Consider the following 42,891-nt stretch of genomic DNA (forward strand, 5'->3'; position numbering starts at 1 on the left):
CGAATGATTATGAAGCACTCATTTTGATTGGTGGTAATACATGGAGAAATGATAGGACACAACTGCTAGAACCACTTGTTAGAGATTGTTTTCAAAGAAAAAAAGTTTTAGGAGCTATTTGTGATGCTACTGTATTTTTAGGAAAGATTGGAATTTTAAATGACGTGTTTCACACAAGTAATGATCTAAATGATTTAAAACAATGGGCGGCTTTTGATTATACTGGTGAGAAGAAATATATTTCAAAGCAGGCTGTTAGAGATAAAAATATTATAACAGCTAATGGTACAGCGTCTATGGAATTTGCAAAAGAAATACTGATTGCAATAAATATTGCAGATGAAGAAAAAATATTAGAGTGGTATAATTTTCATAAGTTAGGATTTTATACGGCGCCCATTCCTAAAGTATAGTTTTGATTTATTTATACAATGCATTATATAAATAAAAAATATAGTACTTAGATCTTGCAAAAACAAGAAATACTTGATTACAAAACAATATGAATCTAAGTTTGAACTTGAAATAGATATTGGAAAATATTTTATGTAAGATAATATGAAATTTGGAGGTGGCAAAATGTTGGAATTACTAAATTTAAAAATGGAAAGTGATTTTGATTATAGAATTATAAAAAGTGATGATTATAATATGGATATTTATATAGAGCTAGATTATAGAGCTGTTGATATTGTGGATAAAAATATGGAATTTTGCAATTCAAGGATACAGTTTCCTAGGGTGAAAGCGATGATAATAAGAATAACAACGCTCAATAATTTAATGACCATTCATCTTTTGAGAGATATAGATTTGTTATCAGCTTTTGCAAATTTTGAGGTAGATTATTCTGGAAGCGTTTTCAAAATTTTGAAAAAAGATGAATATGTTATACTTGAAAAAGAAAAAATATAAATTTGAAAAGAAAAATAAATTTTTAATAACTTGAAAACGTTTTTAATATTTAATTTAATTTAGAAAGTAAAATGAAAGTTTATTAATGTATTGTTATGTTAGAAATTAAAAAATTTCTTAAAAATAAGCAACAGAAAGTCTTTTTAATGTTAAAATAAGGGTAAGAGATATATTCAAGTAAATTAAGTTTTATCTTACACTATTTCATAAAAATGAAAAATATAAAAATTTAAGAAAAATATTTGAATAAATAGTAAGAGTTAAAAACTACTATATATGAGTTGAAAGATCTCGACAGGAGAGGAAGTTTGTTTTATAGATTAGCATGTCTAAATTAGATATGATTAATATTTTATAAGGCAAATTGAATAAATATTTATATTAGAAATTTGTGTAGATATATCGATTATTATTTTGATAGAAAAGGAGTTTTATAACAATGGAAAAGTTAACAGTAGATTTCAACAACTTAGAAACACTTGAGGAGTTTCATGATTTTATCAAGAAAAATTTAAACTTATCTTCGGAATATGGTAGAAATTTGGAGGCACTAAATAGTGTGGTATTTAAGAGTGATGTTAAATTTGAAGTAATTAAGGGCGGACCTATTTTAATGGAAATGCAAGAAATCATTGCTGATATACTATGCCATGATATAAAAAATTAAAGACATATAATATTTATAGTTAGATACTTTAAAATCGCTATATTCTTATAGTTTAGTGAGTATTTGGTAAGATAATCCGGATAATTAAATTAATAAAAGTAAAATAAATAAATCAAATTGTTAAAAATAGAATATAAAGAAATTAATAAAAATGATAAAAACAAAATAAATAAAGTGGAAAATAAAAAATAGAATAAAAATAATTAGTAAAAATGATAAAATCAAAAGAAATTAATAAAAATAAAAACAAACAAAACAAATAAAACAAAGCAGTTAATAAAAACAATATAAGCACTATAAGCAAATTAAATTAGTAAAAGCAATAGCTGCTTTATATAGCTAATATATAAAGAATAATTCGATTTTGATAAAAAAAGTTTTCGAAAAATTTCTAATTATCTTCTATTGATTAGAAATCTTTTTATAGGGTATCTTTCATAAGGAATAAGTTTGTTATTGATTAATCATAGATATTTATTGTTAGAATTAATATCTATAGCGTATAAATAAAAATTTAATATGGGAGGAGGAATATATATTAGATGGATCTTTTTGGGAAATTTAAAACTAAAACACATAAACCTGTAAAGGGAATTAAAAACTTTCTAAAATATGTGGGACCAGGGTTATTAGTTACCGTTGGATTTATTGATCCAGGAAACTGGGCATCAAATATATCTTCAGGAGCTGACTATGGGTATGCTCTGCTTTGGATGGTAACATTATCGACAATAATGTTGATTGTCCTTCAGCACAATGCAGCACATTTGGGAATTGTAACGGGTGACTGTCTCTCAGAGGCAGCTACCAAAAATTTATCTAAAAAAGTTTCAATTCCAGTATTGATTACATCTCTTCTTGCTGTAGTTGCAACTACTATGGCTGAAGTATTGGGAGGAGCCATCGCTCTTAAGATGTTATTTCATCTTCCAATAAAAATAGGGGCAATTTTAGTATCTTTAGTTGTTTTAGCAATGATGTTTTCGCACTCTTATGCAAAATTGGAAAGATATATAATTGGATTTGTATCACTAATTGGTATATCATTTATAATTGAACTGATGTTGGTACCAGTTGATTGGAGTGCTGCAGCAAAGGGATGGGTTACTGTTTCATTGCCTAAGGGTTCAATACCAATTGTAATGGCAGTACTTGGTGCGGTAGTAATGCCTCATAATTTATTTTTACACTCTGAAGTAATACAGTCTAGAGAGTTTAATAAAGAAGATGAAAAAGTAATAAAAAAGCAACTGAAATATGAATTTATGGATACTTTATTTTCTATGATTGTAGGTTGGGGTATAAATTCAGCGATGATAATACTTGCAGCTGCAACGTTTTTTAAGCATGGAGTAGCTGTATCTGAACTTGAGAGTGCACAAAGGCTCCTAGTTCCTATGCTTGGTAATATGGCTTCGGTAATATTTGCACTAGCTTTATTATTTGCAGGTATATCTTCCACAATGACGGCTTTGATGGCTGGTGGATCAATATTTGCAGGAATGTTTAATGAACCATATGACATAAAAGATTTTCATAGTAAATTTGCTGTAGTTATGACGTTGATAATATCTACAATAATAATATTCTTTGTATCAGATCCTTTTGAAGGATTGATATATTCGCAGATGTTATTATCAATACAGCTACCAATAACGGTATTTTTACAGATATATTTGACATCATCTGAAAAAATTATGGGTAAGTATAAAAATACATTATTTACAAAGGCATTATTGATTATAATTGCTATTATATTGACGGTATTAAATGTAATGCTTTTTAGAGAATTATTATAGAATTGATAATAAAAAAGAAACTGTTTTTTACAGTTTCTTTTTTTATATATTGTAAAAAGTACATTATTAAGTTAAAATAATAAAATGACATATTGACATAAATTAAATAAAGAGCTATACTGATTTTACTTTATTGATAGTTGGGAGGGAAAGTTTTGGATAAAAAAGAACTGATTATGTTAGAACTTTGGAATCTATTTAATAAAAGATCTTGGCTAGATGGCGTCAAAATGAAAAAGAATCTTAGTGGATATTATGAATCTGAAATACATTGTGTTAATTACATAGCTAAAAATACAGATGCCAATGTAAAAGAACTTGCAGAAGCATTTAATATGACAACAAGTGCGATAAGTAAACTCACAAAAAAAATGATAAAAAAAGAATTAATTGAAAGCTATCAAAAGACAGATAATAAAAAAGAAATTTATTTTAGATTGACTGAAAAAGGAAAAGAAATTGACAGTATACATGAGAAGCTCCATAAAGAGTATGATGATAGAGATAAAGTTGTATTTGATCAGATAACGCAAGAGCAGTATGATTCAATTCTCAGTTTCGCAAGATTATACAATGAACATTTAGATAAAGAGATTAAAAAAGTAGATATAAAAAATTCTATAAAAGGTCCAGATACACTATAGAATTTTTACCATATACTTATATTTAAAAAACACAGGATAAATTTATTATACCTGTGTTTTTATATGCTGAAAAAATTGTTGACAAGGACGCAATATGATGTTATTCTCTTTATTACGTCTTAAGACGCAAAAAGAGGAGGTTATAATTTATGCAAAGTAAAACAATTTTATCAAAGGATTTTATTCTTATTGTGTTAGGACAAATTATTTCAGTTTTTGGTAATCAAATATTGAGGTATGTTCTTCCACTATATCTACTAATTAAAACGGGATCATCTGCTATATTTGGAACAATCACTGCGTCTTCATTTATTCCGATGATTGTACTTTTCCCAATTGGGGGGGTAATAGCGGATCGTTTAAACAAAAAAAACATAATGGTTATTTTGGATTTTTTGACAGGAATCTTGGTATGTGCATTTTATTTTTTACAAAATAGACTGGATATTGTTCCACTTATAGCGGTTACAATGATTATTTTGTATGGTATACAGGGTATATATCAACCTGCAGTAAAATCAAGCATACCAATACTTATAGATGAGAAAAATATAATGCAAGCAAATTCAATTGTTGACGTTATCAACTCATTGGCAAGCATGGCAGGTCCGGTAATTGGAGGGATTTTATTTTCTTTTTTGGGAATAGAATTTATTTTATATATAAGTATTGCTTGTTTTATTCTTTCTGCAATAATGGAAATGTTTATATGTATTGATCAAGAAAAAATACAAACTGAAAAAAATATTATTTATACAGTGAAAAATGATCTTAAGGAAAGCTTTACATTTATGTTTAAAACTAAACCGATTTTATGGAAAATATCATTGATTTATTCATCAGTTAATCTTTTTTTAGTTTCTCTGATATTGATAGCTTTACCTGTTTTGATTATACAACATTTAGGTTTTGATGGTAGTGTAGCCAATAGATTATACGGATATGCGCAAGGTATAATTGCCATAGGAGCTATATTAGGAGGTGTATTTGCGGGAGTATTTTCAAATAAATTAAACGCTAGTAAGGGTAGATTTATATTATATGGTTGCTCATTGTCAGTTTTCATAGGAGGTGTAGCGATTCAAACATTAAATGCAAGTATGAATATATATATTGTACTGGTAATAGGGTGTGGATTATTGGTATTTTTGTCAACTTTATTTCAGATACAGCTTATGTCTTATATTCAAATTTTAACTCCCAAAAATTTGATAGGAAAGGTAATGTCTTGTGTTATTTGCGTTTGTATGTGTACAGCTCCAATTGGACAGTTTATTTATGGATTTGTATTTGATTATATAAATAATTATTATTTACCATTTTATATTGCATCATTTATTGTTTTTGGGATAGGATTTTTGAGTAGATCTGTCTTTAGCAAGCTAGAAAATTCAATTTAGATAATAAATAGTAATGGGAAATAATTGTTAGGTAAATCGATATTACAGGACTCTTTATAAATTTAAATTACTTTTGAAGCAAAAAATAATATTGATGATTACTATATAAAAAGAGACTGCAAAAGCAGCCTCTTTTTGTTTAGATATTTATGTAAATTTTAAAGATATAGATGAGATTTTTCTGGATGCTTATCTGCCCATACTCTTGCATAGCTACAATCCAGATATGTTTTCCAATTATTTTTTTCAATTATATCAATAGCGTCATCCATTAGTTTGCCTGCAATTCCCTGTCCTCTAAGAGAGGATGATACATAGGTAGAATCTATATTTACAACACCATCTTCTACCATAGGAAAGCTTATCTGAGCTATTATACGTCCATCATCATCTACTGAATATATTCTGTGTTCTTCGTATTTAAAATCCATAATCAAACCTCCTTAATAATTTGTTATCTTTATTATAGCATATTAATTGTAATAAAAATTTAAAAATATCAAATTTTAAGAAAATTCAGTATCTATTTTTTACTTCCTTCCAAAGAACGCTTGACTCCTGTGTATATAAGAAGAGAAGTGACTATTCCAAAAGTTGCCTGAAGTGAGTTAGCTGGAACGGCAGCGATAGATGTTTGAATTCCATACATAAATATTTCACCAATGAAATAACATGATACCATAACAATTCCACCTACAATGGCTCCAGTTACTTTACCTTTTTTACCAGATATTTTCTCTGCAATAAGACCACAGAGATAACCTTCTAAGCCCTTTGCAACAATAGTAATGGGTGCATATACAGCATATCCTAGTATAATATCTGCAAGTGCAGATCCAGCTCCACCAATAATACCACCATGTTTCTTACCCAGATAAAGCCCAGAAAATAATACTACTGTATCTCCCATATTGACGTATCCGTGGGCACCTACAACAGGTATCTGGACAATCATGGTCATAATAGTAGTTAGAGCCATTAAAATTCCACATAGAACAAAATCTTTTGTTTGAAACTTATTTGCTTCATAAGTATGACTACTCATAGTCTACCTCCAATTTTAATTAATAATATAGTTTTTTCTTTAACTATACTATATTACAAATAGGTACAATAATCAATTTGTATCGTAATAAAAAAATGATTGTATCGGTTCATTGTTGGTAAAATGAAATAAAATGTTTCTTTGTAAAACAAAAATGTTAAAAAGTAATGTATAATGAATATAATAGTTTGTTTAAAAGGAGGTTCTAAATGTTAACAGAAGAACGTTTTAAATATATTTTGGATAAAGTAAAAATTAAAGGTACCGTAAAGTTAAAGGATTTAGTATCAGAGCTAGATGTTAGTGAGTCGACTATTAGAAGAGATCTTGACGAATTGGAAGAAAAGGGACTTGTCAAAAGAGTTCATGGTGGTGCGGTAGGAACGCAAAGCAATTTTACATCTGACAATACAATTACAGAGAGAATAACACAGTATTCATCTGAAAAGAAAAGGATTGCAAAGTACTGTTCCGATTTTATAGAAGATGGAGATTTTATATATCTTGATTCAGGAACGACTACTTATGAATTGATACCATATTTGAAAGATAAAAATGTAATAGTAGTAACTAATGGTGTATACAATGTAGAGAGGCTATTGGAATATAATGTAAAAACATATATTTTAGGCGGTGGAATTAAAGAAATTACCAAAACAGTTGTTGGTGAACAAGCGCTAAAACAAATAGAAGATTTTAGATTTAATAAGGCTTTTATAGGGGCAAATGGAGTTACATTTAATGCAGCGATTACAACTCCAGATATTAGTGAAGCGATATTAAAAAGAGAAGCTATATCAAGATCAGAAGAAGCTTTTGTATTGGTGGATTCAAGTAAATTTGGAAAGGTATCTTTTTCTAAAATCTGTGATTTAGAAGATGTTTCAATAGTAACAGATGCGGATAAAGATAATATGGATGAAGATATATTGAATGCCACTAGTGTAAGTCTAGTATAATTAGTATGTATTTGAAAGTTAAGATATTTTAAGCTGCTTGATAGGGTTTAAAATAGAAAAAAATGAATGAATTAATATAATAAAAAGCAAAATAATTAATACTAATGAAAGTAAAACTAAGATGAGAATAAAAGAGTAGCTATTAACTAATGGCTACTCTTTTGATTTTTTGTATTTTTGAAAGCTATATTTTTTATTTGAGAAGCAGTATATGAAAGAAAATGATAGGATATGTTATAAAATCAGTCAAAAATGAAAGAAAATGATTGAATAATGATAAAAGAAATGCTATAATCAAATCAATAAATATAATGATTAAAAAGGGGTAGTTATAGTTATAAGAGAGGTTTTGATAGATGCTTTATGAAAGAATAAATAAATGTGTTTTGAAAGGTGGGAAAACGATGATATATACTGTAACTCTTAATCCTTCAATAGATTATATAGTACATGTAGATAAGTTTAGGGAAGGAAACTTAAATAGGTCTACAAAAGATTATATAAATATAGGTGGAAAAGGAATAATGGTTTCTAAACTTTTAAAAAATATTGGGATTGATAATACAGCTCTCGGATTTTTAGGTGGTTTTACAGGAAATCATATTAAAGAATGGTTTAGAGAGAATAATTTCTCGGAAAATTTTATAGAAGTTCAAGAAAACACAAGAATTAATGTAAAGTTAAAGTCAGGTGAAGAAAGTGAGATAAATGGTAGAGGTCCTTTTATTTCAAACTATGAAAAAGAAAAATTTATTAAAAGCATAGGAGAAATAAAAAAGGGGGATACCATTATCGTATCAGGAAGTAATGCTCCAGGTCTTGATGAAAGTATATTTTTTGAAATAATAAAGGAATGTAGAAAAAAAGATGCAGACTTTGTAATAGATACAACGGGAAAGGCTTTGCTTGATTCAATTAAAAAAGCTCCTTTGCTTATAAAGCCAAATATAGATGAGTTTGGAGATTTGTTTGGAAAAAAATTCAACAATAAAAAAGAATTACTACCATATGCAAAAGAATGTTTAGATATGGGAGCAAAAAATGTAATTGTTTCTCTAGGTAAGGATGGTGCAGTATTCTTTGACAAAGAAGCTTGCTACTATGCACAGAGAATAGATGGAGAGTTGGTGAATTCTGTTGGAGCAGGAGATTCCATGATAGCAGGCTTTGTAGCAAGTATAAAGGGTGGTAAATCGTCACTTGAAAGCTTTAAATATTCAGTAGCGTGTGGAACTGCCACAGCCTTCTCTCAAGATATAGCAAGTGAGGAAAAGATTGAAGAGATACTTAAAAAAGTAAAAATAGAAAAAATATAAAGTAATTGTATTTGGAAAGGAAGATTGTCATGAAAATTTCTGACTTACTAAAAAAAGAACTTATGATTATGGATCTTAGTGCAAAAACTAAACAAGAGGCAATTGAAGAGATGATTGCTAAGCTAAAAGAAAAAAATATGATAAATGATGTTGATACTTTTAGGAAGGAAATAATGAATCGAGAAGAGCTATCCTCTACTGGTCTTGGAGATGGAATAGCAATGCCACATGCAAAGACTAGTGCAGTGAATACTCCTTGTGTATTGTTTGCAAGAAGTAAGGACGGGATAGACTATGAATCTCTAGATGGAGAACCTACCTATTTGTTCTTTATGATAGCAGCAGAAGAAGGAGCGAATAATACTCATATAGAAACACTTGCAAATCTTTCAAGATTATTATTGAAGCCAAACTTTATTGAAAAGTTGAAAAATGCTAAAACAGAGGATGAAGTATTAGAAATTGTGGCAATAGGCGAAGAAGAAAATAAGGAAAAAGAAAAAAAGAGAGAAGAAAAAAAGAATGAAGAAATGAAAAAAGAAGGAGTAAGTGCAACCTCAGAAAAACCGCTGATAGTAGCTGTAACTGCTTGTCCAACTGGTATAGCACATACCTATATGGCAGAAGATGCATTAAAGGAAAAGGCAGAACAGCTAGGTATAGATATCAGGGTAGAGACAAATGGAAGTGATGGAGCCAAAAATGTATTGACATCAAAAGAAATTCAAAGGGCGGAAGGCGTAATAATATCTGCAGATAAAAATGTGGAGATGGCACGATTTGATGGAAAAAGATTGATCAAAACACCAGTCAGTGAAGCTATACGAAATCCAGAAAAGTTGATAAATAAAACTTTAAATGGCGAGGGAAAGATATATCACTCAGATGAGAAATCAAGTGGAGATGATGAAGAAGAAAAGTTATCTATAGGAAGTAAAGTATACAAAGATGTTATGAATGGTGTAAGCCATATGCTCCCATTCGTAGTTGGTGGAGGTATATTGATAGCGATATCTTTCATGGCAGAGCAAGCCTTTGGATCAAACAGTGAAATCTTTAAATTTTTACAGGAGATAGGTGGAAACGGCGCATTTTCATTTCTAATCCCTATTCTTGCAGGATACATCGCTATGAGTGTGGCAGATAGACCTGCTTTGATGCCTGGTATGGTAGGTGGACTGATGGCAGTTCATACTGGGTCAGGATTTATTGGTGGTCTTGCTGCAGGTTTTATAGCAGGTTATGTAATATTATTATTGAAGAAAATGACAGCAGGAATGCCCAAATCACTAGAGGGTGTAAAGCCTATGATAATATTTCCAATATTTGGCTTGCTGATTACAGGTGCAATAATGTATTTTGCTATTAATCCAGTCTTTTCTGGAATTAATAAATCTATGAATAATGCACTTACTAATCTTGGTACAGGAAATGCAGTGATGTTAGGGGCGCTACTTGGAGGTATGATGGCAGTAGATATGGGTGGTCCAGTAAACAAGGCAGCATACACATTTGCTATAAGTGTATTCACATCTACTCAACAAGGCTATTTGATGGCAGCTGTAATGGCTGGTGGTATGGTTCCACCTTTAGCAATAGCACTTGCTACTACATTATTTAAAAATAAATTTACAGAAAAAGAAAGACACTCAGGTCTTACAAACTGGATACTGGGACTTACTTTTATAACTGAGGGTGCAATACCTTTTGCAGCAGCAGAGCCATTAAAGGTAATAGGAAGTTCTATTGCAGGTGCGGCAATAGCAGGTGGTCTCACTCAGCTATGGCATGTAAATGCTCCAGCTCCTCATGGTGGAATATTGGTATCATTTGTAATGGAGCCACATCATGTATTATTTTTCTTATTATCAATAGCTATAGGAACAATAATTTCAGGTATGATCTACGGATTCTGGAGAAAACCTCTAGAAAGCAATCAAAATTAAAAATATAATAAAAAAGCAGTTCAATATTGAACTGCTTTTTTATTGGCAAATATGTTTAAATTATCTTTGCACTGTATAGGTACTTAAATAATCAATATTTATATAAAATCAATCTTTCATTGAGATATTCTCCATAGAAAATCTCATCAATAGAATCAAAACCTTGATGTCTAATTTCATCTTCCAACCATTCCTTAGATTTGTTTAATCGAAATAAATCTAAGTAGTTGATTTGTCCATCTTCTATTAAAACCCATCCTATATTATCATCACTTTTCATAATAGTGGTCAATTGGCCATTTGGCTCTAACCAAATCGTTTTAACTTCAGTTATACTATGAATCCCCTTTTGATGAAGCTTTGACATTATATCATCTAAATTGATTTTATTTTTTTTGAATTTCTCTGTTAAAAATTCATTTGATTCCATTAGCAAAGTAGGGTGACCCTTTATTGCTCTTTTTGCTCGGAGATTTCTTTGTGTTATAAAATTTACAAGTAACATTAGGCTAGTCCAAATAATTATAGCCATAAAAAATTTGTAAAATTCTAAATCAAGGTTATATATTATTCCCCCAAGTATACCACCGAGTATATAATTACCGATTTGATCAACAGCAGACTGTGGTGATAGTTGCATACGTCCAAGTAGATTCATATATATTATTAGTGCAAGAAGCCCAATGGCAAGCCTTAGTGTCATTTTTATAAAGATAGATACCATAATAATTATTCCCCCAAAAATTATTTTAATAAATTTCAAAACCAATTAATGAATTTCAAAACCAAAAAGATTATTATTTTATGGTAATATATAATATTATAAATATCAAGCATGAAAAATGAATAAATAACTCAATCATTTAAGAGTGAAAATGAGAATAAATATTTGGAAAAATTAATCTAAAGCTATAGATTAACTGTACTAAATAATAGGAAATAAGAAATTAAAATAAAAATAACAAAGCAAGTCAAAAAGAGTAAGTTCTGTGATATAATCAAAAAAGTATGTAATTTTAAATGAAGGAGAATGATTATGAGATGGGTAAGCGATAAAGTTGATTTTAAGAGCAGTATTGTATTTAGTATTGCTATTTTAGGATTTGGCTTCATAATAAAGGGAATTGTAGACATTATAAAGTCTATGTTAAAGTTGAATTTTACAAATTGGACTAGTGTAGTTACTAGAGGGTACTTTTTTACAATTGCGGTAGTTATTGTAGGAACAATATTTATATTTTATAAGATGTATACTGAACCAGAGGCTAAAAATCAGGAGGAAAGCAATAGAAGGCAGTTATTTTATAAAATGATAATGCTATTAATGTTACTTGCTACTATGCTTTCTTATTCAAAACCAGTATTTACAGTAGTGTTATTTACAACGTCATCAATAAATCTTATTATGTTAGGATTTATTATAGCAGTAACATTTAAATTCTTAAAGAAGAGACTTTAAATAAGTAATAAAAATATAACTTAAATGAACGAAAGAAGGGAAATAAATGAAAAAGATTTTGCTAATTGCAACAGGAGGAACTATAGCCTCTAAGCCAACAGATGTAGGCTTGGTACCAAGTATCACAAGTGATGAAATCTTGGCTTTGGCACCACGTATAGCAGAGTTATGTGAAGTAAGTACAATACAATTAATGAATATTGACAGTAGCAATATGAGTCCAAATGGTTGGATAAAAATAGCAAATTGTATAAAAGAAAACTATAAAAAATATGATGGTTTTGTTATTACACATGGAACAGATACCCTATCATATGCTGCATCTGCACTTTCATATCTAATACAGAATTCACCGAAACCTGTAGTAATGACAGGGTCACAGAAATCAATATATCTGGAAGATACAGATGCGAGAAAGAATTTGTATGATGCTTTCACATATGCATGTGACGATAGAGCTTGTGGTGTGCATGTGGTATTTGATGCAAAAGTAATAGTTGGGACTCGTGCTAGAAAGACTAGAACTCACAGTTACAATGCATTTGATAGTGTTGACTATCCTATGACTGCTATAGTATTTAACGGAAGAGTTATCTACTATATTGAAGAAAGAATAAGTGGGGAGCTTATGTTTTTTGATGAATTAAATACAAATGTCAATATATTAAAATTGGTTCCTGGAATTAGCCCAGAGATATTTGAATTTATAGGTAAAGCTTCTGATGTATTAATAATTGAAGGATTCGGAGTAGGTGGTATACCTTGTTATGATGGAGACAATGCTCTAGTAGAAAAATTGCAAGAGTTAAAGGCAGAAGGAAAAATAATAGTTCTTTCTACTTCTGTACCTCATGAAGGAAGTAATATGGAAGTATATCAGGTAGGATATGAGATTAAGGGAAATCTTCACCTTCTTGAAAACTACAATATGACAACAGAATCTACTGTTTGTAAGATGATGTGGATCACAGCCATAACAAAAGATCCAAAAGAAGTTGAAGAAATGTTTTATCTTCCAATAGCTCATGATATTGTATATTAGATAAGAAAAAAGCATAGATTTTGTATAGAAATTGAATATATGAAAAATAAAAAGGAGTATTATTAATTTTAAAATTAATAATACTCCTTTTGAATAAAAAACCATTTAATGAGATGAATAAAAGCGGATATAATGATTTAAAATTTATTTATGAAATAGTTGAAGTAATACTTGTGTAAAAAATGAATTATGTCATAGAATATATTTAAAAAACACTATGACAAACTATTAAATAATTATTATTACACATGATAAAAAACTGCTAAATCATGCTGACAGAGTTATTAGAATCAAGTATAGCAGGATTGTTTGATTCAAAGTCAAATCTATATTGATGTAATATTCTAAAAAATATGTTAATATATATATATGTACTAGTATATATTCCTTTTTAGTACGTACTAAAAAGGAATATATTTTTATTCAAAATGAAGCTAGATTATATATATTTTAGCAAAATTGAATGATGTATAGATAATTTTTTAGAAGAAGGTGATACGATGTCAGAAAGTATATACAATGAAATACGAAGCGCATTTCAAGAATTCAATGAGCTCCCTTACCAGTTTCAGCTACTTCCTATGGCGGGAAAAGAAGAAGTAGATTATATGTTGTGGAGTGAAGAAATTCTGTCAAATGAAGACAAGGAAAGACTTTCTATCGCCGCTCTTAACAAGATGAAGGAATTAATAGATAATGATAAGACTGAGATAAATCTATTGATGTATCTTAGAGAAAATCCACTACACGAGTATTTATATGCTTTTACAGATTTATTAAGAGCCTATATAGAAGAAGAATTTTTTCAAACAGATGAAATATATAATTTTGGCATAAAGCTAGCAACACAGAGCATATATGACGATATGGTAAAGCTTGGAATTATAATTCTTGGAAATTTTGAAAATGATTATACTAAAAGAGTGCTCTTGACTTTGGGATATCACAGTGAGTTTACTTTGTATGTGTTAGAGGCTATAAGTAGATTTTCGAATTTCAACCATATTGCATTTGATTTATTACAAAATACAGATGGTTATGGAAGATTATGTTCTTTAATAAAATTTAAACCAGTAAAGGAAGAACAGAAAAAATTATTGGTTGAAGAAATTGTAGAGTCAACTACTTGTGTAAAGAGAGATTGTAGTTTATTTATAGTAACAAATACACTTTTAGAGGATTATATAGACAATATAATCATAGATAGTAACAATTTTACTCGTATATCGTATCTTTTGGCTTATTCATCATTTGAAGCTAATTTTAAGATGTTTAAGGTCAGTAAACATTTAATAGAAAAGTATCTATTTAGTGCTTATAAATACGCAAAGAGTTATATAGATTTTGCTGCAATAGCTATAATTAAGTCTAACATAGCAACCGATTGGAGAGATTCTGTTGAAGCAGATGAAAGAGAGAATGGTTGGTCTATGAGCATTGAAAAATCTATGGAAAGAAATTGTGAAGACTTAATAAGAAAGTTTGATTATGAAAGCATAATAACAGAGGAATTGATAAACAACAATAGTTTTGAAGTAGAAGATGCAAGTATGATGTTGTACTTGCTAAAAGAACTTCAATTTTCATATGACTATACTGTGGACTCGAGAATATTTGAAATGATGTTTAGCAGAATGCCATTTTATTTTGATATGATAGAGTATTTCCTTATAAATAATGAAAATACTTACTATAAAGATATATATAATTTTATAATAGATATGGTTCCAGAAGAGGTATTTACTGAAAGTAGAAATATGGATGATCCCAGTGTGAAATATCTTCCAGATGTGTGGATAGTATACCTTTTACAGGCATTTAAAAATGCTAGGGATTATAATGAAGGATTTTTTATTAGATGTTTGTTTGCAAGATTCAAGGATGTAAGGATAAAAGCTGCAACTGTTCTTAAGTACTTCAGGGAAGATTGGAGCGACAAAGTAGTTATAGCTCTAAAGGATATGATAAAGGATGAACCAGATAAAGATTTAGTAAAATATATTCAAAAAATGTTGATAAAGTTTAAGTTTTTCAACATAGAGGATATAGATTCTTCTACAAAAGAGCTAACAGGTTCAAACTCTTCAAAGTTATCTATAGATGATGTAGATATAGTGAATTTAACAGAAGATGGAAATGTTATAGGTGTAGAAATTGATGATAAGGGTAAAATTTTAGAACTTAAAAATAGAGGTAAAAATAAAGAAGGAAAAAATAAAGAAAATATTTCTGATTATGAGAAAGAGGATAATAAGGAAAAATCAACAGAGGATAAAAACACTAAAGAAAATATAAAAAAAAACCCAAAAAATACTAGACATATAGCTGATGGAGAGACCATTCTTTTAAAGAAACAAAGATACGTAGATGTATTTACTGATTTTGAGATATCAAATGATGATATAAGGATACTATTATCAAATCTAAAGGGAGTGGAAGATAGGGATCTATCAGTTGTTGAAGGCAGTATGAAAAAGGGTGATATTCTTTATTTAAAGGCTGATCCGAATGATATCTATGAAAAAAATACGGTCTTACTTTGTAGTTCAAATGGCTATGTGGTTGGATATATATCCAAAGTTCATGGTGAGGTATTGTATCCTTTATTAAAGGATAGAAGTAGTAAGATATATGCTATTCTCAAGGATGATATAAATGCTTATAAGCCTAGAGTAGATATATATCTGCACGTATAGTGGGGTTATTTGGTGTTATAGATTTTATCCAATAAATATAAATAAATTGAGTCAGAAGGTAACAAAACTAAATAAATATAAATTTAAGTGTCTATCAGATCAATAAGAGAAATCCAATCTGATAGGCACTAAAATTTTGTTTGCTGTTCCAATATTTATATATGTTTGCTATAATTATGTTGATTCTAAAAATAGGAGGGATATAGTCATGAATAAAAGGGTTGCTGTTATAAGTGCAATATTGGAAAGCCCACTTGCCAGTCAAAGTGATTTCAACAGTATAATATCTGATTATAAGGGTATTGTTAGGGGAAGAATGGGGATTCCTTTTGAGAAAGAAGGTATTTCTGTTGTTAGTATTACTGTATTAGGAACACTTGATGATATTAATGGATTAACTGGTAAGTTAGGTAAAATTGAACATGTAACTGTTAAAACTGCTATCTCCAAGAAGGAAGTAATATGTCCATAAAAACAAATAAAAAATTAAAAACAAATAAATCTGAAGGAATTAAAAAGCCTTCAGAAAATTCTTATGCAAGAAGCTCTATTTCAGATGGAAATCTAGAAATTATAGAGAAAAAAAATATTGATAATAAATCAGTGTCTTTTAAATTAAAAGAAGATGGAAATTCAAATGAAGAAATAGTCACTAAATTAATTGATATACTATATTTAGAAAATGATTTGTGTGATGAAGATTTGGCCTACTTAATAGATAATATAAATGAGGATGGTAAGAAGTATTTATTTGAGCATTCAAAGAAATTAAGAGATAAATATTATGGAAATAAAGTTTATTTAAGAGGTCTTATAGAGTTTACAAATTATTGTAAACGTGAATGTAAATACTGTGGTATAAATGTATTTAATAAGAAAGCGAATAGATATAGATTGACAAAAGAAGAAATTATCAAGTCTTGTCTATTGGGAGAAAAGTTAGGTTATAATACATTCGTACTTCAAGGTGGTGAAGATCCACATTATACTGATGAAATGTATGTGGATATAGTAAAGAGTATAAAGTCACTAATACCAGGATGTGCAGTTACCCTTTCTATAGGTGAAAAAAGCTATGAAACATACAAATTATTAAAAGAGGCTGGAGTGGATAGGTTCCTGTTAAGACATGAAACGACAAATGAGGATCTTTATAGATGGCTTCATCCATTATCTGAATTTAGTACAAGAAAAAAATGTCTAGAAGATCTTAAAAGTCTTGGCTACCAAACAGGAGCGGGCTTTATGGTTGGCTTGCCATGGTATAGGACTAAAGATTACGTGAAAGATTTGAGATTTATAAAAAATCTAGAACCTGAAATGGTAGGAATAGGTCCATATATAACACATAAAGATACCCAAATGAATCATTATGAAAGTGGAGATTTAGATACAACTATACTCATGTTAGCTTTGGTGAGAATGTTGCTTCCAAAAGTTCTTCTTCCAGCTACAACAGCACTTGGTACTATAGATTATGATGGAAGAGAGGCAGGATTAAATGTTGGATGTAACGTAATTATGCCTAATCTTTCTCCAGAAGACCACAGAGATGACTATTCTTTGTACAATGACAAAAAAAGTAGTGGAAGTGAGTCAGCTCAAGCGTTAAAACTAATTAAGGATCAATTAAAAGACTTTGGATATGTTTGCGATATGGCTAGAGGTGATAGCAAAATGTTGACTGTTGGAAAAAAGCGCTAGAAAATTAGCAAAAATCAATTAAGTTATAGAAAATTCGAAATTAAAATGTTATAATGAAAAAGCGTGAAAAAATATAATACATAATTAATATCAAAACGATTAAATCTCAGTAAATGTGCTAATCGTTAATTATTTTGTCTGACAAAAAAGAATGTAATCTGATTTGAAAGGTGGTAAAGGAAATGACAAGAAAAAGATTTGATGAAGATATGAAGATAGATAGAGAATATATACTATCTTTAATTGAAAATGCAAAAGGAACAACAGAGGAAGACATCGATAGAATTCTTGAAAAAGCTAAGGGCAGAAAAGGATTAGATCACTCAGAAATAGCTTCTTTATTAGAAATTAAAAATGAAGATCAGGTAAAAAAGTTATTTAATATAGCTGGAGAAGTAAAAAAAGATGTATACGGTAATAGAGTAGTTCTTTTTGCACCACTATATATTAGCGATTATTGTGTAAACAACTGCGTTTACTGTGGATATAAATGTAAGAACAAGTTTGTAAGAAGAAGACTTACAATGGATGAAATAAGACAAGAAGTAGAAATTCTTGAACAAATGGGACATAAGAGACTAGCTCTTGAAGCTGGAGAAGATCCAGTAAACTGTCCAATAGATTATGTTCTAGAAGCTATTGATACTATATATGATACATACAATAAAAATGGTATGATAAGAAGAATAAACGTAAATATAGCAGCTACAACTATAGAAAATTATCAGAAACTAAAGGATGCTCAGATAGGAACATATATATTATTCCAGGAAAGTTATGATGAATTATCATATAGAAATATGCATCCAAATTGTATAAAGGGTAACTATGATTACCATACTACTGCTTTTGATAGAGCTATGGAAGCTGGTATAGATGATGTTGGAGCTGGAGTTTTATTTGGATTAGCAGATCCTAAGTTTGAAGTACTAGGTCTAATGATGCATAATGAACATTTAGAAAAGAAGTTTGGAGTAGGTTTCCATACAATTTCTGTTCCTAGACTAAGACCAGCAGAAGGTGTAACTCTTGAAAAATTCCCACATCTACTTGATGATGATATGTTCAAGAAGATAGTTGCAATTATACGTCTAGCTGTTCCATATACAGGAATGATACTTTCTACTAGAGAAGAGGCTGAAGTAAGACAGGAACTACTTGAATATGGTATATCTCAGGTAAGTGCAGGATCATGTACAGGTGTTGGTGGATATGAAGAAGCTGCAAATGGAAGAAATATAGACCAGTTTGAAAAGGCAGATGAAAGAACTCCAATAGAAGTAATAGAAGACCTTATAGATCGTGGATACGTTCCAAGCTACTGTACAGCATGTTATAGAAGCGGAAGAACTGGAGAAAAGTTCATGAATATAGCAAAGTCTGAGGAAATACACTATATGTGTAAGCCAAATGCTCTTACAACTCTAATGGAATATGCAGTTGATTATGGAGATGAAAGATTCTTAGAAAAGGCTGAAAAATTTGTAAGAGAACAAGCTTCTATGATAGATAGAGAAGATATAAGAGAATTCACTCTAGGAAATATAGAAAAGTTAAAAAATGGTGAAAGAGACTTATTTATATAATATAAATTAATTAATGAATATATTTAGTTGTATAACTTGATTTTATATAGTTAAGCCTTGTTATTAACTATTTTTAAATAAGAAAATATAACTTTAAAGAAGTAGCCCAGTATGATTTCATATTGGGCTACTTAGATATTAGAGAAGTATGAGAAGATATTTTAGTATAGAATTATAAGAGGTATATATGAATAATACACCGATTGGAAATAGAAAAAGTATAGTACTAGTAGGTAATAGAAATGCTGGAAAGTCAACAATATTTAACAGTTTACTTGGATTTGATAGATCGATTGTTTCATCAGTTGCGGGTACTACTACAGACCCTGTATGGAAGGCATCGGAATTAATAGGATATGGCCCAGTGAGAATTGTAGATACAGCAGGACTTGATGATATAGGAGGTCTTGGCGCTCAAAGAATAGCAAAAAGTGAAGAAGAAATGCGAGACTCAGATCTTTTAATATATGTTTTTAATATAGAAGAACTATTAAATACAGAAGAAGTAGGCATCAGAAAAAAAATAAAAGACTTGCGAGATAAATATAAAGATAAAGAGCTTATATTTATTGTGAACAAAGTGGACTTAGTAGAGGAAGAAGTACTAAGAAGTTTGCAAATAAAGTATGCTGATCTAGTATTTATTTCAACAATGTCAGAAGATAAAACTTGGCTAGATAATTTAAATAAGGTAATTATAGAAAAATTAAAAGATACTGAAGAAGATAAAAAATTGTTAGATGGCATGTTAAAATCGGGTGACACAGCTCTCTTAGTAGTGCCAATAGATAATGAAGCTCCTAAGGGTAGACTGATACTTCCACAAGTACAAGTAATTAGAGCATGTCTAGATGAAGGTATAAAAGTAATTGTTTGTAGAGATAGCGAGTTAGAAGAGACATTAAGAGAAAATAGCAATATCAATCTTGTAATTACAGATTCTAAAGTATTTGATACAGTTGCAAGACTAGTTCCTGAAAGTATAAAATTGACAAGTTTTTCAATACTATTTGCGAGAGAAAAAGGAGATATTGAAGAATTTTTAAGTGGAGCAAAATATTTAGAAAAACTGAATGATGGTGATAAGGTTTTAATAGCAGAATCTTGTACACATACAGTATCCCACGAGGATATTGGTCAGGTGGTTATACCTAAACTAATAAAGAAAAAAACAGGAAAGAATATAGAATTTGAATTTATATATGGAAAGTCACTACCACAGGATTTAGAGAGATTTTCTATGATAGTCCAATGTGGTGGCTGTATGATGACTAGAAATAATATGATGAGTAGAGTATACGCTGCAAGAGAAAATAACATAGCTATAACAAATTATGGAGTAATCTTGGCATATCTAAAGGGAGTATTTGAAAGAGCAGTATACTAAAAATAGATAAAAGACATAGGATAAATTTATCCTATGTCCTTTTAAAAAAGATAAAATAATAACTAATTTTATGATATAATATACAAAATGATTTAAATTTGTTTAGGAGGAAATTATGAGTATGTTATTTGCTTTAGGCCTTGGTACTGGTATATTTTGCGGTATATGGGGTCTAATATCATTAATTCCATCTCTGGGATTAATAACTTGGATTGGCTTTGCTGGATGTACAGCTTATTTTGGATCAGGCAAGCATGGGCTAGAGGGTGTGAAAACATCTATCTTTGCTACTATGTCAGGTATGCTTTCAGCTATGGTAGCGATGTATGTATCTGGATTTATTCCAGGTTCAATTGTTTTAACAGCATTTATGACTGGACTTATTTCAGCTACAATGTGTTGGCAAGCTAGGGCAAAGGCTTTATGGTTTATACCAGGAGCATTTATGGGGTGTTTTTCCACATTTGGAGCTGCAGCGATGGGACTAGACGTATTAGGTGCAGACTTGTGGAGAATAGTGGTATCTTTCCTATGTGGAGCGATACTTGCTTTGTGCTGCGATAAGAGCGGTGAGTGGTTCTTTGAAAAATTCGGCAAAAAAGAAGAGTTAGAAACAGCAGAATAGTTATGGTTGTGTTATAATTTAGGTGTGGGGATATTTTAAATAAATGTCTCCACACTTTTTAGATATATAGAAATTTTTTGTAATTTTAGCAAAATTAAAGATAAATATAGTATAATAAAATCAGGCTGTTAATGATAAATAATTTCAATAAAGAAAGTTTTTATCAAAGTTTTCTCTTAAAGTATTTTAAAATTATTTAAAAATAGTATTATATTTTATGAAACTTGCCAAGGTGGTGATATTATTAAGATAAATAAAAACATGAGAAAAATGATTTTACTTATCTTTGGACTTTTTATAATAGTTGTGTCAGTTTTTATCTATAAAGATCAAAATAAAAAAGATTCATTTAAGGAAATACAAAAACCCCTTAGTGATGAAGCTATTAAAGATGGTGTAGTAGTAGATGAGAGTAAAGATAAAGAAGACGTTAAAGAAAAAAAATTCAAAGATATAACAGAAGACTCTAAAAAAGAAAAAAAGGGGAGTAAATATCCATACTATACTATGGGAGATATAGACAGTGGGAAGTATAGATACCCAAAGGTAATTGATCCAATGCCACCAAGAGGAATGAACATTGATAATATGGATCAAACACCAGATTATGTAGATCGAAATGTACTGAATGTACCATTCAAAGACTATGTGGTGTTTTATCCGCAACATCAAGATGATGAGGTCTTATGGGCAGGAAGTGCAATTAAATATGCGATAAAAACGAGGGGAGCTAACCATGTGTTTGTTGCACTCGTATCTTCAGGGACAGGGCATAAAGTATTTAAGCAAGAACAGTTCAAAGGCATGACCTTGAAAGATAAGGCAGAATATAGAAATAGGGAATTTTTAGATTCTTGTAGACATCTAGGTATTCCAAGAGAAAACATATTTTTTATATATCAAGAGAGAATGGATTGGAAGACTGACTTCAACTTGGAAAGAGAATTTGCCTTAAAAATGGAAAAAAAGTACAAAAATGTTACACATATTACACATTCTTATAAATATGACGATCATTTTATGCATAGGGCAAATGGTGAAACTTTGTACAATTTATGGAAAAAGAATGAAATTAAAGATTTGAGATTTTACATAAAGCCATTTCTATTGGAGTATGTAAATGCATCTTTAAACTCCTTAAATGTATACTCTGTGTCTAATAAGCAAGATTATGAGTCCATTAGAAATGCCTGTAGAGCGTATAAGTATATAAATCCAGAAAAAGAAAGAGCTGGAATCGGGTATCAGACAGATTTTATGAGTTTTGAAAAGTTGGTTTACAATAAAGATGAAAACTCATTTATAATAATACAAAATAATAAAATAAAAGGATAAATTAAATTGGAGAGGAGAATATGATTATGACAAATGAAGCGATAGAGAGAGCACTATCTCACAGAAGTATTAGAGCTTATAAAGAAAAAGAAATAGAAGCAGATATAGTGAAAAACTTATTGGAGGTAGCGAATCACACATCAAGTAGTATGGGAATGCAGTCATATAGCATAATTAGAATAACAGATAAGAAAAAACGTGATATGATAGCACAAGTATGTAATCAAAAATATGTGAATCAAGCTCCAGAATTTTGGGTATTTATAGTAGACGTATACAGAAATGCAGCAATAGCATCAGAGCAAGATTGTTTCTTGGATGGTAGAAATGATATGGATAGATTCTTTCAAGGATTTACAGATGCGTCTCTTGCAGCTCAGAATGTATTATCATCAGCGGAATCTTTGGGATTAGGAGGAGTATTCTTTGGTAGCGTACTTAATGATCCTGCGAAAATGATAGAAATATTAAATCTGCCAGAATATACTTTTCCAGTAGTTGGCTTAGGTATGGGATATCCAGATCAAGATCCTCTTTTAAAGCCAAGAATGGATATTGATTTGAAGGTATTTGAAAACGAATATAAAAAGCAAGACAATTATTTAGATGCGATTAAAGATTATGATGAAAGAATGAAAAAATATTACGATTTGAGAAATCCAAGTAAAAATTTAGACGAGTTTTCAAAGCAAGTGGTATCTATTTTATCAAATGCTACAGAAAAAAGAAGCAGAATAATAAATGATATAATAAGACAGGGCTTTGACTTACAGCTTGATTATATTCCAGAAGGTGATATTAAGACAATGTTTAAGCCAATTCCTAAAAATATAAAAGAAGAAACATTTGAAGAAAGTGAGCTAGGATTTAGAATGGATACTAATATAAAAGATTTATTTGATGAGTATCCATACATAAAAAGTTATATACTTTCAGTAAATCCTAAATTTAATAAATTAAGAAGTCTTAGTGCTTCAAACAAACTCAAGGAATTAACAATAGCTGATATTGCCCAAATAGGTGAGATGCCAGCAGATTCATTGATATATATGATTGAATCAAGAATTAGTGAGGAATAAAGGTAGTAGAACATGAAATGGAATGATAATGATTTTGACAAGCCAAAAGTTTTTGATAGCAAGGATTTGAGTCAGGATACCCAAGAGATAAAGCTAGATAAATTGAGGGAAAGCATAGAAGATGAAGATTACACTGATGAATTTAAGGCTTATGAAAAATATGTAAAAAAAGAAAAAAGAAAGAGAAAAAAGATATTTATTATACTTACAATAGTGATGGTAATTTTAATTGCAGCAGTAAGTTTTGTTGCAGTAAGATATTTATCTAGGATATCAAATCTAGAAAGTGATGCTCAAAAATACCTAGAACAAGGACAGTACGAGCAGGCTGCAGATATATATAAGATGTTATATGATGAAACAGGTGAAGCTGAGTATATGCAAAACTACAAGTATATATCTAAAAATGTCGAAAATAGAGAGCTATTGAAGGAAGCGGATAATAGTATTAAGCAACATGATTATGAAGGAGCTATAGAAGTTCTTTTAACCATGTCTACCAATGAAGATAAAATAGTGGATCAAATCAGCGAAAGACAAGATTTGGCTGCCAAAAAATGGTTAGAAGAAATAGAAGAGTGCTATAACAGTGGCAAATCAGGATATTGTACTGCTGAAATTAATAAGTTTGTAAATCTTTTACCTGATAATATAAAAGGTGTAACTCTTAGAGAAAAAATTATAAAAAAAGAGAGTGAAGAAGAAGCAAAGGGTATAAAAAATGATAGTGAACAGGGACAGGCGGATTTGGATAAGTTAAATTCTAGGTTAAATAGAAAAATGTATGAAAAATCTAAAGCTATAGTAGGAACAGAGCAGTATGTAACGGTAGAAAATGCAAATGTTAGAGAAAATCCTAGTAGAGATTCGAAAGTATCTGGAACTATACATAAGGGAGAAAGTGTATATATTGAAGACACTAAGGTAGAGAGTTCAAACAGCATTTGGTGTAAGATTACGTATTACTCTAGTGATAGACTGTATACTTCAGGCTGGATATCATACAATATAATAAATGGGTCCGAAAATCAAAGTTCTAGTATAGATCAATAGCAGTAAAGTTATATTAAAATGAAAAAATAGGAGGTTTTATATGGAAGTACTAGATTGTATACAAGGAAGAAGAAGTGTTAGAAAATTTTCTGATAAAAAGGTAGAATACAATACAATTGTAGATTTGATAAAGATTGGAACATATGCACCAACTGCTCAAATGAGAGAACCTTGGGGATTTGTAATAATACAAGATAAGGAAGAGATGAAACGTCTATCAGACATGGCAAAAATAGATATTTTAAATAGAATAGATGAACTGCCTCAGTTTAAAAATTATGAGAAGTTTTTTTCTGATCCAAACTTCAATATATTTTATGAAGCAGAAAATTTATTGGTGGTATATGGAGATACTACTACTAGATGGTACAAGGAGGATTGTTCTGCTTTGGCAGAAAATATAATTTTGGCAGCATTTAGTCAGAATATAGGAACTTGCTGGATTGGATTTTCAAAAGACTTATTTGATTCTAAGGAATTTAAGGAAAAATATAATATACCAGATAGTTATGAATCTGTATCGACATTAATTTTAGGGTACATGAATTTTGTTCCAAATCCTCCTAAAAGAAGGGAACCTATTATTTTTTCAAGAGGAAAATAATAGAAGTGAAGGAGGGATGCAATGAATTTATCTATGACATTTTCGGTTGCATTGATAGTTTTTTTAGGGGTATTTTCCCAGTGGATAGCATGGAAAATATCTAAGCCAGCAATAGTAATAATGAGTATATGCGGATTGATAGTAGGACCCCTTTTAAACATTGTAGTTCCAGCGCAACTTATGGGAGAAGAGATGTATAAGTCTATAATATCTCTATCTGTTGCAGTAATATTATTTGAAGGAAGTTTATCTCTAAACTTTAAAGAAATAATTGACACAAGACTTACAATCAAAAGAATTGTAACTTTAGGAGCGTTTATATCATGGATTTTGGGAAGTCTAAGTGCATATTTTTTAGCAGGACTTTCTATTACGACATCTTTGGTTATAGGGGCAATACTCATAGTAACAGGACCAACTGTTATATTACCGCTATTACGACAGGCAAAGTTGGATAAAAAAGTATCATCAATTTTAAAATGGGAAGGAATATTGGTCGATCCATTAGGAGCAATATTGGCAGTGTTTTCATTTGAAATAGCTAGAATTTTTACGTCACCTACAGCCAATATGGGAAATGTATTGCATTTTGCATTTGGAGTTTTTATAGCAATTGTTGTGGGATTAATATTTGGATTTGCTACAGGTAAGGCTTTAAAAGAAGATTACTTTCCAGAATATTTAAAGGCTGCAATGGTCTTGTGTTTGGTTATCGCATCTTTTACAGTCAGTGAAGTAGTATCCCATGAAACAGGTCTTTTGGCAGTAACAGTGATGGGTGTTGTAATGGCAAATATGGAGATCCCTTCTCTTGAAGAAATATCTCATTTCAATGAAAACATATCCATAATATTGATATCTTCGGTATTTATTATGCTGACATCTTCTCTATCCAGAGAAGTATTGGTAAATATATTCCAACCAGGAATTATACTGTTTGTCTTATCAATGCTATTTGTTGTTAGACCATTATCTATATGGATATCTACAATAGGTACAGATATTACAAATAAAGAAAGAGCTTTGGTGGGTTGGATAGCCCCTAGGGGAATAGTAGCACTTACTGTTACTGGTTATTTTTCCAATTTATTGGTTGCAGAGGGTTACCAAGATGCAGAAATGCTTTTGGCTTTAACTTTTGCACTGGTAATAGTAACCGTATTGGCACATGGATTTTCAATACAGCCCCTAGCAAAAAAACTAGGTTTAGCTCATTCAGGAAAGCCAGGGCTGGTAATAGTAGGATCAAATAAATTTTCAGTGTTGCTAGCGGAATTTCTAAAAAAAGAAGAGATACCAACATTAGTTGTTGATTATAGCGATTATGATTTGGGGAATGCAGTAGAAAGAGGCATAGAATACCATCAAGGAGAAATTCTATATGAGGTATCTAACTATAATTTAGACTTGGTTATTTATAAAAAAATGCTTTTAAATACGCCAATACCACTTTATAATGTTATTGTATCTCGTCAGTTTTCAACAAAGTTTGGTAGGGGTAATGTATGTTTGGTAAATGTTTTGGGAGATAAATTTAAAAATGATTTCAAAGAACTAAAACATATCGATGTACCTAGACTAGGAGATTATAGAGCAACTTATCTACAGCTTATTGGACTTGTAAATGAAGGTTATGAGTTTTCAAAAGTAGAGATAACTGATGAGTTTAAAGAGATAGACTACTATGAAAGTATGGACTATAGAAGAATTAACATAATGGTTATAAATAAACATGGAGATATAGAGTTCTTTACAACAAGAAAACACCCAAAGGTATCAAGTGGAGATTTCATAGTATCTTTGGCACCAAAAGAAATACATGATGATGGAAAAGAACAAAATATTGATGGTTTTGAATCTGATTTTAATAATTTATCTCAGATATAATAATAGAGTTGTTAATTCTATTGGAGAATAAATATAATCAATAAAAGTAAAAGTAAAAGTAAAAGTAAAAGTAAAAGTAAAAGTAAAAGTAAAAGTAAAATAAAAGTAAAATAAAAGCAAAAATAAAATTTAAAATAAAAAAGGAGGGGGAGTTTACCCCTCCTTTTTAGTATGGATAATGATTTTAATATAAGAGATAAAGATCTATGGTAAAATTTATCATTAAGTAATAAATAATATAATAAATAATTTTGTGAAAATAACAAGTAATATAAAAGAAAATAGATTAAAAAAATTATAGAATTAATATATTGGCTAGATTGTAATATATAAAAAGTAATGAGTCTAATAATTTTAAAAAAATTATGAATAAAAACTAAAACTAATATAAAGATATATATCTGAATAAAAAAATAAATAATTTCATAATAAAAAATACTATATGATAAAATAAACATATAAGCATAAGTTGAGATTTATAGTTTGATTATTTTGAATATTGACAAAACATTTAAAAACGAGTATACTGGAGACAAATATAAGAATAACAGATGTTTATACCTATGTTGGAGAAGAAAGTAAATAAATAGGTCGTACGGCAAGATGGATAGTAAACAATTTTCTACCACTAATAATCTGATTTTAGTTTGTGAAGTTTTTAATCTCCTTGTGCTAGGCATGGTATAGACATTGAAAAAGAGGAAGAATTTTCTTCCTCTTTTTATTTTGCCTAAATAGAATAGTACTGTGCTTATCTTTTTATAAAGACAAACTCATTATCGCTTGATAGTTCTTTGGAAAATGCAAAACCATCCTCCGTGAAATTTTTTATATCTTTTGGATATGTAATTTTATTTTTGATAATATATCTTACCATTAATCCACGTGCCTTTTTTGATGAATTAGATTCAAGTTTTAATTTATTATTTTTAAGAACTTTAAAAGTGCAAGAAATATATTTTTCATCTGTGATATATTTTTTTACCGCTTTAGAATATTCTTCTGATGCAAGGTTGATTATTACATCTTTGGAGTCTTTTTTTATAGAGTTGAAAATTTTATTATCCCAATACCTGTATAAATTAGAAAATATCTCTGAAGTTAGCTTTGTTGATATATCCAGTCTATATGGATATATGGAATCCATCGGTCTTAAAAGGCCATACAAACCTGAAAGGATTCTTAAATGTTTATTTGCAAAATTCAAATCATCCTCATCAAAATCTTCAAGTGAAATATTCTTGTACTGAACTCCGCTATATGCAAGCAGAGCAGGACTTCCTGATCTATCAAGTTTGAAACTTTCAAATCTTTCTTTATTTACTTTGCTCAATTTTTCATTTATTTTCATAATTGCTGATATTTCCGAAGTATCAAGTGTCTTTAAATAATCTATAAGTAGTTTTGATTTATCAATAAACTCAGGAATAGATTCTGGGTCAATCTCTGTTTTATTAAATCCCTTTGCAGGAGATATAAATATTATCATAAAATAATTCCCTTTCTTATAATATAATTATAGTCATAATATACCTTTTTTAATTTTTTTCAAACAAAAGTGAACAATTATATGAACAAATAGATAAATAATTCGTAAAAAAGACGATAATTTTGACTAATTTTCAAAAAACTATTGAAAAAATCTGTATATTAAGTTATGATTTTAGTATAAAGTTCGTATTTAATAGAATGTTTGATAGATAAAAATTATCTAATATAAAGAAAAATTTAAAGAAATTTATAATAAAGGCAAAAACAAAGTCAAAAAATAAGAAAAATACAATAAATGAACAATTCCCTGGAGATAACGGGATGATTGTTCGTATAAATAGTTTTTAAAAAGGAGAATGAATCAAGTTATGAAAATTGCAGTAGTGATGGGATCTAAGTCAGATTTACCAAAGTTAGAGAGTGGAATTGAATTGATGAGAAATTTTGGGGTTGAGGTGATTGTAAGAATATTGTCAGCTCATAGAACTCCAGTAGAGCTTTCTAAGTTTTTAGATGAAATTAAAAATGATACAGATGTTATAGTGGCAGCAGCTGGAAAGGCGGCTCATTTGCCAGGTGTAATAGCAGCTCAAACCTTGATTCCAGTAGTTGGACTTCCTATTAAGTCTTCTACAATGGATGGATTAGATTCATTATTATCAATGGTTCAAATGCCTAGTGGAATACCAGTGGCTACAGTAACTATTGACTCAGGTACTAATGCAGCTTTGATGGCTTTACAGATTGCTAGTATTAAGTATCCAGTTTTGCGTGATAGATTATCAGACTATAGAGATGAAATGGCAAAGAAAGTTTTGCTAGATGATTCATCTATTCAGTAGATAGCAATTCAGACAGAGGATTATGTTGATCAACTTGGTTTTGGGGATTTAAATTGATCGAGTTGAATTATAAATTATAAATAAATTAGGAGAATGGGAGATGGCAATGTTAACTTATAAAAATTCTGGTGTAAATATTGATGAGGGAAATAGAGCAGTAGATTTAATAAAAGGAAAGATAAAACAGACATATGATTCAAATGTTATAGGGGATCTTGGGAGTTTCAGTGGACTCTATTCTTTGAAAGATTTTGTGGGAATGCAAGAACCAGTACTATTAGCTTCAACTGATGGAGTAGGAACAAAGCTTAAAATTGCACAGATGATGGACAAGCATGATACAGTAGGTATTGATTTGGTAGCTATGTGTGTTAATGACTTGATATGCCAAGGAGCAAAGCCTTTATTCTTTCTTGATTATATAGCTTTGGGTAAGCTAATTCCTGAGCATATAGAGAAAATAGTTGGTGGAATAGCAGATGGATGCAAGATGAGTAACTGCTCATTGATCGGTGGAGAAACTGCTGAAATGCCAGGAATGTACGGAGAAGATGATTATGATTTGGCAGGATTTTCTATAGGTATAGCAGATAAGGAAAAAGTAATAAGCGGAAAAGATGTAAAGGCAGGAGATGTTTTGGTAGGTATATCTTCTAGCGGTGTACACAGTAACGGATTTTCTTTTGTAAGAAATATATTTTTAGATGAATACAAGTATGATTTAAATAAACACATAGATATGTTGGGAATGAGTCTAGGTGATGCGCTTTTAACACCTACTAAAATCTATGTAAATTTAGCTTTAGAAGCTATAGCAAATAATAATATAAAATCTATTGCACATATTACAGGTGGTGGACTAGTAGAAAATGTAGTAAGAGTAATTCCAAAAGAATTAGGAATAGATGTAGACACAAAATCTTGGAAAAAACCTGCAATATTTAAAATGATAGAAGAGTTTGATGCTATAGAAAAAAGAGAGCTTCATAAGAGCTTTAATATGGGGATTGGACTTGTTATGATAGTAGATAAGGACGAAGCAGATAAGCTTGTAGATTTCGTCAATAATAGAAAAGATGACAACTCAGAATATGTAGAAGAAAAATATAAAGACCTTATGAGAGATGAGGCATTTATTATAGGTAAGGTATCAGATAGCCATGATGGTGTGGAACTAATATAATACTCATATAGGGTAAATATCAAAATCTAGAAGAAATTATAAAGGTTAGATTATTGTTGATAAAATAATATATACCCTAATACAGTAAGATTTGGAGGATTGTTATGAAAAACATTGCTGTTTTGGTATCTGGCGGAGGTACTAATCTACAATCAATAATAGATGCAGTAGAATCTGGTAAGATTAATGGTCGTATTAAGTTGGTTATTTCAAATAAGAAAGATGCCTATGGCTTGAAAAGAGCTGAGAAACACAATATCAGGTCTAAATTTGATAATGATGAAGATTCTATAATAGAGAGTTTAATGAGTGAAGAGATAGATTTGGTAGTATTGGCAGGATTTTTAAAAATTCTTAGCTCAAATTTTACCAAGACATTTGAAAATAAAATAATAAATATTCATCCATCTTTGATACCAGCGTTTTGTGGTGTAGGATACTATGGATTAAACGTTCATAAAGCCGCTGTAGACTATGGAGTGAAGATAAGTGGAGCAACTGTACACTTTGTAGATGAAAACGCTGACACAGGGCCTATAATAGCTCAAGAGGTGGTAGAAGTACTTCCAGATGATACGGCAGAAACTTTACAAAATAGAGTGTTGGAAGTAGAGCACAGTATATTGCCAATGGTGGTCGAAAAATATTGTGATGACAAGATAGAAGTAAAGGGAAGAAGAGTTTATATAAAATAGTCAATATATTATGAAAGTGTCAAATTTATTGATTATAAAATGAGGATTTTATTATTGAAAGGGGTTTATTTACGATGAAAAGAGCACTTATAAGTGTTACAGATAAAACAGGTGTAGTAGAATTTGCCAAGAAACTTAATGAGCTTGGATATGAAATAGTATCAACAGGAAATACATTCAAAAAATTAAAGGAAAATGGAGTCAATGTGATTACTATAGAGGATGTCACTCATTTTCCAGAGATACTAGATGGAAGAGTAAAGACTTTAAATCCATATGTACATGGTGGTATATTATACAGAAGAGATCTAAATTCTCATGTAGAAACAGTAAAAGAACATAAAATAAACTCAATCGATATGGTTGTAGTGAGTCTTTATGACTTTGAAGGAGCACTAAGAAGTGGTAAGTCTCATGAAGAAATCGTAGAAAACATTGATATCGGTGGGCCTTCAATGATAAGATCAGCATCTAAGAACTATAAAGATGTTACAGTTGTTGTAGACATTGCGGATTATCCAAACATTATAGAAAAGTTAGAGGCTGGAGGATTGACTCTTGAAGATAGAAGAAAGCTAGCATACAAGGCATTTGCGACAACTGCTAGATATGATACTTTGATATCTTCTTATTTTGCTGAAGTTGTAGGAGATGAATATCCAGAAATATTAAATCTTACTTTTGAAAAAGATACAGAATTAAGATATGGTGAAAACGGACATCAAAGAGGTTTTCTATATTCCCAGCCAAATGCAAAAAATCCTATACTTAATTTCAAACAGTTACATGGTAAAGAATTATCTTTCAACAATATAAATGATTTACATGGCTGTCTTGAGTTTATGAGAGAATTCAAGGATAACAAAGAAGTATGTGCAGTAGCTATTAAGCATGCAAATGCTTGTGGTGTTGGGCTAGGAGATACATCTTTAGAGGCATATACAAAGTGTTTTGAATCAGATAAAGTATCAATATTTGGTGGAATAATCGGTATTACATCTACTGTGGATATAGAAACTGCAAAGATGCTAAATGATATATTCTTTGAGATAATAGTTGCATATGATTTTGATGATGATGCACTAGAATTATTAAAATCAAAGAAGAATCTAAGAATACTAAAGCTAGCAAAGATAGAAGATAGCAAGCAAAAGCTGGATATGAAGTACTTGGATGGAAAATTTTTGATACAGGATAAAGATAAAATCGAAAATGAAAAGCAAGAAGTAGTAACTAAGCTGGCACCTACGAAAGATCAGCTAAAGGACATGGAATTTGGAATGAAGGTAGTAAAAAATCTAAAATCAAATGCCATAGCGATAGTCAAGGACGGTCAGACACTTGCAATAGGATGTGGTCAAACTTCAAGAATTTGGGCGCTAAGCAATGCTATAGAAAACAATAAAGAGGAAAAGAGTTTTGAAGGAGCAATTTTAGCTTCAGATGCTTTCTTCCCATTTGATGATTGTGTGAGACTTGCAGCTGAATATGGAATAAAGGCAGTAGTTCAGCCAGGAGGATCTATTAGAGATAAAGATTCTGTAGAAGCTTGTGATGAACTAGATATGACAATGGTGTTTACAGGAGCGAGACACTTTAAACACTAAAATTTAAGTTTTTAAGTAATATTTTGAAAAACATTAATGTTGGAAAGTAGTTTTTTAAATATTAATGACGAGAGTGATTTGAGAGAATTAAGAATATATAATTGATGAAACTATAGTGAGATATAGATAAAAGTAAAAAACGAGAATAAAATAAAATTTAAAACGATTACAAAAATACGGTTACAAAAACGAATTGAAAAGAGAAAACCATAACGATAATATTTGCAATTATATTAGAATTGGGGGATTTATTATGAAGATTTTGGTAGTAGGTGGTGGCGGAAGAGAACACGCAATCTGCTGGAAATTAAATGGTGAAAAGAACGTAGAAAAAGTTTATTGTGCACCAGGAAATGCAGGAATTTCAAAAGTAGCAGAATGTGTTGATATCAAAGTTACTGATATTGATAAGTTGGCAGATTTTGCCTATGAAAATAAAATTGATCTAACTGTGATAGGTCCAGAAGTGCCTTTAGTAATGGGAATTAGCGATGCATTTAAGCAAAGAGGATTGAGAGTTTTCGGACCAGATAAGGCTTGTTCACAACTAGAAGGTAGTAAACTATTTTCAAAAGAATTTATGGTAAGACATAATATAGCAACTGCAAAATACAAGGAATATACTGATATAGACAAGGCAATAGAGGAAATTGACAGCTTTGGATATCCAGTAGTGATAAAGGCAGACGGATTGGCTGCTGGTAAGGGAGTAATAATACCTACTAATAGAGAAGAGGCTATTGAAACTCTAAACACTATTATGAAAGATAGAAAGTTTGGGGAAGCGGGAAATTTAGTAGTAATAGAAGAATTTCTAGAAGGTGTTGAGACATCTATATTAGCTCTTGTAGACAAAAATACTATAATAGCTATGGAAAGTGCAAAGGATCATAAGAAAGTCTATGAAAATGAAACTGGTCCAAATACAGGTGGGATGGGAACATTTTCTCCAAGTACAATATATACAGATGAATTAGCTGAAAAGGTATATAATGATGTGCTTGTAAAGTCACTTGAAGGTTTCAAAAAAGATGGTTTGGACTATAGAGGAATACTATTTGTGGGACTAATGATTACAGAAGATGGCGAAAAAGTGCTTGAATATAATTGTAGATTTGGAGATCCAGAGATACAGTCTATATTGATGAGACTTGATTCTAGCCTATCTGAGATTATGATGGCAATTACAGAAGATAGATTGTCTGAACTAGAAATTAAGTATTCTAAAGATGCTGCGAGCTGTGTAATAATGGCATCTGGAGGATATCCAGATTCTTATGAAAAGGGAAAGATAATATCTGGACTGGATGATTTGGATGACGATATAGTAGTATTTCACAGTGGTACAAAAAAGAATGGAAATGATGTTTTGACAAATGGTGGAAGAGTGCTAGGAGTATGTGCCAAGGCTAAAGATGTAGAATCAGCTGCTAAAAAAGTATATGAAAATATAGAAAAAATCAGTTTTGATGGAAAACACTATAGAAAGGACATAGGTATTAAATATGAGTAAAGTAAATAGATTGTTTGTAGAGAAAAAAGAGGGATTCAATCTTGAATCTATATCAATGAAAAATGATATAGAGGATAGTTTAAATATAAAGCTTCAAAAGGTGAGAGTAATCAATAGATATGATGTAGAGGGAATAAGTGAGGATTCATATAAGAAAGTTGCTGAAACTATACTTTCAGAACCAAATCTTGACAATATATACTATGAAGAAATTCCTAATACAAAATCAAGCAGAATATTTGCAATAGAATATCTTCCAGGGCAGTACGATCAAAGAGCTGACTGGGCTTCAATGTGTGCTGAAATAGTAAATGGCGGGCATAGACCGAATATCAATTCTGCAAGAGTAATAATAATAGAAAGTGAAATAACAGATAGCGAATTTGAACAGATAAAAAAATATTTGATAAATGCTGTAGATAGTAGAGAAGCTTCTCTAAAAAAGGCAGATACACTAGAAGTAAACTATGACAAACCAGAAAATGTAGAGATTTTGGAAGGTTTTATAGAATTAGATATAAAGGGTCTTGAAAAGTTTTTAACTGATAGAGAACTTGCTATGTCAGTTAAGGATTTAGAACTTATACAAGAATATTTTAGAAATGATGAAAAGAGAAATCCTTCTATCACTGAAATAAAGGTATTGGATACATATTGGTCGGATCATTGTAGACATACAACTTTTATGACAAAGCTAGAAGATGTAGAAATTTCTAGTGGAAGATTTACAGATCCAATAAAAGAAACATATGACAGATACATAGAAGATAGAAAAGAAGTATATGTAGATAGGGATAAAAATATATGCCTGATGGACATAGCTACTCTAGCTATGAAAAAGTTGAAAAAAGAAGGAAAGCTACAGGATTTAGATGAGAGTGAAGAAATAAATGCCTGCAGTATTAATATAGATGTTGAGATAGATGGAAAAAGTGAAGAATATCTTTTGATGTTCAAAAATGAAACACACAACCATCCTACAGAGATAGAGCCTTTTGGTGGAGCAGCGACTTGCCTAGGTGGAGCTATAAGAGATCCATTGTCAGGTAGAAGCTACGTATACCAAGCTATGAGGGTAACAGGTTCAGCAGACCCAAGAACAAGTATGGAAGATACATTAGAAGGCAAGCTTATGCAAAAGAAAATAACTACAGAAGCAGCTGATGGTTATAGTTCATATGGAAATCAAATAGGTGTAGCAACTGGTCAGGTAGCAGAATTATACGATGAAAACTTTGTAGCCAAAAGAATGGAAGTTGGTGCAGTAATAGCTGCAGCTCCGAAAGAAAATGTCATCAGAGAAAGACCAGAAGCAGGAGATGTGATTATACTACTTGGAGGAAAGACTGGTAGAGATGGCTGTGGTGGTGCTACAGGTTCATCAAAGGAACACAGTGAAGAAAGTATATCTACTTGCTCAGCAGAAGTTCAAAAGGGTGATGCTCCCAATGAAAGAAAGATTCAAAGATTTTTCAGAAACTCACAGGCAGTGAAGATGATTAAAAGATGTAACGACTTTGGTGCAGGTGGTGTATCAGTTGCAATTGGTGAGATAGCTGATAGCTTGGATATCAATCTAGACTTGGTACCCAAAAAATATGATGGGTTAGATGGAACAGAACTTGCTATATCAGAGTCACAAGAAAGAATGGCAGTAGCTATAGAAAAAGAAAATATGGATAAATTTATTGAACTAGCTCACCTAGAAAACCTTGAAGCCACTCATGTTGCAACAGTAACTGATACTGGATATATGAGACTTTTCTGGAGAGGCAATGCAATAGTAGATATCAAGAGGTCTTTCTTGGATACTAATGGACATCAACAAGAGGCTAAAATAAAGGTAGATAGTATAGATGAAGATTCAAACTACACAGATATTACAGAGCTAACAAATACAAAAAATACATTAGAAGAAAAATATATAGAGGCAATGAAGGATCTAAATGTTTGTTCACAAAGAGGATTAGTAGAGAAGTTTGACAATACGATAGGCGGAAATACTGTAATTGCTCCTCTAGGTGGAAAATATCAAGCGACTCCTGCAAATGGAATGGTAGCAAAGATACCAGTGCTATCTGGAGAGACTGACACATCTTCTATTATGACATTTGGATACAATCCAAAGATAGGTAAATGGTCACCTTTCCATGGTGCCTTAAATGCAGTAGTAGAATCTGTTGCAAAATTGGTAGCACTAGGTGGAGATTATTCAAGTGCTAGATTGACTTTTCAGGAATACTTTGAGAAGTTAGGGAATGATGCTAGTCGTTGGGGCAAGCCGTTTTCTGCACTTTTGGGGGCATATTATGCCCAAAGAGAATTTAAAATACCAGCAATAGGTGGAAAAGATAGTATGAGCGGTACTTTTAACAATATAGATGTGCCACCAACATTGATTTCATTTGCTGTAAATACTGAAGATGCAAAGAAAGTAGTATCTCAAGAGCTTAAATCAGCTGGAAATCTTTTAGTATTGGTAGAAGCCCCTGAAAAAGATTATGCTTTCCCAGACTTTGACATAATGAAGAAAAACTTCAATGTAATACATTCAGCTATGCAAAATGGTAAAATTAAATCTTCATATGCTCTAGGCTATGGAGGATTGGCTGAAGCAATAGCAAAGATGGGATTTGGAAATAAAATAGGTGTTAGTCTAGATAGATCAATATCGGAGCTATATACTGATTATGATGAGCTATTCAAGCAAAGCTATGGAAGTATACTACTGGAGATTTCAAAAAATGATTTGGATTTTCTAGATGGTTCTGATTATTTAATAATTGGAAAAACAACTGAAGCTCCTGAGATTGATGTGTTTGGAGAAAAAATACATCTTGATAGGCTATACAAAGTGTCATCTGAGACTTTGGAGAATATATTCCCAACAAAGGCTCAAAGGGCAATAATGGCACCAATAGAAAATATAAATTATAAAAAAACAGGAACTATTTCTAGAAAATCTTTAAATATAGCAAAACCTAGAGTATTTATACCAGCGTTTCCAGGGACAAACTGTGAATATGATTCTGCAAGAGCATTTGAAAGAGCTGGTGCACAAACAAGTATAGGTGTATTTAGAAATATGTCTTACAAAGATATAGAATCATCAATTGACATGATGGTTGATGAAATAAATAAGAGTCAGATAATAATGATCCCAGGAGGATTCTCAGCAGGAGATGAGCCAGATGGATCGGCTAAGTTTATAGCGACAGTATTTAGAAATCCTAAGATAGAAGAAGCAGTGATGAATTTGTTAAATAAAAGGGATGGACTGATAATTGGTATCTGCAATGGATTCCAAGCACTAATAAAATTAGGGCTTGTGCCATATGGAGAAATCAAAACTCCTAGTGCTGATATGCCAACTCTTACATATAATGATATTGGACGTCACCAGGCAAAGATGGTACAGACTAGAGTGGCATCTAACAAGTCACCATGGCTAGCAGATACACAAGTAGGAGATATACATTCAATAGCAGTATCTCATGGTGAAGGAAAGTTTGTAGCTAGTGATGAAGTCATCAAAAGCTTGATTGAAAATGGTCAAATAGCAACCCAATATGTAGATCTTGATGGAAATGCAAGCTATGATATAGATTTCAATCCAAATGGTTCTTACTATGCAGTGGAGGGAATAACTTCAGTTGACGGTAGAATACTTGGTAAAATGGGTCACTCTGAAAGAAGAGGAAATGAAGTCGGAAAGAATATAATAGGAGAAAAAGACCAAAAGTTATTTGAGTCTGGAGTAAAATATTTTAAATAAGCGAATCAATCAATTCAGATAATTGCAATTAATAAAGCAGGTAGCAAAAGCTATCTGCTTTATTTTTATTTAAGAAAATTAAATAGTTAGATAGGTTAAAAAGATATTGACTATCCATTGTTAAATCTATAGACTATTATAGTTGAGAGGGTATTACAAATATTTTGTTTAGATTACTTTAAGGGAGAATTTTAAAATGAAAAACAGTAAGAAAATTATTTCATTAGGACTTTGTGCAGCAATGATATTTTCAAATATTAATATCTATGCTAGTGAAATAAAATCTATCGTAAAAGAAAACAGTGGTAAGGAGTTAAGTCAAAAACTTTATCATCAAAAAGATGGGCTAGATCCTTTTGATGATGAAAATATGAATTCAGAAGTAGAAATAAAGGATTTGACATTAAAAAAAGCTATTATAGGAGAAATAAAAAGAGTTTTAAAAAATGAAGATAAAAGTTTAGATGATATTGTGACAAAAGAAGAGATGAGATCTATAACTAGCCTTAGCTATAATGGATTAGACAAGGAAAAAATAAAAGATTTAAGTGGTTTGGAATATGCAATTAACCTAGAATTTGTAGAACTTCCAGATAATGAAATTAGTGATATAAGTGCTATGTCTAATCTGAAAAATATAAAAAGACTATACATGGGCAAAAATAATATTGAAGATATCTCGGCAATATCAAATTGTACAAAGATGACGGATATATCATTTGATGAAAACAAAATAGAAGATATAGGTGTATTATCAAAGTTAGATGATGTAAAATATCTAGTTTTGAGAAAAAACCGTGTAAAAAATATTGATTCATTGAGTAATATGAAAGGCATGGAAATGCTAAATTTAGAAGATAATAAAATAGAAGATATTAGCCCTTTAAAAGATCTTCTAGAAATAAAAAATCTTATATTATATGGCAATCAAATAGATAATATTGAAGCTTTGAAGGATTTGAAAAAATTGGAAAGACTAGAAATATCAAAAAATAAAATAGAAAATTTTGAAGCTATATCTTGGTTTTCTGACAGCGCGGATTTCGGATATTCAAACCAAATATTGAATATAAAGCCTACAGAAAATAAGATGGATATAAAATTAAAAGACATAGATGGAAGTAACGTAAATATTATGGATAATTCATTTTACTATGATAGAGCAGATAAAAAGCATAAAAAAATCGACAATATAATGACTTTTGAAGATGGTTTATATTCATATATTGATGAAGGCATGAAAGCTACTTATGGAAGTGATAAAAGAAATATAAGTAATATTTTGGTGAAAAATAAGAACAATAAAACAGTATGGAATATACTTATTGATCCGAGTGACTTAGATTTTGAATTTGCTTCTTTTAATCCAGAACTTAAAAAATTAGAAGTCACTCAAAACGAAAAAGTGGATATTAAAAAATGTATTTTAAATGCACCTAAAAATTCTACAGTTGAAGTAATTAAAGATGTAGATACATCAGAAATTGGAGAAAAAGAAGGTAAGTTAAAAGTTATATTTGCTGATGGGTCAACTAAAGATATAGACATAAAAGTAAATGTAATAAAGAAAAAATCAGATTCTGGATCCGCTTCAGGTGGCGGACATAACTCAAATGATTCAAAGCCAAATAGAAGTAGAATATCGGGTAAGGATAGATATGAAACATCACTGAAATCTTCAAAGCTAATAGATTCAGATGTATTGGTACTTTCTAGTGGTGAAAATTTTGCTGATTCTCTATCAGCCCAAAATATAGTTAATAAATTTGATGCAAAATTGGTACTGCTGAACAATAGTTCCGATATAAATAGAATTCTTAAGGAAACTAATCCAAAGAAAGTCTATATAGTTGGTGGAGAAAATACAATAAATAAGCAAGTTGAAGATAAATTGAGAAATAATGTAAAGGAAACAAAAAGAATTGCTGGTTCAGACAGATATGAAACTAGTGAAAAGAGTATAATGGAATCAAATTATAAAGAAGTTGGTATTGCAGATGGAAGAAATTTCCCAGATGCGCTATCTTCAAGTGCAATTTCCGTTAAAAAGGATATAGGTCTCAAATTAGTGGATGGATCGAAAGAATACAGCACTGATAAAAAAGTAATATATACTTATGGTGGAGAAAAGTCCGTTGCTCAAGATGGTGGCAAGCGTCTTGCTGGTGCAGATAGGTACAAAACAAATGAAAAAATAAATAAAGAATTAGGAAATTATTCTACAGTCACTTTTGTTGATGGAAGAAACTATCCTGATGCTCTTTCAGCGATAAATGTAATTCAGTCATCGGATAGCAAACTATTGCTAGTACATCCAGGACCTAATTATCTTGAAAAAGATGCTGTAAAGAATATAAGTAAAGTATACATTCTTGGTGGCAAAAATTCGGTTGACGAAGATATAATAAATAATATATTCAAATAAAAATATTTATATAAGTATAAGAGCATCTATGTATAGGTGCTCTTATTTTTTAAACGAAGGGTTATAGGATTGATAAATATTAAAATAGTGTTTATTTTTAGTGTTTTTAGAGATGAATAGTCAGGGCCAATTTGATATAATGAAATAGTAAGCTAAATACATAAAAAGGAGGATACAATGGAAAAAACAGAAAAAAATTTATACACGGATGATTTGAAGAAAGACCTGAAATTATATTTTATAATAGCATTTTTAGTACCATATATTATGGGAATACCACTATATATGGCAAAGAAAAAAGGATTAGATGTAACTGCTTTTCCAACTGCTCAAATGTTTATGCCAGCAGCGGCCGTTATAGTTATTATACTTAGAAGAAAAATAAGAGAGGATTTAATTCCTAAAAAGTTTTTCTATGTATATCTTTTATCTACAGCTACAATGTTAATTACTTGCATGTTAACATTTATTTTAGATAAAAATACCATTGTTAATATAACAAATATATCAATGATGGTATTTAGCATAATAGGAATAATAGTTCTAATATTGGAAGGTAAGGAAAAAAGAAGGGCCTATGGTCTTGATCTAAAAAATACTGGTAAAATATTGCTTTTATCTTTATTATTTCTATTTTTAATGATAGTTAGATTGCTACTAGGAGCCGTGTCAGAGGGTGGAATGAATGAACTGTTAAAGGTTTTGACAAACCCCATTATATGGGTTACAGCCTTACTTATGTTTATCAATATATTCTTTGTTTATATGCCATTTTTGGGTGAGGAGTATGGATGGAGATATTACCTTCAACCAATACTACAGAAAAAATACGGTATGCTAAAAGGAGTTTTTGTATTGGGAATATTATGGGGAATTTGGCATTTGCCACTGAACCTATTTTATTATTCTGACGGGAAAACTGGTTTAATAAGTTTGATTGTACAAATTATAGTATGTATAGGATTAGGAATATTTTTTGCATATGCTTATGCAAAAACGCAAAGCATATGGTCAGTAGTGCTACTACATATGCTAAATAACAACTGGGTGGCTGTATTTTCTGGAGATTTAACTGGAAAAAGTATGGAAAATCAGGTGTTTGACTGGAAGTCTATACCCTTAATTTTGGGACTAGTTCTTATTACTTATGCTTTATTCGCATTTAGTAAATATGTAAGGGATAAAAAGTACAGGGTGCCAATAATGTATGAAAGACTTGAAGAAAAAATGTAGACGATATATAGAATGGATTTAATAAAAAATATATTAAATAAAAATATAGAATATCAAAACCCCAACTCTTTTAAAGAGAGGGGGTTTTGTTTTAGGAATGATTATTAGTAATTTTAATTAATCTAGGTGTAACAAGTGAGACTATTATGGAACTAAATATATCTTTCGCAATTGCAAAAGGAAATAGACTTACTAGACAAGCCCAATAAGGAATAGGTGTATGAGCTACTTTATTTAGTATAAAATATGTATATAGCGTACCGATTGCATATGTTACAAGCATAGCCAAAAAACATCCAGCAACAAGCTTGCTAACGGATTTTGTACCAAATTTTTCTCGAGTTAGACCAACTATATAAGAAGCAGGTATAAAGGCTATTAGATAGCCAAATGTAGGCTTTAAAATATATCCTAGACCACCACCCTCTGTAAATATTGGAAAACCGAGCAGTCCAATTACAACATAGAGTAGACAAGAAATAGCTCCTGCCTTAGATCCCAAAATCATTCCAGACAATAATACGAATGTAAATTGAAGGGAAAAAACGGTCACTGGAAGTGGTATTCTTATAAAGGCACCAATAGCAATTAAGGCAGTGAAGAATGAACATAGAATCATGGTTTTTGTGTTTATCTTTGTTTTTGTCAAAAGATTACCTCCTTGAATATATTGAATTTTTATAATGTTGAAAATAATTTAGTTTGTATATCTGATAAGTAAATTATATCACAATATATCCAATATTAATTTTAATAAGTTATAGTTTATCACAGAAAAAAATACTTGTAAACGGCATATAAATGATAGTTTACAAAAAGGAGGTAAATCTAGGTATTAAAATAAAGATATTAGAAAGTATATGATAAAATGAATTCTTGAGTTTAGTAGAGAAGTACTTGAGATAAGTTATAATATTTATAGGAATAGGAATAGGAATAGGAATAGGAATAGGAATAGGAATAGGAATAGGAATAGGAA

35 protein-coding genes (1 of these 35 only partly in view) are annotated in these 42,891 nt (G+C 30.3%); 30 read left to right on the forward strand and 5 right to left on the reverse strand.

What is annotated here, in order from left to right; translation table 11 throughout:
* The 6 genes from RR561_RS00675 to RR561_RS00700 all read left to right on the forward strand — a co-directional run.
* Window positions 1-413 carry the 3' portion of a DJ-1/PfpI family protein gene (locus tag RR561_RS00675; protein ID WP_332505507.1) on the forward strand. The gene continues 187 nt to the left of window position 1, outside the view, so 413 of the gene's 600 nt are visible here — the last part of the coding sequence; the start codon falls outside the window, past its left edge; its stop codon occupies window positions 411-413.
* A 166-nt stretch (window positions 414-579) separates the two neighbouring features.
* Window positions 580-915 (forward strand): hypothetical protein, encoded by a 336-nt coding sequence (locus RR561_RS00680; RefSeq protein WP_332505508.1) that lies wholly within the window; start codon window positions 580-582, stop codon window positions 913-915.
* Between the two features lie 439 nt (window positions 916-1,354).
* Window positions 1,355-1,582 (forward strand): barstar family protein, encoded by a 228-nt coding sequence (locus tag RR561_RS00685; protein WP_332505509.1) that lies wholly within the window; start codon window positions 1,355-1,357, stop codon window positions 1,580-1,582.
* Between the two features lie 542 nt (window positions 1,583-2,124).
* On the forward strand, window positions 2,125-3,381 hold the full coding sequence (locus RR561_RS00690; RefSeq protein ID WP_332505510.1) for an Nramp family divalent metal transporter: 1,257 nt from the start codon (window positions 2,125-2,127) through the stop codon (window positions 3,379-3,381).
* A 155-nt stretch (window positions 3,382-3,536) separates the two neighbouring features.
* Entirely contained in the window at window positions 3,537-4,025 is a 489-nt protein-coding gene (locus RR561_RS00695; protein ID WP_332505511.1) for a MarR family transcriptional regulator, read from the forward strand.
* A 149-nt stretch (window positions 4,026-4,174) separates the two neighbouring features.
* Window positions 4,175-5,425, forward strand: a complete 1,251-nt coding sequence (locus RR561_RS00700) for an MFS transporter (RefSeq protein WP_332505512.1) — start codon at window positions 4,175-4,177, stop codon at window positions 5,423-5,425.
* A 158-nt stretch (window positions 5,426-5,583) separates the two neighbouring features.
* Here the strand turns inward: RR561_RS00700 and RR561_RS00705 are convergent, their stop codons facing one another.
* Both RR561_RS00705 and RR561_RS00710 read right to left on the reverse strand, forming a co-directional pair.
* On the reverse strand, window positions 5,584-5,856 hold the full coding sequence (locus RR561_RS00705) for a GNAT family N-acetyltransferase (protein WP_332505513.1): 273 nt from the start codon (window positions 5,854-5,856) through the stop codon (window positions 5,584-5,586).
* Between the two features lie 92 nt (window positions 5,857-5,948).
* On the reverse strand, window positions 5,949-6,470 hold the full coding sequence (locus tag RR561_RS00710) for an ECF transporter S component (protein ID WP_332505514.1): 522 nt from the start codon (window positions 6,468-6,470) through the stop codon (window positions 5,949-5,951).
* Window positions 6,471-6,679: 209 nt separating this feature from the next.
* Between RR561_RS00710 and RR561_RS00715 the strand changes: the two genes are divergently transcribed.
* The 3 genes from RR561_RS00715 (at window position 6,680) to RR561_RS00725 (ending at window position 10,691) form a co-directional block, all read left to right on the forward strand.
* Window positions 6,680-7,429 (forward strand): DeoR/GlpR family DNA-binding transcription regulator, encoded by a 750-nt coding sequence (locus RR561_RS00715; protein WP_332505515.1) that lies wholly within the window; start codon window positions 6,680-6,682, stop codon window positions 7,427-7,429.
* A 404-nt stretch (window positions 7,430-7,833) separates the two neighbouring features.
* Entirely contained in the window at window positions 7,834-8,745 is a 912-nt protein-coding gene (gene pfkB / locus RR561_RS00720; protein WP_332505516.1) for a 1-phosphofructokinase, read from the forward strand.
* A 29-nt stretch (window positions 8,746-8,774) separates the two neighbouring features.
* The gene (locus RR561_RS00725; RefSeq protein ID WP_332505517.1) at window positions 8,775-10,691 is read left to right on the forward strand and encodes a PTS fructose transporter subunit IIABC; all 1,917 of its coding nucleotides are present in this window, start codon (window positions 8,775-8,777) and stop codon (window positions 10,689-10,691) included.
* Window positions 10,692-10,782: 91 nt separating this feature from the next.
* Here RR561_RS00725 and RR561_RS00730 read toward each other — a convergent pair whose 3' ends face one another.
* Window positions 10,783-11,415 (reverse strand): DUF421 domain-containing protein, encoded by a 633-nt coding sequence (locus RR561_RS00730; RefSeq protein WP_332505518.1) that lies wholly within the window; start codon window positions 11,413-11,415, stop codon window positions 10,783-10,785.
* A 312-nt stretch (window positions 11,416-11,727) separates the two neighbouring features.
* On the opposite strand from RR561_RS00730, the gene RR561_RS00735 reads away from it, so the two are divergent.
* The 13 genes from RR561_RS00735 (at window position 11,728) to RR561_RS00795 (ending at window position 27,148) form a co-directional block, all read left to right on the forward strand.
* On the forward strand, window positions 11,728-12,150 hold the full coding sequence (locus RR561_RS00735) for a hypothetical protein (protein WP_332505519.1): 423 nt from the start codon (window positions 11,728-11,730) through the stop codon (window positions 12,148-12,150).
* A 46-nt stretch (window positions 12,151-12,196) separates the two neighbouring features.
* Entirely contained in the window at window positions 12,197-13,192 is a 996-nt protein-coding gene (locus RR561_RS00740; protein ID WP_332505520.1) for an asparaginase, read from the forward strand.
* Between the two features lie 500 nt (window positions 13,193-13,692).
* Complete coding sequence (locus RR561_RS00745; protein WP_332505521.1) at window positions 13,693-15,888, forward strand: HIRAN domain-containing protein; 2,196 nt, start codon at window positions 13,693-13,695, stop codon at window positions 15,886-15,888.
* Between the two features lie 208 nt (window positions 15,889-16,096).
* The gene (locus RR561_RS00750) at window positions 16,097-16,360 is read left to right on the forward strand and encodes a TM1266 family iron-only hydrogenase system putative regulator (protein ID WP_332505522.1); all 264 of its coding nucleotides are present in this window, start codon (window positions 16,097-16,099) and stop codon (window positions 16,358-16,360) included.
* Window positions 16,351-17,592, forward strand: a complete 1,242-nt coding sequence (hydE, locus tag RR561_RS00755; protein ID WP_332505523.1) for a [FeFe] hydrogenase H-cluster radical SAM maturase HydE — start codon at window positions 16,351-16,353, stop codon at window positions 17,590-17,592. The genes RR561_RS00750 and hydE overlap by 10 nt, the downstream gene beginning before the upstream one ends.
* 182 nt (window positions 17,593-17,774) lie before the next feature.
* Entirely contained in the window at window positions 17,775-19,178 is a 1,404-nt protein-coding gene (hydG, locus tag RR561_RS00760; protein ID WP_332505524.1) for a [FeFe] hydrogenase H-cluster radical SAM maturase HydG, read from the forward strand.
* A gap of 187 nt (window positions 19,179-19,365) precedes the next feature.
* Window positions 19,366-20,565 carry a [FeFe] hydrogenase H-cluster maturation GTPase HydF gene (gene hydF / locus RR561_RS00765; RefSeq protein ID WP_332505525.1) on the forward strand — a complete coding sequence of 400 codons (1,200 nt, stop codon included), beginning with the start codon at window positions 19,366-19,368 and terminating at the stop codon, window positions 20,563-20,565.
* Window positions 20,566-20,680: 115 nt separating this feature from the next.
* Complete coding sequence (locus tag RR561_RS00770) at window positions 20,681-21,190, forward strand: DUF1097 domain-containing protein (RefSeq protein WP_332505526.1); 510 nt, start codon at window positions 20,681-20,683, stop codon at window positions 21,188-21,190.
* 261 nt (window positions 21,191-21,451) lie between these two features.
* A complete protein-coding gene (locus RR561_RS00775; protein ID WP_332505527.1) occupies window positions 21,452-22,525 on the forward strand; it encodes a PIG-L family deacetylase in 1,074 nt (357 codons plus the stop codon).
* A 26-nt stretch (window positions 22,526-22,551) separates the two neighbouring features.
* Window positions 22,552-23,604, forward strand: coding sequence for a nitroreductase family protein (locus RR561_RS00780; RefSeq protein ID WP_332505528.1), 1,053 nt, complete (start codon window positions 22,552-22,554; stop codon window positions 23,602-23,604).
* A gap of 12 nt (window positions 23,605-23,616) precedes the next feature.
* Entirely contained in the window at window positions 23,617-24,657 is a 1,041-nt protein-coding gene (locus tag RR561_RS00785) for an SH3 domain-containing protein (RefSeq protein WP_332505529.1), read from the forward strand.
* A gap of 40 nt (window positions 24,658-24,697) precedes the next feature.
* Complete coding sequence (locus RR561_RS00790) at window positions 24,698-25,261, forward strand: nitroreductase family protein (RefSeq protein ID WP_332505530.1); 564 nt, start codon at window positions 24,698-24,700, stop codon at window positions 25,259-25,261.
* 21 nt (window positions 25,262-25,282) lie between these two features.
* A complete protein-coding gene (locus tag RR561_RS00795) occupies window positions 25,283-27,148 on the forward strand; it encodes a cation:proton antiporter (protein WP_332505531.1) in 1,866 nt (621 codons plus the stop codon).
* A 751-nt stretch (window positions 27,149-27,899) separates the two neighbouring features.
* On the opposite strand, the gene yaaA is transcribed toward RR561_RS00795, so the two are convergent.
* Window positions 27,900-28,637, reverse strand: a complete 738-nt coding sequence (gene yaaA / locus RR561_RS00800) for a peroxide stress protein YaaA (RefSeq protein ID WP_332505532.1) — start codon at window positions 28,635-28,637, stop codon at window positions 27,900-27,902.
* Between the two features lie 370 nt (window positions 28,638-29,007).
* On the opposite strand from yaaA, the gene purE reads away from it, so the two are divergent.
* The 8 genes from purE to RR561_RS00840 all read left to right on the forward strand — a co-directional run bounded on the left by purE (window position 29,008) and on the right by RR561_RS00840 (window position 41,912).
* Window positions 29,008-29,481: a 5-(carboxyamino)imidazole ribonucleotide mutase gene (purE, locus tag RR561_RS00805; RefSeq protein ID WP_332505533.1), complete on the forward strand. Its 474-nt coding sequence runs from the start codon at window positions 29,008-29,010 to the stop codon at window positions 29,479-29,481.
* A 106-nt stretch (window positions 29,482-29,587) separates the two neighbouring features.
* A complete protein-coding gene (gene purM / locus RR561_RS00810; protein ID WP_334309577.1) occupies window positions 29,588-30,664 on the forward strand; it encodes a phosphoribosylformylglycinamidine cyclo-ligase in 1,077 nt (358 codons plus the stop codon).
* Window positions 30,665-30,768: 104 nt separating this feature from the next.
* Entirely contained in the window at window positions 30,769-31,359 is a 591-nt protein-coding gene (purN, locus tag RR561_RS00815) for a phosphoribosylglycinamide formyltransferase (protein WP_332505535.1), read from the forward strand.
* 74 nt (window positions 31,360-31,433) lie between these two features.
* Entirely contained in the window at window positions 31,434-32,966 is a 1,533-nt protein-coding gene (purH, locus tag RR561_RS00820; RefSeq protein WP_332505536.1) for a bifunctional phosphoribosylaminoimidazolecarboxamide formyltransferase/IMP cyclohydrolase, read from the forward strand.
* Window positions 32,967-33,219: 253 nt separating this feature from the next.
* The gene (gene purD / locus RR561_RS00825; RefSeq protein WP_332505537.1) at window positions 33,220-34,479 is read left to right on the forward strand and encodes a phosphoribosylamine--glycine ligase; all 1,260 of its coding nucleotides are present in this window, start codon (window positions 33,220-33,222) and stop codon (window positions 34,477-34,479) included.
* Complete coding sequence (locus RR561_RS00830) at window positions 34,472-38,254, forward strand: phosphoribosylformylglycinamidine synthase (protein ID WP_332505538.1); 3,783 nt, start codon at window positions 34,472-34,474, stop codon at window positions 38,252-38,254. The genes purD and RR561_RS00830 overlap by 8 nt, the downstream gene beginning before the upstream one ends.
* A 196-nt stretch (window positions 38,255-38,450) precedes the next feature.
* Window positions 38,451-40,679 (forward strand): cell wall-binding repeat-containing protein, encoded by a 2,229-nt coding sequence (locus RR561_RS00835; RefSeq protein WP_332505539.1) that lies wholly within the window; start codon window positions 38,451-38,453, stop codon window positions 40,677-40,679.
* Between the two features lie 177 nt (window positions 40,680-40,856).
* Window positions 40,857-41,912 (forward strand): CPBP family intramembrane glutamic endopeptidase, encoded by a 1,056-nt coding sequence (locus RR561_RS00840; RefSeq protein WP_332505540.1) that lies wholly within the window; start codon window positions 40,857-40,859, stop codon window positions 41,910-41,912.
* A gap of 91 nt (window positions 41,913-42,003) precedes the next feature.
* On the opposite strand, the gene RR561_RS00845 is transcribed toward RR561_RS00840, so the two are convergent.
* Entirely contained in the window at window positions 42,004-42,561 is a 558-nt protein-coding gene (locus RR561_RS00845; RefSeq protein ID WP_332505541.1) for a biotin transporter BioY, read from the reverse strand.
* Between the last annotated feature and the right edge of the window lie 330 nt (window positions 42,562-42,891).

Source organism: Peptostreptococcus sp., assembly GCF_036639115.1.
Lineage (GTDB): Bacteria > Bacillota > Clostridia > Peptostreptococcales > Peptostreptococcaceae > Peptostreptococcus.

Excerpts from the sequence above, each read along its gene's own strand:
- RR561_RS00725 (WP_332505517.1), top strand. The coding sequence starts at position 8,775 with ATGAAAATTTCTGACTTACTAAAAAAAGAACTTATGATTATGGATCTT.
- RR561_RS00730 (WP_332505518.1), bottom strand. The coding sequence starts at position 11,415 with ATGGTATCTATCTTTATAAAAATGACACTAAGGCTTGCCATTGGGCTT.
- RR561_RS00835 (WP_332505539.1), top strand. The coding sequence starts at position 38,451 with ATGAAAAACAGTAAGAAAATTATTTCATTAGGACTTTGTGCAGCAATG.
- RR561_RS00775 (WP_332505527.1), top strand. The coding sequence starts at position 21,452 with ATGAGAAAAATGATTTTACTTATCTTTGGACTTTTTATAATAGTTGTG.
- RR561_RS00750 (WP_332505522.1), top strand. The coding sequence starts at position 16,097 with ATGAATAAAAGGGTTGCTGTTATAAGTGCAATATTGGAAAGCCCACTT.
- RR561_RS00680 (WP_332505508.1), top strand. The coding sequence starts at position 580 with ATGTTGGAATTACTAAATTTAAAAATGGAAAGTGATTTTGATTATAGA.
- RR561_RS00700 (WP_332505512.1), top strand. The coding sequence starts at position 4,175 with ATGCAAAGTAAAACAATTTTATCAAAGGATTTTATTCTTATTGTGTTA.
- RR561_RS00745 (WP_332505521.1), top strand. The coding sequence starts at position 13,693 with ATGTCAGAAAGTATATACAATGAAATACGAAGCGCATTTCAAGAATTC.
- RR561_RS00740 (WP_332505520.1), top strand. The coding sequence starts at position 12,197 with ATGAAAAAGATTTTGCTAATTGCAACAGGAGGAACTATAGCCTCTAAG.
- purH (WP_332505536.1), top strand. The coding sequence starts at position 31,434 with ATGAAAAGAGCACTTATAAGTGTTACAGATAAAACAGGTGTAGTAGAA.
- RR561_RS00710 (WP_332505514.1), bottom strand. The coding sequence starts at position 6,470 with ATGAGTAGTCATACTTATGAAGCAAATAAGTTTCAAACAAAAGATTTT.
- RR561_RS00840 (WP_332505540.1), top strand. The coding sequence starts at position 40,857 with ATGGAAAAAACAGAAAAAAATTTATACACGGATGATTTGAAGAAAGAC.
- RR561_RS00705 (WP_332505513.1), bottom strand. The coding sequence starts at position 5,856 with ATGGATTTTAAATACGAAGAACACAGAATATATTCAGTAGATGATGAT.
- purE (WP_332505533.1), top strand. The coding sequence starts at position 29,008 with ATGAAAATTGCAGTAGTGATGGGATCTAAGTCAGATTTACCAAAGTTA.
- RR561_RS00795 (WP_332505531.1), top strand. The coding sequence starts at position 25,283 with ATGAATTTATCTATGACATTTTCGGTTGCATTGATAGTTTTTTTAGGG.
- RR561_RS00830 (WP_332505538.1), top strand. The coding sequence starts at position 34,472 with ATGAGTAAAGTAAATAGATTGTTTGTAGAGAAAAAAGAGGGATTCAAT.
- RR561_RS00690 (WP_332505510.1), top strand. The coding sequence starts at position 2,125 with ATGGATCTTTTTGGGAAATTTAAAACTAAAACACATAAACCTGTAAAG.
- RR561_RS00785 (WP_332505529.1), top strand. The coding sequence starts at position 23,617 with ATGAAATGGAATGATAATGATTTTGACAAGCCAAAAGTTTTTGATAGC.
- RR561_RS00735 (WP_332505519.1), top strand. The coding sequence starts at position 11,728 with ATGAGATGGGTAAGCGATAAAGTTGATTTTAAGAGCAGTATTGTATTT.
- hydG (WP_332505524.1), top strand. The coding sequence starts at position 17,775 with ATGACAAGAAAAAGATTTGATGAAGATATGAAGATAGATAGAGAATAT.
- purM (WP_334309577.1), top strand. The coding sequence starts at position 29,588 with ATGTTAACTTATAAAAATTCTGGTGTAAATATTGATGAGGGAAATAGA.
- RR561_RS00780 (WP_332505528.1), top strand. The coding sequence starts at position 22,552 with ATGACAAATGAAGCGATAGAGAGAGCACTATCTCACAGAAGTATTAGA.
- hydE (WP_332505523.1), top strand. The coding sequence starts at position 16,351 with ATGTCCATAAAAACAAATAAAAAATTAAAAACAAATAAATCTGAAGGA.
- purN (WP_332505535.1), top strand. The coding sequence starts at position 30,769 with ATGAAAAACATTGCTGTTTTGGTATCTGGCGGAGGTACTAATCTACAA.
- yaaA (WP_332505532.1), bottom strand. The coding sequence starts at position 28,637 with ATGATAATATTTATATCTCCTGCAAAGGGATTTAATAAAACAGAGATT.
- RR561_RS00685 (WP_332505509.1), top strand. The coding sequence starts at position 1,355 with ATGGAAAAGTTAACAGTAGATTTCAACAACTTAGAAACACTTGAGGAG.
- hydF (WP_332505525.1), top strand. The coding sequence starts at position 19,366 with ATGAATAATACACCGATTGGAAATAGAAAAAGTATAGTACTAGTAGGT.
- RR561_RS00770 (WP_332505526.1), top strand. The coding sequence starts at position 20,681 with ATGAGTATGTTATTTGCTTTAGGCCTTGGTACTGGTATATTTTGCGGT.
- RR561_RS00790 (WP_332505530.1), top strand. The coding sequence starts at position 24,698 with ATGGAAGTACTAGATTGTATACAAGGAAGAAGAAGTGTTAGAAAATTT.
- RR561_RS00715 (WP_332505515.1), top strand. The coding sequence starts at position 6,680 with ATGTTAACAGAAGAACGTTTTAAATATATTTTGGATAAAGTAAAAATT.
- purD (WP_332505537.1), top strand. The coding sequence starts at position 33,220 with ATGAAGATTTTGGTAGTAGGTGGTGGCGGAAGAGAACACGCAATCTGC.
- pfkB (WP_332505516.1), top strand. The coding sequence starts at position 7,834 with ATGATATATACTGTAACTCTTAATCCTTCAATAGATTATATAGTACAT.